Source organism: Sulfuricurvum sp. (genome assembly GCF_049277495.1).
Taxonomy (GTDB): Bacteria; Campylobacterota; Campylobacteria; order Campylobacterales; family Sulfurimonadaceae; genus Sulfuricurvum.
Genome location: NZ_JBASYM010000007.1, coordinates 1 through 54508, shown reverse-complemented (window position 1 = coordinate 54508; position 54508 = coordinate 1). Strand labels below are relative to the sequence as shown.

Here is a 54508-nt window from a genome sequence, read left to right as displayed (position 1 = left end):
ATTTAGAAGCAGGAATCATCCAGCGGGTCAAAGCGCTGAATGCGTTTTTGAATGATATTTATAACGATCAAAAAATTGTTAAAGACGGTGTCGTTCCGCGTGAATATGTCGATTCGGCAAAAGCATTTTTACCCCAGTTTATGGGGGTTAACCCTCCCAAAGGGGTTCGTACCCATATCAGCGGTATTGACTTGGTCAAAGATGCGGTGAGCGGTAAGTGGATTATTCTCGAAGACAACCTTCGCGTTCCGAGCGGGGTGAGCTATCCGCTCACGATCCGCCGTGCATTCCGCCATACGTATCCGGAATTTTTTGAATCGATGAAAATATCGAAAATCAAACATTACGGTGACGAGCTCAAAGCGGCAATGGATTACGTCAATACCGGAGGACTCAATGTCGTCCTGACTCCGGGGCGTTACAACTCGGCCTATTATGAACACAGCTACCTTGCCAAGATAATCGGAGCGACACTCGCTACCGGTGATGATTTGGTCATAGAAAACGATGAAGTTTTCTTGTGCTCCTATGATGGAGAACGTCTCCGCGTCGGAGCAATTTACCGGCGATTGGATGATGATTTCCTCGATCCCGAAGAGTTTGAAGCCGACAGCCTTATCGGGATAAAAGGTCTCGTTCGGGCATACCGTGCCGGAAATGTGGCGATTATGAACAGTATCGGAAACGGTGTTGCCGATGATAAAGGGATCTATTATTTTGTTCCGGAGATGGTCAAATATTATTTGAAAGAAGAGCCGATTCTCTCGAATGCCCCGACCTATTTGCCGTACTATGAAAAAGACCGCGAATATGTTTTGGCCAATATCGATAAATTGGTAATCAAAGATGTCGCTGAAGCGGGAGGATACGGTGTACTGTTCGGAAACCGTCTGAATCCTGAACAGCGCCAAGAGATCATTGATATGATTTTGGCGGATCCGCGCCGTTTTATCGCCCAAGAGGTCATTGAATTTTACGATTTACCGTGTATGATGGAGGGGGAAATTCTTCCGCGAAAAGCTGATTTACGAGCCTATGTTATTCATGGCGAGAATATCACTGTCAGTATGGGCGGATTGACCCGTTATGCGATGGAAGAGGGGAATTACCTCGTTAACTCGTCCCAAGGGGGCGGATTTAAAGACACATGGGTGGTGGAACTATGATTATCAACGGGATCGCGATTTCGGTAAATACCGCACAGCGTCTATATTGGTTCGGACGTTATGTTCAGCGTGCAGAGACGATGCTCAAAGAGTTGGTGAACGGTTATGATTATGTCATCGACAGAGATTTGGACGAGGGGCGAAAACTCTATGCAAAACTCGGTGTTGAAATCGAGTACGAGAATGCACTTGATTTTCTTAAACAAGGGGTGTACGGTACCTATGGCGGAAGTATTGAACAAATCATCAGCTGGGCTCGGGAAAATGCGATAGAGACACGCCATTTGCTGGATGACCGGGGTTTTGCGACACTTAACAAAATTCATAATCAACTGGTAGCCGGACGAAACCGTGCGGTAAGCCCGGCAAACCTGGAAGAGATTATCGACGATTGCAGTTTGATATTGGGGATATTTTCGACTGAACTGGATCGTACACGCGCCTATCAACTGATCCGTTTCGGACAGCAGATTGAACGTTTTGATCTTATTTTACGCCTCTACGGAGAGATCGAGATGGTGACGGCGGATATCGATGTCATCAATACGATCGCCAGACAGTTAAACCGTAATTATCGCCCTATTAATGTCACGACATCGGACATTTCAAAATTTCTCCTTTTTCTTAACAGTGTGGTTGACCGTGTGATTCAAAAAGATACCTGTGCCGCAGTATCTTCGCAAACACAAGCGCAATAGGAGAGCAGGTGGGTGTGATTGAAGAGGTCTTTGCCATCGATTTGCCGGTAGGGGAACAGTTCCGGATACAGCGCTGCCGTTATCAGCCCGAAAAAGGGGAAACGTCTAAACGTATCTCGATTGTCAGCGGAATCCACGGAGATGAGCTGGAGGGGCAATATGTCTGTTTTCTTTTGGGCGAGTGGCTTCGGGCCAATCCCGATAAGATAAAAGGGATTATTGATATCTATCCGGCTATTAACAGTCTCGGGCTTGACAGTATTACCCGTTCCGTCCCTTTTTATGATGTCGATCTAAACCGTATGTTTCCCGGAAGCAAAAATGATTTTCTCCCCGCACAGATCGCCGATGGAGTCGTCAGTGCAATGCAGGGGTCTGAAATCGCTATCGACATTCATTCCAGCAATGTCTTTTTACGCGAGATCCCGCAAGTGCGTATCGCCAAATCCCAAGAAGCGGTATTGGTACCGCTGGCCAACAAACTCAACATCGATTTTGTATGGGTACATGATGCCGTAACGGTTTTGGAATCGACTTTTGCCCATGCGATGAATACGCTGGGAACCAAGACACTTGTCGTTGAGATGGGGGTTGGGATGCGTTTGGGCAAAGCTTACGGTCATCAGCTTCTGGACGGGATTTTAAATTTGATGGCATGCGAGGGATTCTTATCCATTGAACCGCTGGATGTGCGGATGCCGATCCAATCGCATGTGGGTGAGGTGGCGTATCTGAATGCATCCTGCCCGGGACTTTTCGTCCCTGCCATCGAACACTGCCAAATGATAGAGAAAGGGTCTGTCGTCGGACAAATCGTCGATCCCCTGAGCGGACAAACCCTCGATGAAGTGATCGCTCCGATCGGAGGGATACTCTTTACCCTCAGAGCCTATCCGATCGTGTATGAAGGCTCATTGGTCGGCCGAATTTTTGGAGAAAACGGATGAAGCGTATCGAGATACTCAATTTTAAATCCCCGAACCGTGCCCCTTTGAAAGTCGAAGGATTTTTATTCGGCGAAGATTCAGAAGGGCCGTCGGTTGCAATCGTAGGAGCTATGAGCGGCGACCATATCAATCAGCTTTATGTCGCCTCGCGCCTCGTTGAGCACCTCAGACACAAAGAAGAAGAGGGAAAAATTATCGGGAAGATCTTGGTGATTCCCGCCGTGAATACCTATGCCCTCAATATGGGGCAGCCTTTTTGGCCGCTCGACAAAACCGATATGAATATGATGTTTCCGGGATATGCGGAGGGAGAGACGACCCAGCGGATTGCGGCAAAGCTTTTCGAGGCGCTTAAAGGGTATGATTTCGGGATTATCTTGGAGGGACGGCGGGATCAGGGGATGTGCCTGCCGTATGTGAAACTGATCAAAAGCGGCTACGAAGATATCGATTCGGCGAAAGATTTAGGGATGCGTTTTATCCATTACCGCTCTTATAGCCCGATCGAGACGGTTATGCTGCAGTATAACTGGCAACTCTGGGAGACCAAGGCGCTCTCAATCGTTTTCGGAAAAAACGGTTCGATCGATCATGCCAGCAGCAGCGAAGTCCAAGGTGCATTGATACGCTTTATGGCAAAACAGAAGATACTCAATGTACCGGTATTCGACGGATTTCAAAGCAATATCATTGAACCCGAAAAGATTACAATTCTCAAAGCATCCCGTGCCGGTATTTTTGATTCATCGGTATCGTGCGGAACCACAGTCGAAAAAGGGGATATTTTAGGGGGGATTACCGATGCGCTCAGCGGTGAAAAGCTGGAAAAAATCGTTGCTCCGATCGGAGGAGTGTTGACCTGCCAATATTCCCATCCGCTTATTTTTCAAAATTCCATCGCGTTTAGGATCGCTTCTGTAGAATAAAGCAATGTTTTTTTTTTTATTTTAATCGTCATATGTTATAATCATTTAAATTTATAAAATGATGCAACAGGGACGAAAATGCAATCGTATACGACTTATAAACGACTTATCGCTAAAACGGTAATCATCTCTTTATTAGCAAGTTTATCCGTGGCGTTTTTGTACGGTCTGTATATCAAAAAGCGGGCAGTTGACGATCTCGCCCGTATCGATGCCCGTAAAACGAGCCGTATGGCCTTTGAGGCACTGTATTCCGCGATGGAAAAAGGGTGGAGTAAAGAAGATCTCGATGCGATTATTCTCCGCTTGAACAAAGTTGAGCCGAAAATGCGGATCAATGCCTATCGCAGTCCTATCGTAGCGGAATTGTTCGGAGAACACAGTACCGACAAACAGGTCCGTGAGCATGACCCGATGGTTTTGCGTGCCATGAAGGGCGAAGAGGTCCTTACCGGGGACGATGAGATCCGATACCTCTATCCGATTGTTGTAAAGAAAGAGTGTATCAGCTGTCATACGAATGCTAAGATCGGAGACATTAACGGCGTTATCGATGTCCGTTTTCCGGTCGCCAATCTTAAAATCTCGCTCACGACGATGATCAACTCGTTTATTATCTTTTTTGTCCTCTTTACCATCATTATTTTCGGATTTTTGTACTATAAACTCAATTCTTTGCTCGTGGAGCCGTTAAAACAGTTTCTGTTGATGATTCAAGAGATCATCAGCAAAAACGATATGGCAAAGCGGGTGAGTCTCAAGACAAAGATTCTGGAAGTCAAAAATATCGAGAACTATTTCAACAAAATGCTGGATTCGATTCAAGATTATTATGAAAAACTTCAGCAGCTCTCAGACAGGGATTATCTTACCGGACTCTATAACCGCCGTAAATTTGAAGAGTTTTTGGATTATGAGATCAAACGTTCGCTGCGGCACCACCATCAATTTACTATTTTGATGATCGATTTGGATAATTTTAAATACATCAACGATACCTATGGACACGCTTCGGGGGATTTAGTCCTCAAAGAGGTGACCCAAATATTTGGGTCCAACCTTCGCAATGCCGATATTTTAGCCCGTTTAGGGGGTGATGAGTTTGCCGTTATCCTGCCGGAAACTCCTTATGAAAACGGATATGCCGTCGTTGAAAAACTTCGGTCGCGTCTTGAAGGGACACCTATTTCTCTGATGTTTGATCAGATAACCCTGACGGCAAGTTTCGGAATCGCCGAGTATCCCGAACAAGGTGAAAATATCGAATCCCTTCTCACGGGATCGGATTTGGCCATGTATAAAGCCAAACGCGCCGGGAAAAATACGATTGCCCGTGCCGATCAAAGCGATCAGGAAATAGCGGCAGAGATCCAGAAAAAAGGGGAATTCCTGCGCCGGGCGATCGATGAAGACCGGGTAGAACCGTTTGTCCAGCCGATTTATAATGTCAGTAACGGAGAGTTGTTCGGATATGAGGTTCTCGCACGTATCCGCGACGGTAAACGCTATATGGCGGCAGGGCAGTTTATCGAAGTGGCCGAAAGTCTTGGATTCGCCCCTAAGATCGATCATATTATTTTGACGAAAGGGCTGCAAAGACGGGAAGAAAAAGGGTTATGGGATAAGCAGTTCTTCTTTAATCTCTCAACCAACAGTCTTTTCGGCGGTGAATATGTTGATTTGATCCAGTCCCATTACGCCCGTCACCCGAAAGGGGCATCACACGGCGGTGTGACCATTGAGATTTTAGAGCGTGAGGCAATCCATAACGTGAACGGCTTGATGGAGATTATTGAAAAAATGAAAGAGCTTGGGATAGCATTCGCCTTGGATGATTTCGGATCAGGATTTTCGTCGTTCGTATACCTCAAATATTTTGATACCGATTATGTCAAAATCGACGGTGAATTTGTAAAGAATATCGCCGTCAATGAAAAAGACCGTATTTTCGTAAAGCATATCCATCAGATTGCCAAAGAGTTTGGCAAGATGACGGTTGCGGAATACGTAGAGGACGAAGAGACCCTCAAAATCCTCAGAGAGATCGGCGTGGATTACGCCCAAGGGTTCCATTACGGCCGGCCGGAGCTGTTGGGTTCGTAGTCTTATTCGACCCCTATATGGAGCATCCAATACTTATGATCAGTCGGAAGAGATAGGAAAGTTTGTTTTCGCCAATTTGTGTAAAAGCCGGATAAGTCTTAGTGAAGGGAGGTCATATAAAGCATATGACCTTTTTTTTTCTGTTTGAGATGATTTAGCTCAAAATCTTTTTGGCACATTCGTTGATCCGCTTGCCGTCGGCTTGAGCGCCGAGGGTTTTCGACGCGGCACCCATGATCCGTCCGATGTCTTTGATCGAAGTGGCACCGATTTCGGTGATCAGTGAACGGAGCGCATTTTCGAGCTCGTCATCCGAAAGCTGCTTCGGAAGATAAGTTTCGAAAATAGCGGCTTCGGAAGCCTCTTTTTCATACAAATCTTCACGTCCCGCTTCACGGTACTGGCTCATCGCATCATTGCGCTGTTTGACCTGTTTTTGGATGATTTTGATGACATCTTCATCGGTGAGTTCTTTGCGCTCATCGACTTCGATTTGTTTCATCGCGCTGCTGAGAAGACGAAGCGCATCGCGTAAGGCACTGTTTTTTTCTTTCATCGCTGTTTTGATATCGTCGTTAATTTGCTCTCTGAGTGTCATAAATTTCCTTGGAACTATATTTGCTTTATTATAGCTAAATATGACTTGGGCGGAACAATGCGAATATCCTTATACTTATTAATATTATCAGCTTCTTTATTGCTAAGCGGCTGTACCGCACGTTTGACAGAACCTGAAATCGCATTTACCCCTCCGAAATACGTGGAAGAGATGCCCTCACGCGAAGAAGAAAATACTTTCGTAGCACGCGGAAGTCTGTTCGGACAGGGAGACAGTCCCCTCTTTTCTGACCATAAAGCGATGCATGTCAATGATATCGTTACGGTTGTGATTTCGGAGACGGCAAGCAGCACGAACGTGGGTAAAAAAGCTCTTTCCGAAGCCGATACTATCGGATTAAACGGGGGTGTATTCGCTTCCGCCGGAGATAACTCAGCCGTGAATTCGGCCATCAACAAACTAAACGGTTTAACGAATATCGGTTTGTCCGGCGGGTCTACGTCGGCGTATACGGGATCAGGAAGTGCAACGAAGAATGCCTCTTTCACGACAACCGTATCGGCACGGATTGTTAAAGTGATGGCAAACGGAAACTATTTTATCACCGGACGACGGGAGATCATGGTTGATGAACAAAAACAGATTATGCAGCTAAGCGGGGTTATCCGACCGTACGATATCGATCAGAACAACCAAATCAACTCGTCTAAGATCTCCGATGCAAAAATCCTCTACGCCAACGAGGGTGACATCGACCGCTCGACCCAGCAAGGATGGGCCAGTAAAATAGCAGGAGCCGTCTGGCCGTTTTAAGCGAAATTCCCCTATTTACCCTAATGGGGTGATATTATGTTAATATGGCTCTTTACAGTCTAATAGAGATGGAAGAGTCAAAAATGAAAAATTTCGATCACTCTTATACCAAAACTCCCGATGAACTTTATGAATTGTTAGAAAGTTCTGCATCCGGCATAGAAGCTAATGAAGCGGAAAAACGCCTTCGTATATACGGGTTCAATACGCTCAAAGAAGAGGAACGCTCTTACTTCTCAATTTTTTTAGGACAGTTCAAAAGCCCCATTGTCGCCATTTTGATCGCGGCGGCAATGTTGTCGTTGGTGATGGGACATCGAACGGACAGTATGATAATCGTAGGGATTCTCATCATCAACAGTCTCTTGGGATTTGTTCAGGAATACAGGGCCGAAACTTCCATCAGAGCATTGAAAAAATTGACCGAAACGCACGTTAAGGTGATACGAAGAGGACTGGAAGCACTGATACCTTCCCATGAAGTTGTCTTGGGCGATGTTATTTTGTTAGGGGAGGGCGACCTTGTCCCGGCTGATATCCGCCTGATCGAATCGCATGCCCTTCAGGCAGACGAAGCGATTTTGACGGGAGAATCGGTCCCGAGTGCCAAAGAGGCAAACGTTCTCCTCCCGATCGAGGCGCTTCCGTATGAGCGGAACAATACCCTTTTTTCGGGAACGCATATCATTAAGGGGACGGGTGTAGGGATTGTCACTTCGACGGGAGAAAACACTTATTTAGCGTCTATTGCACGGAGTGCAAAAGAGCAATCTCCACACTCTCCCCTCACGCGCGCACTGGCCATATTTTCCAAACGTTTGATTCTTGTTCTCATTGTCATTCTTTTAGTTGTCGGGATTGTAGGGCTCTTGCAGGGGCGGAGCCAGGGAGAAATGGCTTCTATTTTGATTGCGGAGCTGGTTTCGGCCGTTCCGGAGGGGCTTCCTATCGTTGTGACCCTTATTTTGGCATTGGGTGCATACCGGCTCAGCCGCCATAAAGTACTGGTCCGTCATCTCCCTTCGGTCGAAGCGTTGGGAAGTGCATCGGTGATCGCCACCGATAAAACCGGGACCATTACCGAGGGGTTTTTATCGGTTCGTCAGACGGAAGCTTTGGATCATGAAGAGTTGAAAATGTGTGCCGCATTGTGCAACGATGCCAGCGAAGAACGGGGTGATCCGGCGGAAACGGCATTGGTTCGGTGGATCGGCGAAGAGTACATTTCGATTCGAAACAATCACCCCCGTATCTTCTATCACCCATTCGATCCTCAATCGCGTTTTATGGCTACGATCAATCAAAATGATGCGCAAGAGCGCCTCCATATAAAAGGGGCGTATGAAGCACTCCGATCAATGGCGAAAAATCCCGAAAATGAGCTGCAGAGGCTCGATAACGCTCACGATGCGATGGCTCATGCGGGGCTTCGTCTTCTTGCATTCGGGATCAGTGATGAAAAGTGGGAAGATCCATCAGAATGGAATATCCGAATCGTCGGTCTGATCGGGTTTGCCGATGCCGCAAAAAGCGGCGTAGAGAGTGCGGTCGCACAGGCGCAAGAGGCAGGAATCCGTGTCGTGATGGTGACGGGGGATAATCCGATAACGGCGCAGGTAATTGCCAAAGAAGTGGGAATATGGAAAGAGGGGGATACTATCCTCAACGGCAGTGAAATCGAAAATATGGATGATGAAGAGCTTCATAGCGTACTACATGGCTGTACCGTAGTCGCCAGAGCTTTGCCGGAACACAAATACCGGATCGTCAAACTGCTTCAGACGCATGGCGAAATCGTCGCCGTAACCGGGGATGGGGTCAACGATGTTCCGGCACTCAAAGCGGCTGATTTGGGGATCGCGATGGGCAACGGCAGCGAAGCGGCAAAATCGACGGCAAAAATGGTGATAACGGATAATAACCTCGGGGTCATCGTCGATGCAATCCGGCAGGGGAGGATCATTACCGCCAATCTTCGAAAGGTTATTTTTTATCTTCTCGCCACCTGCTTCGATGAAATACTCCTTATCAGCGGAGCCATTTTGATGGGCCTCCCTTTGCCGATTCATGCGACGCAAATTCTTTGGGTAAACATTGTAACCGACGGGGTAACGGATAAGACGTTTCCGATGTGCCGCGAAGAGGGAAATGTAATGAAGAGGTTTCCAAGACGGCTGGAAACACAGTTTTTTGACCGTTGGCAGGTAGCACGAATCGGATGGGTTTCTATAATCAACGCATCGGTGACATTGGCAGTGTTTTTACATCTGCTGAGGGAAGGGTACAGCTATGAGACGGCGCTGACGGTATCGTTTTGTATCATAGTGACATCGCAATGGGTGAACGGCATTTTAGCCCAGAAAGAGGAAGAGCCTTTTTTTTACAATATCCGAAGCAGTATAACGATCAATCCGGCCATTTGGATCGGAATCGGAATCGGATTGGCACTTCAGGCCGTCGCCCTCTACGTTGTGCCCAAATGGTTCCATGCCGTCTCTCCGGATGGGGAAATGCTCGCTTGGATCGGTATGGCTACCGTTTTGATTTTTATCCTGATCGAAAGTTATAAATGGATGGAGTGGGGCCTCAAAAAATGGATAAAGCGGGAAGAGAACTGAAACGTTCTCAGCGGATCACCTGCAGCGGGTCGATGTGTGCGTTGCGCTGCGTGACCTGGAACATCAGTTCTCGTCCGACGCGACCGATGATGGAGCCTTGTTTGAGCCGTTTCCCTACCTCGACCGTAGGGGCGATTTTATCCAAGTGGGCATAAATCGTATGGAGTCCGTTATCATGTTCGATAATGACGACATTTTCGAGCATCGCGGTAGTTTTTGCAAAGATCACTTTTCCGTTCAGTACCGATTTGACTTTTGCATCAGGATCATTCGGACGGAGCGATACCGAATCGTTAAAGATTTTTATACCGTAGACAGGATCGGTATACGGACCAAAGCTTTTCGTAACAGAGTATCCGTCCAACGGAGATATCGTCCGTTCCCCCGAATATTTGGCAACGTTGGAGGGACTGTATTCGGCAACCGCCTGCTTGACATCTTCAGGTACCGGTTTTGAACCCGGTTTTTTGGTTGCGTGTACCGGTACTTTTTTAGGCTTAAGGGATTCGCGTTTGATAATATTGAGATTGGCAAGGGTATTTTGTAAAGAACGCTGCTGGTTGAGAATTTTATTCAGCGATTTTTTATAAAGCTTTTTCTCTTGTTCGAGTTTAGCAATCGCTTTTTCGTTCTCTTTCTTCGTCTCGATGACCTTGTTTTTTTCCTGATCAATGATGGCGATCGATTTCTTTAATACGGTCGTTTGCGAAGAGAGTCCGGCAATCTTTTCGTTATTGGCAACAAAAAGGGCATTGAGCTCTTTGATCTCCTGATTGATCTGTTTCAGATGGAGCTTGAGAGCCTCTTCGGTGATGATGGCATCGGCCTCTTTGGCACGGTCGTCATTGACTAATAATGAGATGGAGGTATTGCGGGCAATCGCAAAAACGAGACGCTGTTCAATATCATTTTGGGTTTTGGTCAAAAGCGTTTGCTGGGTTTCGAGTCCCTTTAGGGTCATTTTATTGGATTGATAAACACTCTCTTTGGATTGCAGCTGCTCGACGAGGGTACTGATTTTCTCCTGCTGAGTGCCGATGATCTGCTTTTGCTGGATAATTTTGGATGCGGTTGCTTCGAGTTTGCTATTGAGACTCGTATAGGTTTGTTTGGTCTCATTCAATTGTTTCGATGTGTGTTGGATCTTCTCATCGATTTTAGCGGCATACAGCGATGCCGCTAACAACGGGAGCAATACCAGGGAAAAGGGGATTTTCATCTATTCCTCTTCATTGTTGCCGACGACGATGGTAAAGGTTAATACAATCGATACGCCAAGCGCAATCAGAAGTGAACGGAGTGCATCATTTACAAAATCAAAAAGTTCGATACTGATCCCGACAGTCCGCAGGAGCAGATCCATCCAGCCGTATTGCTGGATAATGAAAAAGGCAAAACAGAGTACGATGGTTGCGATGATGGCATCGACGATGGCCAGACGGAATAAAACTGCTGAGCGCAACCATACCGGCGCTCCGAAAAGGGCCATGATACTCATTCTATCAGAATGCTGGAACTGCCAGAGACGCATCTCTTTGAGGATCAGGAGTGACGTGACCGCCGCAATAGAGATTGAGAATACCTGGACGACATCTTTAAACAAAAGCATCAGTTTGTAGACCGTATCGTGGCTTTGGGCATATCCTTCAACACGCTCTATTGCAGGATCTTTCTGGAGCCGTTTTTGAAGTTTGGCAATCTCGGCAGGGGTCGGGAAACGGTTCAGATAGAGCCGATAAAACTTTGGAAGAGTGAGTTTGAGCAAATCAAGATTTTTTTTGCTCATTTCCCCTTGCAACCGCTGCAAAACTTGATCGGTCGCGATAACGTCGCTTCGCTCGATAATAGGATCCATTGCTTTAAACTCAACCGGAGTGAGGGTTTTACTGGCAACGACGATAATCGAATAGTCGTTTTTGAGACGTGTTTCGTATGCCGCGATCGTTCGATCCACCGCTACGTAAATTTGAACCGAAAACAAAACGGTAAAGAGGGCGACAATGAGTGAGATATGGTTTTTAAGAGACTTCATGAATATTCCCCATCTCGATATGATAGTGTTGGTAAGGTACGGTGATGGTGGAGGGGATATTGTGGGTCACAACGACGACGGTCGTTTTGAGCTGGGTATTGGCCCCCTCTAAAAGATTCCAGATCACCTGTGATGAATACTCATCCAGATTTCCGGTCGGCTCATCCGCTAAAATCAAAATCGGATTGTGGGCAAGCGCTCGTGCCATTGCTACACGCTGTTGTTCCCCGCCGCTGAGTTCAGGGGGATATTTGCCCGATTGATGGATCAGTTTGACGTGCCCGAGGAGTTTTTGCACCTGTGCGCTGCTGACCTCTTTGGTATAGCCGGAGATGATCAGCGGGAGCATCACGTTTTTCTCGATGGTCCACTCTTTGATCAGCTTGTAATCTTGAAAAACGACACCGATATGGCGGCGCAGAAAGTTGAGCTTGGAGGTACTGATACGGCTCATCTTAACCCCCCCTACCATTAACTGCCCGGCGCGCGGTTCAATCGCGCCGTAGAACGATTTCAGAAGGGTCGATTTCCCGCTTCCGCTGGCTCCGGTGATAAATACAAAGCTTCCCGCATCGATAGTGAAATTGGCTTTGGAGATAATGGTTTCAAACTCTTTGTAGGAAAGAGAAAGATTTTCGGCAATAATGACTTTATCCATGCAACAGTTCCTTCAATAAGGTATGGGCTTTGAGATTCGCATTGGAACGGACAGGCAGTGAGGGGAAGTAACGGGCGGTACCGTTTTCGATAATGACATAAGTACTCTCCGGCCGGTCAAAACTTCCCATTGCCAGACGGATCATTCCGCCGTTTTCTCCGATCGTGAAAGTTCGCTCCACATGGATGAATCCCCAGTCGCGTTTATAAGTCTCTTTGGAGAGGCGGTCGATGATACTCGCATCGATCTCTTGGAAAGGGAACGAAAAATCACCCTCGACGTCAGGCTCAGGACTGAGGATTTCACAGGTAAAGGTGACGTCGTAAATATTTTTCTCCATACGTTTCCAACGGTCTTCGTATTTGCTGCTGATCGCAATATCCTGGTTCTTTCGGACATCAAAGCGGCTTTTTGCCGGGGAACTGAAGGTCTCCAGTGCAAACCGGTAGTAATTTTCGCTGTCGGTACGGAGTTCCAGTGTTCCGCCGACACGCAAAGCCCGCTCGGATTCTCGTAAAAAGGCTTCGGAAATAACACGTCGATGAGGCTTTTTATCCCATGGAACGGGAAAATGGACGTAGACCTTTCCGACGATATTGGAAGGGACAAACTCTAAAAAGAGGCGGGCATCATAGTCGAGAATCATGACGTTAGTGAGGTTTTGAATCATGATATGTTTGAGTGCTTGTTCGATGGAGGGTTTGTGAATCTCCAAACCGATGAAGAGGACATCCGGGTTTGCGGCAGCCTGGTGGAGAAGATGACGGGCAGAGCCGAATCCGATTTCGATTCGGACTTCACGGTCGATTGGGAAACTTTCGGCAAAAAACGAGATCGATTTAAGCGCATCATGGGTTTTGAGGTGGGCATTTTCCGGAGCATTGTCGACGTTTGAATCGAGGATGTTCAGCTCGGCACACTCAGCATACGCCAAAAGGGCGTGTTTGATCAAAAAGTTCGGCGACGGACGGGTCACTTTGTCACTTTTGAGAAGCTCTTTATTCTCAGTCTTTTTGTAAACCAAAAAGAATTCTCTATCTTTGTAACGGGTAGCGATCAGGGCACCCTCATGGTCTTTGTAGTCGGCTTGAAAAAGAAATTCCACCTCTCCGCGGCGTGCGGGAAGGTTAAGAGGTTTAAAGGCTTCGATATGTAAATGCGGCATTCTCTATTTTGCCTCGTAACGAAGTTCGATTGCCGGCGTCGGAAGAGACCGGATACCGTTTTTATCGACGCTTACGATTTCATACAGATAATCGACGTCGGGTTTGATATCACCATCGTGAAAACGGGTGTCCGTGATGTTGTTGATATCGATACTCTCTCGGCTGACCCAGCTTGTCTTGGTGGTTTTGATGACGGAATACGAAACGCTGCGAGGGTCGTTGTTTTTCCATTGCAAATCTACGGCACGATCAACGATTTTCCCCTCATACGCAATCGGTGTGAGCGGTTTGGAAAGGGTTGAACCTTGTGTCGCTACCGATGAAAGAGGGCTCTCCAACCCGTCTTTATCCACTGCGGTGATTTTGTAAAAATAGAACTTTCCGTCTTCGGTGATCGTATCGGTGAAGCTGGTCGTTTCGAGTTTGACATGGTATGCGAAAGAACCGTTAGGGGTACTTGAGCGATAGATGTTGTAGTGGCTCAAATCGCTGAGGGTACTTGGCTCCCATGTCAGAGTAATGGCCCGTGGAAGGTCGTTGGTACTGGTAATGTTTTTAATCTCCGGCGGAAGTGGCTTGGTGATTACTTTGGTCGTTTCACTCGGCTCGGTTGAGAGTTTATCAAACGTGGTTGCTTTGATACGGTAGAAATAGACTTGGCCGTCTTTGAGGTTTGAATCGATAAATTCAGCATTCAAACGTCCGGTGATGGTTGCTATCTCAACCCATTTTTGATCGGTTGCATTTTGGCGTTCGAGGATATAGCCGTTGATCTTTCCGTTTGGATGCGGACGCCAGAGAAGTTTGGCGCTGCGGGGCATGTTTCCGACCGATTGGAAAAAGCTGACCGGCGCGATCATCGGCTGTGTCGCTACGACAGTCGTTTCACTGGCAACCGATTCGCTCCCTTCTTTGGTAATCGCGGAAAAGCGGTACTGATATTCGCTCCCCGGCTTGAGATCGCTGTCGACGTAATGGGTTGCGAAACGGCTGTCAATCGTTGCGATGCGCTGAAGCTTTTGATCCTCGGCACCTGGGGTATTGCGATAAACGTAAAATCCGGTTACTCTCGGATCACTGACCGGTTTCCACTCAAATGCGACCGACGTGATATCGGCGATAAAACCGTTCATCGAGGGGATAGGAAGGGTCGAATCTATCGTGACTGTTTTTTGCGGAGCAGCAGGCTGAACCGCACAGCCGCTAAAGAGACTCAGTGCTAAAGAGATGCTTAATGCGTAGCGGATCGATGAGTTCATGATATTCCTTTGAATCAAAATGTTTATTTAAATAATCTTCCATCACCGGACTTAAAGCGGCGGTAAATGTAACCGTCTTTTGGGTCGTCGGGTGGGTAAAATAGAGGTTATAGGCATGAAGCAAGATACGTTCCATTTTGTCGCTTTTCGGCGATGTTCCGTAGAGGTGATCTCCCAGAATATGGCGGCTGATCGACTCCAAATGGACCCGGATCTGATGGGTCCGTCCGGTGTAGAGTTTACAGACGATCAGCTCTTCGGTCTCGTCATGGCTCGGGAGGAGTTTGCGAAATTCGGTTTTGGCACTTTTGCCTGTTTCGCTGATTGCCATTTTGAGACGGTTGTTCGCGCTTCGCCCGATCGGACGGTCGATAATGGTGACCTGCTCTTTCAGCGGAGGGGTGATGACGGCGAGATAAAAGCGTCCCATCGTTTTGTCTTGCAGCTGCAATGAGAGTGCTTCATGCGCATTATTGTTTTTTGCGATGACCATCGCACCGCTCGTGCCGCGGTCGAGACGGTGTACGATCCCGTGACGCTCTTCGCCGCTGAGCGTTGAGAGGCTGATCCCTTTATGTTTGAGCCAATCGACCAGTGTCGGTTCTTTGACACTCGGGGCAGGGTGGACGGTGAGAGAACTGGGTTTATTGATGACGAGAATGTCATCGTCTTCAAACAAGATTTCGACATCAAAATCGATTTGGAGTGCCGGAGTCGATTTTTGTTCCGGGAAACGGATATGGACTTTTTGGTTTGGTCTAAGTTTTAAACCTGATTTAGCGGTAGGTTTGCCATCGACGGTGACACACTCTTGTTCGATGAGCTGGGCAATCTGATTGCGTGTCTGTCCTAACTGCTGTGTTAAAAAAACATCGAGACGAATCGCTTCGTCCGTCATGAATTGTGATTCTTCTTGTGTCAAAATAGGGTGCCTTTTGGTATTGTGTCTGAAAACGTTAAAATAAAGTTATAAGCCCGCTATGCTACAATTAGCAAAAAAAGAAGGACCGTAGTGCTTAATATTGATCGGCGAATTTTAGCACACTTTGATTTCATAACTGTTATCTTACTGATTCCTCTGGTTTTTATGTCAGGTTGGCTGATTTACGAGATTCATCCCACTCTGGGACAAAAACATATGGTTTATGTTTCGGTCGGAATCGGCGTCTTTATTACCCTTTTTCTTCTCCCTATCCGAAAACTTCTCTGGATGATACCGATAGCCTACTGGGGAAGTATTTTGCTTCTCATCGCCGTAGAATTTGTAGGACACTCGCGATTGGGGGCAAAACGGTGGATCGAGATCCCGTTTATCCATTTTACCCTACAGCCCTCGGAACTGCTGAAACCCGCATTTGTCCTGATGCTCGCTTATCTGATCAGCCGTAATCCTCCGCCACGGGACGGATACGGGTTAAAAGCGTTTGCCAAAATATCCTTTTTTATCCTTATGCCGTTTTTCCTGATTGCCAAAGAGCCCGATTTGGGGACGGCCAGCGTTTTGGTACTTTTGGGATTCGGGATTTTGTTTATCGTCGGGGTACACTGGAAAATCTGGGTCGGATTGATCACCGCGTTTATCATCTCCCTGCCTCTTATCTATACGCAGCTGCATGATTACCAAAAGCAGCGTTTGACCGATTTTGTCAGCGAAAAACCGAGCTACCATGTCGAACAGTCGATTATCGCCGTCGGTTCAGGAGGCTTTTTCGGAAAACAAAAAGAAGACGCGACCCAAACGCAGATGAAATTTCTCCCCATTGCCTCAAGCGACTTTATTTTTGCCTATGTGGTGGAGCGTTTCGGTTTTTTCGGAGCATTTCTTTTGATCACCCTTTATGCGGCACTGATTATCCATCTGATGATGATCGCTTTTTGGACGGAAGACTATTACATCAAAGTGGTCGCAGGGGGGCTTTCTCTCCTCTTTTTCATCTATATGGCGGTCAATATCGCCATGACGATCGGATTTGCCCCCGTCGTCGGGGTTCCGTTGCCGATGTTCAGCTACGGAGGGAGCAGTTTTGTCAATTTTATGGTTCTTTTGGCCGTGATGGAAAATCTTCTCGCGTACCGATTTCGATATCTTTACGGAGATACGGGTAAAAAAAGCTTCGTCTAATTAAAGAGCGTTTATAATGGCGCTCCTCAAACACGGGTCAATAGTTCAGTGGTTAGAGCCCCCCGCTCATAACGGGTGAATCTAAAAGAGTGGAATGCCTACAGATAGGGCGTTAAACGGTCTGAATTCTTTTACGGTGACGGCTTAGGTGACGGCTTCGCTACAAAATGGGTCAATAGTTCAATGGTTAGAGCCCACCGCTCATAACGGTGTAGTTGCAGGTTCAAGTCCTGCTTGACCCACCATTTCTTCAAAATCAAGCTGATTTCTCAATACGATTTCTCTCTAAAAATTCCTCGATATCAGAAACTTTATAAATAACTGATCCTCCAAATTTTGAGTATGATAATTTTCCTTGACTCCGATAGTTTGCAAGAGTCCCCTTGGCAATACCGAATTTTTCTATGACTTGTTTGTCAGTTATATATTTGTCAAGCAATTCCATTGGATACCTCCTCTTTATAAAATATTTCCAAGCATTCCTCTTTTGATAGTGGAACAATTTTTATCCCATATCTAAGAATGTATGATTCACCAAAATTAGTTTGCATCATCACCCCGCTTCTTGATTTGATGCTCACGATTTTGTAATCACTCCATCCATTCTCTTTTACTTTGCAAAGAATAGGATATTTGACATCGTTGTACCATTGAGGAACAATCTCGAATTCATCGTCAAGATATGTTTTTATAAAGTCATCATGTTTTATTGACCCGCCAATTGAGCCTTGGGTTGGCCTCGTTGTATCAGAATAAGTTACAAAGAAAGAATAACTATTGTAGTTTTGAAATAGCTCACCATTTTGATTTCGCAAAATAACGCTTGAATCTTCTAATCGTTTTATAGCTTCATATATTTTCATGCTTGCTCTCCATACTTTTTATCAAACTCATTTCGCTTATCTATACAATCTTGTAGCCATTCGATTTTGAGGTCTTTTTCTTTCATCCGTGCTTCGTGTTCATCACATAGCTGATCGATCACTTCGTCCACTGCGTGTAGGCTTTTGATATGGGTTACGTTTACGACTACTCGACTGCGGATAGTGGTTTTGGCTGATTGGCGGGTCATCGTTGAACCTTTTTTATCAAATAATTTTCATACCAAGATCGTTGTAAATCAACACGGCTATTTTTTCCATCTTGTAGAGTTTGCTGTAAACACGAATGCTTTAACCCACATGGGATAACGGTATCACCTCTTCGATATGCTTCAACCCTCGTCGAGTCGCCTTTGATTATCCAAAGCGGATCACCATCTCTAATTTCACACCCAATGAAGTCAAGTTTCATCCCGCTCTCCCCATTCGTTCTAAAATTCTTTGTGCTTCGTAGTAATCAAAGCGGTGATCTACGTTTATAAAATCATCGGGTTCTTGGTCTTGGGTTCCAAAGGCTTCACGTAGTTTTTTGCCATAATATTTCAGGGCTTTTTCTCTGCTCATACGTGGAGGGATAGTGTCAAATGATCTCATATTTAACGCCGATGCGTTACTTTGTTCAAAAGCTTTTTTACGCTCGAAGAAAGCCTCACCATGAGTAAGCTTTTCTCGCTTCATCGCTTTACCTTTTTAAGTTCTAACATCATCAAGTGATTTGCAGTGTGAACGTTGGTACATACGGCGATCAACTCATCACCACGATAAAATTCATAGTCGAAATTACGAAAATGGCTTTTGGATGGTACTTTTTTGATATGTAGTCTCATCGTCGTCTCCTCTTTATCAGTGTTCTAAATTTGTCTTTGGTTTTGAATATGAAGAACCAATAGCGGTACCGTATGCGTTCTATTGGCATTATCCTTCCTCTAGTTCATGCAGTCCGCACCCGCTATGATGAATGTATTGAGGTACGTAAAAATCTTCTACTTCAGGGTGTATGCATGAGTTATCCTCAAATAGGTGACATGTCAAACATGTCTTAGGTTCTTTGAGCTTTGCATTTTCGGATTCGAGTTTCGCAATCTTCTCTTCTGCTTCATTTGCCCAAACAAACATTTGTTCATCAGTCTGAAATTTATCGTGAAATTCTAATTGTGTCATTGTTATTCCTTTGGATAATGGCTCACAGTAAACCCGTAGGTGTGCGGAATGGTTGGACGGATTTAGTGTGGGGCATGGGGTGATTGGAGAGGAGGGCTTACGCCGCTTCCTCTTATTGAACAGAAGTTTTTAAAAACGATTTTAGAAGTGGATTATTATCCATACTTTCAAGCTCATGATCGACTGGTATCCGAACGCAATTTATGGCTTCGGCAATTTTTTCATTTTGTAAGTTCCATCTTCGGCAAATCTCATCACCAAGAAATAATGCACTCTCGAAAGTTGCATCAGCATCGATGGCTAGGTTTGAATCATAAAGCTTGATTTTGGCAAAAGGTATATTCCAACCACCGCCACGGAAACAAAGCTCAACTGAGCCGTATCGTTTTTTCGATACACATAAAAGTTCTAGTTCTTCCACTTTATCCGTGTCGTCAGTCTCTACACCATCGATTCGTAATATCAGCTGCATAATAGCTTCTTCAAGACCAACTCCGCTACATCTCCTGCATCTCCAAGTGATGTATGCTCTACGGATTTAACGATACCAGCACGATCAAGGCATTGTTGTAGATCAGGTAATGTTTCATCTTTTTCCCAATCGACATAGAGTATCGCCGGATCAATCATACGATGACGGTACTTGATTTTAATGCCTGCCGCTTCGATGAATTTGAGGTCAAACGATGCGAGATTCTTCCCTGCAAGTGTTAGGCGCTCGGTAAAGTTGATCGACTGTAACCATTCATCGAAATATTCTTGAAATCCTTGTGAATTACGGACATAGACTGTATCAGAAGCACTACTTTGTAAAATATAAAGAGTGTCTTTATCTTTTAAAACTGTATTGATCTCATTGATAAGCCCTGCGTTCATCGTCAACGCGATAGGGTTACCAGTCAACTCTTGATGGATGAATACTGCCCTAAAAGAATCGATATACGGTTCATGCTTAGAGGTATCTATAGCGATAGCTCCGAACTCTAATATTTGGTTTTTTTGTGGGTCAAGCCCTGTGGTTTCGATGTCAATACTAATGAATTTCATGTGTTTCTCCGTTTTGTTTTTGTTCTGCTCTTACAATACGATCATATTCGGCATTGATAAAAGCGGCAGCGATGATAAGCTGTTGTTTTCGTGAGTGATCTTCTTTTTTGAAAAACTCAAAGCTCCATGGCCACATTTCTGATAGATCAATATATTCAGTATTATCAGTTACATAACACGCCGCAGCATCTGCAAGCTCTCCATCTACATGTTCGTCATCATGTTCGGTGGTGTATCCCTTTTGGACGATCTGGCGGGTTCGCTCTTTTTCGACCAGTTGTAAGAATTGATTCATCTTTTTGCCTTTCGATCTCGTTTAGCCTGAGCTTTAGCTAAAGCGGCTTGTTTTGCCTCTTCGCTTTGCGTGGGTTTTGGTTTTGATTGGTGCATTTGGATTGGTCTTGCTCCGCATGACATAGCGGTAAGCCCTGCTATCATTAACGACATTTCTATTCTATTCATGACTTCACCCTTAGCATCTCTTCAATCTCCCGCTTCGCTATCTCAAGCGAAGAAACATTTTGTGATTTGTGAACGTGTTGAAATACTCTCTCGTAGGTACTCATTATTTTCTCCCGTACTTTGCATCATGTGGGTTACATCCCCATCTTCGTTTAGGTCTGAAACTTGCCAAAAAGATTGCGAACCATATCGCTGTAAGTGCCACCGCTAGTACTAAAAGCTCACATGATGGGCAGTGTGCGAAATATTGCATGATTACTCCTAATTTAGAATGATGGGTCGAGGGTGAACCACTCGCAGAACGTGTATTGGTCCATGGTTCGGATCAGCGGTTTGCCTTCGGGGTAGAATAGGGTCTCTGAATCACGATGGACTTCATCTATGCATTGGTACTCGATTAGGTCATCCGTCACGTCATGGACAACGCAGGGCATCTTCCCCGGAGAATATACGGTTGCGCCCTCGAGGGCAAATTGGAAGTGGGTTGGGGTTAGCATCTTATGCCTCCATAAAAATTTCAGATTGTAATAATTCGCCTTTTATCATCCACCATGATTGTTTAGGGTGGGTAAGCTGATCTGGTAATATTATATTGATAGGAAATCTAACTATAAAATGATCGTTGGCAGTATTCTTTACAGCTTCATCAAGCGAAGTAAATATTCCATCAATACTCCAAGACCATCCTAGCTCTTCATTATCATCATTTAATTTATGACCTACATAGTAAACATCTGAATCTAGCAAAGGGAAGTCTAATATTTCAATCATCTCACACCGCCATAATCAAAAGCGCACTGATGCCGAACACGAACACCAACATTCCCCAAAAACCTTGCGACTTATGGCGAAACACGGTACCATACAAGACAGCAGCGGTTACAAGATAGATCGTAGCAGCTATCGGAGTGATAACCCATCCAAGTATCAAAGGAATTAAGATCGCATGAATAACACCCTTGAAGGCTTTATCGTAAGCATCATTATCTTCGTAGGATACAAAATCTACAGCGACCCAGTTTGGCGTGCTAAGGTTGATCGGTTTTTCTAACATTGTTTCTCCTTTTTTAGTTCTTCGATTATTCGCAGGGCTGTCCCGATCGGAAATCCGTTTAACGCCGCATAAATTCTTTTAAACTTCATCATGTCTCCTTTTGTTAAGCTCTCTACGTGACCCAGCAAACCGCAATGGGAATCTGTGCTTCGTAGAAAGCTCTTTGGTATGTCGACGACATGAATGTCGCCAACATCGTTAAACTTGATACGACTTAACGCCCTCGATACCGTCACAGATACTCTGTGTGAGTTGTCGGCGGGTTTCCTCTTCGAGTTGGTCGATGTTGTAACAGATCAGCTCTGCGACGAATACGCCGTCCTGAGCACTTAAAAACAGCTCTGTTTCAAATCGGGTGGTTAACTCACGATCATTGGTATATATTGGAAATTCAAACGTAATAATCCGTGGGATCTCAACATTGGCTTTGCCCGTTCGCACCGTTGCGTCGATGGTGAATTTGTTCGAAGTGTTACGCTGAATACTGTCGATCTGAGTGATGCCCTGCAAACTCTCCGCCATGTCGATGATGTCCATGTCATCCGCTTTTTTGTTATCCAGTGCGACGATGTACGGCTCCATGCGTTTGAGGAAGCGGATGAAATCTTTTTGGATGATTTGGTTGGAGGTATTCGCTCGGTAATGTTTATAATCATCAGTTAGGATGAGCGGCATAGTTGCACAGCTGTCTCCATAATCAGGGTTATTCACTGCAATGTAGTTGAATACTGCTTGGACATTGTTGTCGGTATAAAAAAGCTTTGTAGCATCGGTTTTATACTCGGTTACGAATGCGATATAGTCATCTTTATTGATGATCTTCTGAGAAACGACATGACGTGCCAAAGCGGGTTTAAAGTGGATAGGCTGTTTGGCCGTATCTACCTTGTAATCATTATGGATGATGATTGAGCCATCTTCCAAAGGTTGCATCGGTGGTTTGAATGCATTCATTAGATTGTTTAAAAATTCTTTCATGAGTTGACTCCCGGAAGTATTTGTTGGTTTGGTCGGTTACGTGATGGCATAAACGTTTGATCATTGACAAAGAAGCCTGTTTTGATCTTCGGTCTGGGGATGGTATGGCTTACGTCTCCGACCATAGTGATCTGATCGTCAGCGACTTTGGAAATCTCTAATTTAATAGTGATCGTCGATTTTTTTTCCTGAATCATGGTGGCTTTCACACATGCTTTCAGTGCTCGGGCGGTGTTATCCGCAATGTCTCCGTTTCCAATAGCTCTAAAAGCATTGATAAACGCATCGATCTCAGAGGCGAAAACCTCGGGGTTTTGTTCCATGGTGATTCCTTCGGGTTGAGTATTTAATCAGGGTAGGGCCCTTACCCTCATGTAGATACTCGGTAAATTACACCACTGCTTCGTGGCTCAGTCACCCTCACGGCAACTCATCCCAAACCAGCACCACCGATCAACGGTTACTTTTCACTGTCAGGTCTCAGGGCGACTCGCCCCGTATTTGAGCATAGGCTCAATAGATCACACCGATGTGTGCTCTATGAAACTATTTTGATCTTGTTTGCGCGGCAGTAGGTAGTAAAGCCATTGCAGTTCTTTTTTAGGTATTCATAAATCTGTTTATCGAGAGGCGTACTTTTGCCGTTACGGACCAGTTTGTTATGCAAACGCTGTTTAATCGATTCGGGTTTTGCATTGAGGTCACGTGCTGCTGTCTCAAAACTCTTACCCGAAACGAGCAGTCCTAGTTTGACGTTTTGGTAGAGAGATAAATCTTGGTTAAATGCCATATTTGCCAAACCTTCTATATTTTTTTAACGATGGTGTATAATCTTGTTTACGTTCTGAGAACGTGAACGAATGAAAGTATTGTAAGATAAATTACTTACTATGTCAAGAGGTAATAAGAAAAATGTCTGATTTTGGTCAAAGAATTAAAGAATTACGAAAAAAATTTGATTTAACACAGCAGGGTTTAGCCGATGAAATAGGTGCAAACAATAAGCAAACAATTAGTGATGTCGAAAAAGGAAAGCAAAAAAGTCTAAATGATGATCAAGTAAGAATTATCCTTGATAAATATGGAATTAGTAAAACATGGCTCATATTGGGTGATGGTGAAATGTTTGAATTAGATAAAAAATCAGAGGCGACCACCACTGCCATCGATACCAATAAATTTATCTCCGTTCCGATAGTGTCAGCAAAAGCCAGCGGGTCACCGGTGGGTGAGATCCACTATGATGTAGAGATAAAAGGGGAGGTGTCGATTGCGAAGATGCTTTTCAAAACAATGCCAAATATTAATAATATCCAAGCAATCGAAGTGATAGGCAACAGCATGTCACCTCGGATCAATCCGGGCGATTATGTCATTGTTGATAAAAAAGACAATTTCGACCATGATGGAGTCTATGTGCTGCAGTTTGACAGTATGTTACTCGTTAAGCGGTTACAGGTGACAACGCGAGGGATTAAGATCATCAGTGATAACCGATCATACGATGAAGATGTCTACGATCCAAATGATGATCAGAGAATGATGCATATCGTAGGAAAAGTTATTTTGGTAATCAATAGGGATATGGCGTCGTTTTAGGAGATTGTTTCGTGCCTATAAATCTTTATAGGCTTCATCGCGCATAATAATATGCTTTGGCATGCTAAGTAAATCTACAAGATTTTTTGGAGCTTTAAAATCCTCTGCAATTTGTGTAGCTGTAATGTTCGGATTTTTTATTTTAGCTTGAGTTAGATCATATGGTAATAAGAAATCAGCTGCAAATAGAACTGCAAGATACTCATGGTCTATATCATCTGCAAATCCAAAAGATGCATTAAAAAGACCATCTACTAGTTTATCAATATCTTCCGTAATGCCTTCATCATTTTTACTCATCAGCAAATGAAATAGCTCTTTCACAATTATATATCTTCTCCAGCATGGGTTTAATGCTGTATCGTTAAACAAAACCTCTACATGTGTTGAAAAGTGTCTTAATTTACCAAGTATTAACCTGCTAGATGATTCAATCGGGAGAACTGAAATATATTTACCATTATTAAAATTTAGATAAGTACCTATTTTTCTAATCAACTCCTCATTTATATCCATGGGAGCTTTAACATTTACGCCTTGGCTAAAAGTGAAATCGCGAAGAATAGTTACGATATCCTGATATCTCAAAATACCACTTTAAATAATGGTGTTATAAGACCGCTATCTGCTTGATCATTGAAATGGTTTGCTTCTCTATAAAATTCTTCTTTGCTGGTCAATTTGATATCACCAGGCTGGAATTTTACGTCAATAAGACCTTTTTGTGCTTTGGCTTCGTTGAACCATTGTGTGTATATTTCTTCTTGTGTTTTATAAGACATTATGTTGCCCTTTTCTGTGTGTTGCTAAAATAAATACCAGGATTATATGTCTAGCATATATCCAACTACGCTATGCGGTGCAGCTTATTCAGGCAATTTATGCATGTTTCCAGAATTTAGCTGTTAGCTATTTTTAAAAGTTGCGGGATTATATCTAAAAAAACCCTTATTTTTGTTTACGTTCTGAGAACGTTAACGCTATGTTTAACTCTTACTCTATCGCACTTGATAATACCAAGTATATCGGTCAAATCTTAATAAATAGTTACATCTAAACCTATAAAAGTAATTAAGACTTTACCTTTAGTAACATCTCTGTGTGTATCGCTACTTGTAATGCAATAACTATTCCAAAAATTATCTAGCGGGGGCCGCGCTGCTATATTTACTATAAAACTCACTGAGCCATTGTTCGGCTTCCACGCTTTGGCTAGTAGGTTGTGTATGGGAAAAGAATTCTAAGTATGTCAAGTCTTTCCAGTTGGTTGGTAGCATCGTTTTAGAAACTTCAATCGTTGCCCATTGTTCTTCGGTATCTGATGAAACCAAAAACGTTATTTTCCCTATATCACTACGCAACAGCAATCCTTTGCTGATGCTAAATGCTGTAGTTGCTACCCCGTTCCAATCTTGGGCTCCACCCCATATTTGCCCTGAATTAAATGATATGTCAATATTATTCATCCCTTTGTGCTCACCTGTATATTGCATATATACGCTTGCTGATTTTATTTTAGGTGAGATAGATTTAACTGCTTGCTCGGTTGGCTTATTATCTTGCATGTATGTATCACCTGATGTGGCGACAACCTCTATGGGTTTAACTTCGTCTACTATTGGCGCCACTTCTGATTTTGGAACTCCAATAGCTATAATAATCGTCCATGCTATAAACCCGGCTATTCCCCCGATTAAGTGCGAACTAAACCTATCATGGCCTTTTTTTATACGGCCCTTTGATAGATACTTCCACGTAAAGTATGCTACAACTGCCCCAACTGCAAAAAATAGAAATGTCATTTTAATTCCTTAGACAAATTTGATCCAATGTTCTTCCGAAACAATACTGATCTGTACCTCGCCAGTATCTCTCCATTCCATAGCAGTCTCTATCTTACGACCATGTGTTGAATGTATCCAGTCCCGGCTTCCGATAATACCAATAACGAGGTAGTCAGTGCTTAGGGTAGGGGCTTTTACGCATTTACCGCCTTTGCTCTCAATGAGCTTGGTTACTTTATCTCGAGATCCGACCGTGAATGCTCCAGTAAGACAGAATATTCGTTTTTCAAACTCAATAATAGGAGGAGGGGTGTCAAGCGGAAGTGTTGTAGCCATGCTCTGAACCATATCTGTAATGTTATTACCGCCAGTAATTTGTTTTAGGAGGGTAAATAACTCTTCTTTTTCGGAATCATCCAAGATGCCATCGGATAAATATCCCTCAATACGCGAGTATAAAATATTTGCCGGCCATTGATGTGCCGCACTTTGGTTTGACTCCATCCACTTAAGCAGAAAATCTGCTTCAGCTTGCACGATTGACCCATCTGCCATGATCCCTTTGCATAAGCCTATCAGTTCATCAATATTTCGTTCCGCTATTCTAGCTGAGCATATTGCAGCCACTATCGGTTGCCCTGTTTCCTCATTAAGAATTATTTTTTTATCACCCATTTATAGCCTCCTATAATTTAAAATAAGAAATAATCTTGACAAAGTAAGAAATAAACCTTACAATGTCGAACCAATCAATTTATCTGAGCGGCGATTGGACCTTCGGGGTCGCTCTTCAGATAAGTACCCAAAGGACTAAAATGCCTCTCTCAAAAACTCCATGGTTTTACAAAGCAATTGACAAGGCGATAAACGCATTCGGTTCTCGCCATAACATTACTGCACGTCAGCACTTCGCCCCTATGCTAGGGTTTACGGGTAATAACGGAACGATACAAGTCGGCACTGCGCTAAATTATACCACATACATTCCTTCAGCTCCAAAAGCGTTAAGTATTGATCAACTCGCCATTTTACTCGATGAGCTTGGGCCTGATAAGAAATTCATCCTCGATGCTATTGCCAAAGAATGCGGTGGAATATTCAACTTCAGTGCACCGGCAAAGGTAGAAAATGAATCAATCAAGGATGAATTGCTAACCATCGCCTCATTTGCTGGGAGTTTATCGGCCAAGTTTTTGGAGTTCAAAAACAATGATGGGCTGATCGATGAGAATGAAGCTGATGAGCTCGAGCGCGTAGCGTATGAAACGCGGCAACATTTGAGAGCGTTTGAAGAGATGGTTAAAAACCATAAAAAAGAGTGTGAGGAGTAGGGGATGGCGAAGGTAGTTTTCAAAGCAGGCTCAACACCGTATACGCTTCACACTCTTTTCTCTTCGGGTGGATCTCTAACTTATGACGAAGCCTATGGAAAAAACATTCGCCATCTATCCCAACGTATCGCTGATTTAAAGGCTAAGTTTTTAGAGGCAGGGATCAAAGATTTAATTATGGTGATCGATGAGCCAAATGATCGTGGTGGATTTCATGCGCGGTATTTTTACCGTGGGTATGGTTGCCCGTTAGAAAATAAAGAGGGAGCGAGGGTTTACTAATGAGTATCAAACATAATCTCCTTCTAACCGCGAATAAAATCGTTATGAAAACACCTCTTTTGTCATTTGATATCAAAGTAAAAATAAGAAGAAAAATTATGTCTGAGCTGAAATGCAGCGGGTTTAAGGGGATATGATGGAACAGCTTCTCTATAACCTGGCTTTTGAACGATCAGTCTTATCTTCTATCCTTTTTATTCATGATCTTGATAGCATCGATGATATGGTAGCTACCCTCGATGAAGATATGTTTTATATGCAAGCGCATAAAGACATATGTGCTGCCATCATAAAACTTCACTCTTTAGGGTTACCAATCGAAGAGAGCTTTATTCAAAAGCATTTAGTATCTATGGGTAAATTTGACGAAAGAACCATGATTGAAGTGCTGACAGCAACTAGCATGGCAAATATCAAACCCTATATTGATACGCTCATGGAGTTTGCTAGAAAGCGAAAGCTCGAGGGGCTATCATTAAAAATTCGTAAGATGCTTGGTGAAGAAAACAATACCGCTGATGATATTGAAACAATGCTGGAGCTATCGCTTGGTGAGTCTCAGATCAAAAGCGGTATGACGATGCCTGTCACGATGGAAAGAGCGATTGAAGAGTTTCATAACATGGTTGTTCCTGCACCAATCAGAACAGGCGTTGATAAGCTCGATGAGCTTTTATGCGGTGGGTTTGAACCGGCTCAGCTCGTTCATATCGGGGGGGAGCGTAACGTTGGTAAAACAACACTGCTGAAGCAGATTTTATTTAATACCTCAGTGGACTATGACACGCTCTTCTTTAGCTTTGAGATGCCTAAGTGGAAGATGGCCAAATACACTGAGCGTATGACCGGGAAAAGCAATATGAAGCGGTATCACATCATCGATACCAACATGATGAAAAGCCGTGATGTTTCTGACGTAGCACGTATGATCCGTACGATGTGGCGCAAACACGGTATACGATTCGTTCTGCTAGATTCTAAGATGAAACTCAACCACCGAAGCTATAAGGGCAATAATGATGCTGAGAGAAAAGGGGATATCGACTCAATACTTAGCGCAGTAGTCCAAGAAACTGGAATTGTACTAATGATGATTGTACAGGGTTCAAGAGATGAGTTAAAGAATGGGAAGATGGGGAGCTACGGCTCTGTTCTATCTGACTATGAGGCAGACATGCAGTTGCTGTTGACTAAGACAGAGGGCGGCATAGAGATTAAATGTGAGAAGAACCGTCAGGAAGTCCTGCACTATCCTATCAAGTTATGGTTCAACAAAGAGGAGCTGAAGTTTGACAGTATCAAAGTAGATATTGTGACCTATCAGACCCCATCATCGTATACGGATCGAGTTTCATTAGGCTCAGAAAGTAATGAAAAATTTGAGGTTGTAGTCCTATGAGAATGAATTATAAAAATTATCCAACCGATTTTATCCAGCAGCTCAAGCGTGAGCGCGGCGTAGCAGGTCGTAAAAAAGCGCGTGCGTTTATGGAATTTTGGGATGATATGGAGCATGGAGATCATAACAGTGAATCTTTCTATGCCAAATCATGGGATGTATCTCGCAGCACTTCTCATGATTGGATCAAAGAGTTTAAAGTTGAGAATGATTTATTTATAGATCATCTATTCATAAAAAATCAGCAACACTATAACCACGCCATTTTTCAAACCGAGCAAAACGAGCAAAGCCAACCGAGCAAAACGAGCGTTTGTAAAGCACGTAATATAGGAACTTCTACAACATCAACCGAGCAAAACGAGCAAAGCCAACCGAGGGAAGCTTTTAATTTAAATGATAATAATACCGCGCGTGAACTTCGTAGAGAATGGTGGGATGATGGTGAATTTCAGGATCTCTTTTTCATCTACTCTCAGAACACAAAGTACGTCGGCAAAAAAGAGGATGCATTCGCACAATTCACTCGAACTGAAATGAATCCATCTATCCTGATCCTATCCGCAGTGCAATACCTCCATGACCCTGATGTAGGTGGAAAACATTATAACCTCGCAAACTTCCTCAAAAACGAAACTTATCTCTCGTACATTCCTAAGATGATCAAAGTACGTCATGGCAATCATGATATTATCGGTGAGTATGATCGAGTTAATAATCGCATCATTGAGAGTGGTAGTAATCGTACTATAGTCTTAACCCCTGAGCGATTGGTTGAATTATTTAAAGCAGGTTCGCTTGAATTTTTAAAACCAGCAGGGAGAGCAGCATGATAGTAACGATTGATATGACCGGACAAGAAGCGTTACTCAGATCAATAAACCCAAACACTGCGAAGAAAGCAATCAAGAGAACACTCAAAGAAGTGATGAGCAGTGCTATGACTGCCGGACAAAAAGAGGTAACGAAAAAATACAACCTCAAAACCTCACAGCTCAAAAGATATATTGGGAGCCGTGTCGTATCCAAGCAGGGGTTAGAGGTATCAGTATCTATCCGATCGCAGGGATATGTTTCTATGTTTAACTTCATAAACAAGGCGAGTACCCAAAGCTCACTCACACGTAAAAATAAAAATAATAAGAGCAAAGTGAAAGTAAAGATCATCAAAGGCGGTGGGGTGCATACGTTCCGCCATGCGTTCGTGATGATAGGGAAGAGTGGGAACATCGGTATCTTTGAACGTGTACGTGGAGTGAAGTCATCAACGGGGAACAATAAGATCACGCGCCTAAATACTGTCGGACCTATCGGGATGTTTGAGAAAGTTGGACTGCCTATCATTCAAGATCATGTGACGTCACGTGCTGCGGATGTACTGAAGCGTAACCTCGCATTCTATATGGGGAAGGACGCATGAAAATGATTGGGTCCTCCGGCATACTTCCCGCCGTGCGGGGCTTAAGACTCGCGGAAAACGTGTGGTTTTTTGGTTTCAAACTTCCTAAACTTCTCACGTTCAAATCGTTTACTGAACAAACAAAGGGCTTATAATGTCAAGTGATTTGATCAATGCTTCTCAATGTCTATCTCGGTTGAGCAAAGATGGGATCACTTATTCAAAAGGGTATTTTTCACAAATTTCAAGTGAGGGGAAAATACCGCACCATACAAAGCCTACAAGCCCTAAAAAGTTTTATCGATACTCTGAGGTACTGGAAGCCATAAAAACAACTCAGGACCCTACCCGTGACGCTCAGAGAGAGGCAAATGAGAAAAAGCGTATAGAGCCTAATGATTTATTTGCGGCAGTGGGTACTTATAAGAGTGTTGCCGACATGAATGACGATGAGCGTGAAGCATATGAGGCCGAACGAAGACGTGAGATCGATGAGGCAAAAAAGGCCGCTGCAGAATTAAAAGAAATATCAGGGGTTAATGATATACCAGGCATAGATGCTGCAAGTATTGAGGGTGTTACATTATCAGAAGCTAAAGTACTCAAAGAATACTGGCTTGGTAAAAAAGCAGAACTTGACTATAAGAGGATGTCAGGGGAAGTTATAGACAATCGTGAAGTTGAGCGTCAGGCATTCGAGACGGCACGAACTGTCCGTAATGCAATATTGGCTATACCTAGTCGTATTTCTCCGTTGTTGGCCGCTCAAAATGATTCACATAGTATTAGAACGATTTTAATGAATGAATTATCACTTGCATTGGAAGCGATAAGCCTATGAGCCATAATCCTATCTACACTAGCGCATTTTTTAAAGGGCTCAAACCTGATCCGATGCTCAGTGTATCGGGATGGGCAGATGCGAAGCGGATATTACCTACTAGCTCCAGCGCGGAACCTGGACGCTGGAGAACATCAAGAACTCCATATCTTCGTGAAATCATGGACGAACTCTCTCCTCAATCACCTACGGAACAGGTCAAAGTTATCAAAGGTACCCAGCTAGGGTTCACAGAGGTAGCGAATAACCTAATATTATGTTATATGGATACCTATCCATGCCCTATTCAGATGATTATGCCTACAGAGCGATTGGCAGGTAAACACTCCAAAACAAAACTTTCCCCATCAATCAGTATGATCCCTGCACTGAACAAAAAAGTAAAGTCAGCCAAATCAAAAGATGATGCCGGCGGGATGTTTGAAAAAGAGTTTGATGGAGGGATGCTCTCAATCGGTTGGTCAAATGCTGCGGCTTCGTTTGCTTCATTCTCTGCGCGTGTAGTGATACTTGATGACGTTGACCGATTTCCTGATGATGTAGAGGGAGAGGGGAACCCTGTTGCACTTGGTAAAAACCGAGCGGATGCTTTTAGTAATCGTAAAATATATGTAAACTCTAGCCCAACTCTAGCGGGTGGATCTATGATTGAACGAGAGTATGAGGATAGCGATCAAAGAGAATACGAGATGCCATGCCCTCATTGTGGAGGGATGATTGTATTTGACTGGAATGAAGATGATAACAACTTTATATTTGAATACGATCATGAAACATATCAGCTTACTTCAGATGTAAAGTATAAGTGTGAACATTGCTCAGAATTGATCGATGAATATCAAAAAACTGCAATGATGGATGAGGGTAATGGGGCAAAATGGGAGCCAAGAAATCCGGGACATCATCATAGAGGTTATAAACTGCCTAGTTTTTATAGCCCTGTAGGATGGCTCTCATGGATATCAATAGTACGTGATTATCTTGCTGCTAAAAAAGCTGAGGAAGATGGCGAAAAACGACTTATGAAGCGGTTTGTAAATACTCGTTTAGCTCAAGCTTATAAAGAAAAAAGAGAAATAACAGACAAAAATTCACTTTTAAACCTTAAAAACTCTCTTGATGAGGGGATAGTCCCTCCTAAAACTGCTGCTCTTGTCATGGCTGTTGACGTACAAAAAGATCACTTTTGGTTTGAAGTAAAATCACTGACTTATGGGAACGGCACGCACCTGGTACGCTATGGGCGTGCTGAAACGTGGGCAGATGTTGAGCTGATCATACGAACACCGTATTATGACACTGCAGGCGGTGGGCATATGATACGCATGTGTGCGGTGGACTCAGGGTATTTGGCGGATGAAGTCTATGAGTTTTGCGCCATGAACTCAGATGTATGTATCCCAGTAAAAGGTGCGTCGCAGCGGATGAGTACCCCCTACATGGTCAGCAATGTAGATAAAGACGTAAATGGCCGTCCCATAGCAACCGGATTAAAGCTTTATAAGCTTGATACGGAGTATTACAAGGATATCCTCGATGCCAAGATAAAACGCTCTATTGAGGCTGTGGCAACTGGTGAGACTGCAAAAAGTAGCCTTCTAAGTTTTCATAATAATGTAAATGATGGGTATGTCAAACAATATACGAGCGAGTACAAGCATACTGAAACCAATTCAAAAACAGGAGTTGAAAAAAGCGAATGGCGCAAAGTTACCGAAAAAGCGGACAACCACCTATGGGACTGCGGAACGTACATCACATTTTTAGGGGAGCTTTTAGGTATTCGTTTTTTACCAAGCGAGCCTATCGAAACTGTATCACGATCACGACGCAGTGAGCGTCCGGCACCGCGTCATGATGACGATGAATCAAATTATTAATTGGAGGGATGAAAATGCATAATTTTTGGGATGGAAGAGAGAATATCAATAAACGACCATCGGTTGAGCGCAGAACAGAACGTGTAATTCATTGGTGTATGGAAAAATACTCGATCGGAATAGGGCCTGCAATCGAAAAAATCATGAAAGAAAACCTCTATGATGACATTTTAAAAGAACTTTCGGAGATTTATCCCGACATTGCAACCGCTTCATAACCGTAAAAAAGCCTAAATTATCCAAAAAATACCTAAATTTATACAAATTTTGCAAACTTTTCTAGCCGTTTTTTCGGCTATTTTGCTGTCAAGGTTAAAAAACTAAACTTTTAACCTCCTATTTTGCGAACTTTTATGGTACTAGCTGAAAAAACAAAAAAAGTTTAGGTCTAAGTTTTTTGGCCTAAACTAATTTTTTCCATTTTACTAAACTGCCACCATACTTTTAGAAAGGTTTGGTTTTGGCACAAACACTCGGGCAACAACTTGACGCTGTACAAACTGCTATCACTGCAGTCGAAAGTTCACAGAGCTATAAATTTGATGGCCGTGAGCTTACCAGAGCCGATCTTTCTACACTTTACAAACGAGAGGATGCTTTAATCTCTAAAATTGAGATTCATGGTCGCAACTACTCCCCAGGACAAAATACTACACCGATGAAAACGAGAGCTCATGTCCAATTTTCTTAAAAAGTTTTTTTCTTTTGGAAAAGTGGAGCGTGGGTTCTATGAGGGCGGTAAACGTACCGGGACCAATCAGGATTTTTGGAATGCGAATAGCAATTTTGAGAATACTGCCTCTCCTGACCGTGATACGATGCGTGCTCGTGCTCGTTGGCTTCATGAGAACAATGCGATCATGGCCAACATCGATGCAACTATCGTCCGCAATAGTGTAGGCAATGGGTTCACTTTTCAATCTAAGAGTGGTAAAGAAAACATTGATAAACAAATAGAGTCTTTATGGGCTGAGTTTATCAAGCCTAAAAACTGTGATGTCACCGGCCGTCAACATTTTGGAGGGATCCAGCAGCTTATTCTTTCTCAACGAATGTGTGATGGTGAAATCGTTATTAAAAAACACCTCTCTAAAAACAAAAGTAATCCTTTCCAAATTCAGCTTATTGAAGCGGATCGGTTTGATACCTCCTATCGTGTTCGCGTAGACAATTCAAATATTCTAAACAGCGTAGATGGTATCGAGCTGGATACGATGGGTGCTCCTCAAAATTATGTTTTTAGAGATGGGCTTATGAGCAACGTCAAGGTCCCGGCATCTGAAGTCATTCACTATTTTAAAATGGGGAACCGTGCTACTCAGTACCGTGGGTTATCAGAGTACAAACAAGCTATTGTCGATCTTCGTAACTTCGCAGGATATCAAACCTCTACTCTGAAATCAGCTCGCGCTCGATCGAGTGTGGCCTATGCTATTGAGACGAATAACGTTCAAGGTCATATGGCGTCTATGCTTCAAAGTGGATCAAGCAAAGACAGCGATCAAATCTATGACATCAACGGCGTAATGGTCCAATATCTCAATCAAGGTGAAAAACTCCATCAGTATGATCCGGCTGTAAAAGGTGCGGAATACGGTGAGTTTGTTCGCGCGTGTGTTCGCCTCATCGCCACGGCTCGACAGATCAGCTATGAACTCGCATTTCGTGATTACTCTCAGGTTAATTTTTCCAGCGCACGTGCCTCATTCATTCAGGACCATAAGCGGTTCAGTAATGAACAGTGGCATATGGTGACGTATGTTCTCAATCCGCTGTTTGAATCATGGCTCGATGCGAACGTAATGGCCGGTAATATCAAAGGGCTAGGGGTAAGTGCCTATTTCATAAACAAATCTGATTTTTGTCAGCCTCGCTGGGTGGCTCCTGCCCGTGAGTGGGTTGATCCGCTCAAAGATATCAATGCAATCCAAAAAGAGATCGACATGGGTATTACAACGATTGAGGAAGTAGCTGCTGCACGCGGTAAAGATTTAGAAGACGTTATCGCGTCAAGAGTAAAAATAAACAAGATGCTCAAAGATGCAGGAATTTTAACAAAGGAGGAAGCAAATGCCTAAAAAAATGAGCGCTGAAAAGCTATTGGAAAATAGTGATTTTGTGCGAGCACAGATTGAGCCAGGTTCAGTTAATTCAGATGAGCGTCGGGTTGCAATTTTAGTCTCTACCGAAACCCCAGTTCGTCGTTATGACTGGTACAGCGGTCAGTATTACGAAGAGGTGCTGCTACATGGTGAGGAGAACGTAGATCTAACCAGAGCCTCTACGGCAAAGCTTCGCTGGATGCATGGAAGCGGGCAATACGGTGAACTCCCTATTGGGAAACTCGAAAATGTGACACTCACAAATCGCCAACTTCGCGCTGAAGCGGTGTTCTCTCTTGCCAACCCAGACGCGGATATGTTTTGGCGTATGGTTGAAGAGGGGACTCTTACCGAGATTTCGGTCGGAGGGTCAAAACAAGAGAACCGTGTTACTGAGAGAGATGGAAGCATCGCTCTCGTAGAAGTAACCCGCTGGGCATTTCATGAAGCGTCGCTTGTGGATATAGGTGCCGATCCGAGTGCCGGAATCGGTCGAAGTGAAAATCAAAAAAAAGGGGAAACTGTGAACGAACAATTGGAAGCGTTACGACGCCAACTCGAAGAAATGACAAAACAAGGTGCGGATAGTGCCGCAATCGAGCGTAAAAATCAAGAGATCCAAGTGGCAATGACTGCGCTTGCTGATGAAAATAAAGAGCTCAAGCGCGTAGCCGGTATCCGTGATCTCGTAGCTGCTAAACCAGGCGTGATGGCTGATGATGAAGTAAACCGTTTCATCGGTGATAAAACAAAAAATGCGGATGATTTAGCTCGCGCTATGCTCGATGCAGCTACATCAACTCAAACAGAGGTGCCTTTCCAGCGCGGTGAAGATACACCTCAAGTATATGTAATCGGTCAACAAAATCGTGGTGACTTGATACGTGCTATCGGTGACAGTCTCATTATGCGTGCAGGGCTAAATGTAGCTGATGTTCATAAAGATGTTGATATGTTCCGTGGTGCATCAATGATCGAAATCGCTCGCATGGTAACAGGCTATAGCGGATATGACAAAAACGAAACGATCAAACGGGCCATGAGCACGAGTGATTTTCCAACACTGCTTGGAAATGTAGCTAATCGTGTCCTATCTCAAGCGTATGACGAAGAGATGGGAACATTTGATGCGTGGACAACTGCGGTTGATGTCGCTGATTTTAAAACCCGTACAGAGGTAAGCCTTGATCGTTTCGGTGGTCGATTACGTAAACTCACTGAGACTGGAGAGAAGAAAAACAAAGAGACTAAAGAGAGCGCAGAGCAATGGCGTCTATTTAGCTTCGGTGAAAAAATCCGCATTACTCGTGAAATGCTGATCAATGATGATCTTGGGGCATTTGAGGGAATTATCCTCGGATTTGGTCAAATGGCAAAACGCACCGCAAATGGACAAGTTTATGACTTGTTACAGGGTAAGGGCGATTTTGCAAATTATTTGATGGGTGACGGTAAAGCTGTTTTCCATGCAGATCATACGAACTACACGGCAACCGGAACAGCTCTTAGCATTGATGCGTTAAGCGTTGCACGTACATCAGTACGTCGCCAAAAAGATGCTTCTAATGTTGCGCTGAACATTGCGCCAAAGTTTTTGATTGTTTCACCTGAAAAAGAGACGTTGGCTCGTCAGTTGATCACCAGTGAAGCGGCACTCGGTCAAACAAATCCGGGCGTTGTAAATCCATTCCGGAACTCTATGGATATTATCGTTGAGTCTGAATTGTCTGCTGCTCCATGGTATCTCGCCGCTGCACGTCGTACTCTCAAAGTAGGGTATCTCCAAGGTACAAATCGTCGTCCAATTGTCAATGAAAAAAGCCGTGATCTTAGCGGTGTCGAGTATGAGTGTGTGTTTGATTTCGGTGTATTCGCTGAAGATTACCGCGGTCTTTACAAAAATAACGGTCAATAAGGAGTAACTAATGGCAAAAGAAGCAACACAATATCAAGAGGGTGATGTAATCGATTATACCTGTCCGGGCGCGATCGATGTAGGTGATGTGGTACCTCTTGGTACCGACATGATTGGGATTGCAATGAGCAGCGGGTTAACCGGTGAGGTTATCGGACTGGCAATCGAAGAGGTCTATGAGATCAATGCAACTACAGCGGATGTAATCGCTATCGGTGGGCTAGTATATTTCAATGCTACTACCCGTGCGATTACCACTACGGCAACATCTAATACTCGTGCAGGTCGTGCAGTAAGCGCAAAAGCAGCGGCAACGGCCGGTACTGTTTTTGTAAAAATCAACGTAGCATAAGGGGGGATGTGATGTTTGTAAAACTTCATCGCAATGAAACCTATCGCGGAGCCAGTCATCAAGAGGGGGACGTCATCGAAGTGGGTGACGATCTCGGAGGGCGTATGATCTTATCTGGGACGGCAAGCAAGGCAACAAAGCCCACGGATGCAGTCACTGCTGAGTCAATCGATGCAATGCCTTATAAGGCTATGAAAAAGCTCATAACTGAGTTAGGTATTGAGACGGCAGATACAAAAATGCCAACCTATTCGGCAGCGCTTAAAGCGCACTACGGGGTATAACGATGTTTAAAGAGCAGCTGCAAAAAGATTTAGACGTGTTTTTAAACGCGACTGAGTTTGGGACGGCTGCTCTTTATAACGGGGTAGCGATCGTTGTTGATTTTAGAAGCTCCAGTGATGTGGTGTTTGATCGTGGAAATATTCACGATGTCAGCGGTTCTGTCCCTGCATGTTTTTGCAAAGAAAGTGATATCCAAGGTATAGAAAATAGAGACCCGATTACGATCGATGGCGCTATTTTTTATGTTTTAGATTCTGATCCATCATCAGGTGGGATACAAAAAATTTATTTAAGTAAGGATAGACCGTGAGTAAACGTCAAACGATTATCGATGCCATTGTCACACGTCTATCTGCGCTAAAAGTATCAGACGGAATCGTTCGCGTAGATGAGTGGATCGTTCATAAACTCAATGAAAAAGAGATGCCGGCAATCGTTGTGCGCGATGTGAGCTCAAAAGTGGATTCATCGGGTGGATCTTTAACTCACTCACTTTCTATTGAGATTGATATTTTAGTTACTGAAAGCACAACAACCATGACACGCCTACGTCAAATAATGTCAAGCGTATTGACCGCCATCGGTGCTGAGGGAGATGATCTGCTCGAGTATCGAGCCTATGAGGGTGATGATATTTTGGCAGAACATCAAGATCACTTTTATGGTGGTGCGAGAATGAAATTCAGTGTGGATTATTCCACAGTTGCATGGGCGATATGATGATAGATAACCTTATCCAAATTGGAACTATTGTCGGAGTCGATACCGCGAACCGTGCCTTGGTCCGCGTGCAGCTTGATGAGCGTGTGACTGATTGGTTTCCATATTTAATGATATCAAATTCTCATATCAAGGTTTGGACACCTCCAAAAGTCGGTGAGCAGGTGATTGTATTGTCTCCGTATGGTGAAGGGGATGATGGAGTAGTCATTGGTTCGATTTTTAACGTTGACCTCAAAGAGCCAACATGGGCGAATGATCACACATCTGGGATCGAGTTTTCAGACGGTACCGTGATCACCTACGACACGACCGCTAAAGCCCTCACAATCGATGCAAGCGGAAGCGTTGCTATCACAGCACCATCAGGGATAACAGTTACGGCAGACACTTCGATAACTGGCAACGTCACCATTACGGGGAATCTAACGGTAAGCGGCACGATCACTGATGAAAAAGGTTCTCTATCCTCTCACGTCCATAGCGGCGTTATGGCTGGACCATCCAATACGGGAGTGCGACCATGAATTTAGCACAGCGTATCACCCGTATTTTGACAACCCGAATCGGTGAGCGTGTCGGTATGCCGACGTATGGATCAGAGCTTTACCGTTTACGTGATCGGGCTTTGACCCAAGAAAACAAACTTCTTTTTGCCAAATATTGCAAAGAGGCGATTGAGAAGTGGGAAAGCGTGAAGGTAACCAAAGTCGAGCTCAAAAATGTCAATGCGGTTAATGGGTTATTTTCATTCTCACTGACTCTCAATAATGGCGAAACCATCATGGGGGCTGCGTAATGTTAATACCTCCAATGTGCGAAGTCAAAACGTTCGCTGAAATCGTTGCGGACTTGGTAGCTATTCATCAGATGCGTATCCCTACTTATGTGCCTAATGAGTCAGATGAGACAATGCCTATTATTGAAACATTTGCATATCGAGAAATGCTTTTGCGAAACCATTTTAATGCTCAGATCGCCGGGAGTTTTTGGCAAACGGCTACTGGGGATGATCTTGATTTTGTGGCATCTTTTTTTGGTGTTTTTCGATCGAAAGGTTCAAAACCCACAGCTACTGTCAAATTCACGCTTAACACCGTTTTGACATATGACTATATTCTTGACGCAGGGTTAGAGATCGTCAATAGTGATGGGAGTATGTCATTGCTTTTGAGTGCGGTGACTATCCCATTGGGAAGTTTAACCGCCAATGGAATTGCAGAACTACAAGCGTATTTGAGCACCAGTGATGCAACCATTACGGCCACGTTAAATCCAAAACCCTATCTTGGAAGCATAGAGTCAATCACAGCCTATGCAGGTGGCAGCGATCAAGAGAGCGATGAATCAGTAAGAGAACAGATCTCACTCTCTTTTGAGGATCAGACGACAGCAGGCAGCGCAAATAGCTACAAACTCCATGCCCTCAAATCTGATGCCAGGATTGATGACATCAATGTTTTTAGCTCAACTGCAGGGACTGTGGATGTTATCGTCCACTCTCTAAGCGGTGTGGATGCGACGATGCTTTCTCGGGTAATAGCGGCCACATCAGGTGAGACGGTTCGCCCTCTTACTGATACAGTCCTCGTGCGTGCCGCATCGGTCATCAACTACTCGGTCAACGCTGTGTTAAAAATCTCAGAAAGCAGTGATACGGCCACTACGCTCAATGAGGCGAATGTACGTTTGGCACAACGCCTAGCGGCTGTAAAAATCGGGGACAACGTGACCGTTGGAGCTATCATCTCTGCTCTTTCTGTAGATGGAGTACTCGATGTGACGCTTAGTGATCCAGTAGCAACAGTTGTCGTAACCCGTGAGCAAGTCGCGGTACCAACTGCATTGGTGGTGTCCGTTGCCTAGTCTATTACCGGCTCACTACAGCGAGCGTGAGCATAACCTAGATCATATCAGTGAAGAGGTGAGAACCCGTATCGCGGCATCAATCTGGAATGCTCCACTGCTTGACCCGATGCGATGTGATGCGCGGTTTCTTCCGGCTCTTGGGAAATTCTACGGTATCGAGTACTGGTGGGATGATCTTACCGTAGCCGAACAACGTGAATTTATCATGCGGATGCCACTAGTTAAAAAGCGACGAGGAACTCTTTGGGCGGTTCGTCAGGTTATCAATGTCATCGATATCGGTGCAAAAGTAATCGAGGGGAACTTTTCAAATCTACGAAATGGAGCCACCTCACGAAATGGACTTACCCAACATGGATATATATCGTTTTGGGCTGAGTTTGTAGTTTTAGCCAGTAGAGCGATGAACAACACAAAAGCCATCCAAATGCGTCGTTTGATTGAGAGTGTTGCACCTGTGCGCTCACGGCTCATCCGTATTGATTATAGGAATGTAGCAGTAAAACACGACGGAACAACATATAGAAATGCAAACTACAATAGAGGAGGCGCGTAATGGCAGATTTAGCCGAAACAGAAACATATGTAGCTGGTATTTACCAGCTTGAAATAACCGATCCGGTAATCGGTGGACCGGATGGAATTGACAACCTACAGGCAAAGCAGTTGGCGAATCGTACCAATTGGCTGAAGGCTAAAATAGACAGTATTTTAAGCATGAGTTTTATTCATACTGCAGTAGCTGAAAATCCTGGCGATACGGATGAGTTTGGGTATTGGGATAGCCTTACGCTATCTCTTAGAAAAGTTACACTTACAAATTTAAAAACTGTACTTTTTGGGTCGGCAACATTAACTGGAACACCTACAGCTCCAACAGCACCAGACGGTACAAATACTTTGCAACTAGCAACTACTGCATTTGTTCAAGGTCCAAAAGTTGGTACAGTTACAAACAACTCTGCCCCCGCTGGTTATATCGGGGAGTATATTTCATCTACTATCCCAGCAGGTTCACCGGCAGCATTACCAAATAATTTGGGCGTAAACATTACTTCTATTTCTCTACCAGCTGGGGATTGGGATGTTCGCGGAATTGTACTATTTACAGGAGCTGCTACTATTGGGATGGTATTCGCAGATATCAATATCTCTTCGGCTGCAAGATCTTCCGAGGCAATCGCTACTCCGATGTTTAATGCTTCATATAACTCTGCTACTTATGGTCCTCTTTCATTATCAATACCTACAAAAAGAGTATCACTAGCGGCTACTACAACGGTATATCTAGTGGCATTTTCTAACTATAGCGCAGGCACTGCATTTTCGGCTTTTGGATCAATTTCAGCAAGGAGAGTACGATAATGAAATATGCAGTTTTAAATTTAGAAGGTGTTATTACAGAGGTTTGTGAAAATACAAATATTCCAAATGGAGCTATTGAAATAACAGACATAGAATATGAAAATATTTTAAATGGCGGAGTATGGGAAATAGTACTTGGGGCAGTAACTCATATTCCCAATGTCCTTAAAACTATTGCAGAGCTAAAGACTAAAAAACTCTCAACAATCAAGACCGATTATGAAAATGCAGTGAAAGTCATGACCGGAAATACCGATCCGGCTGAGATGGCATCATGGACGAAACAAGAGCAGGAAGCACGTGCGTGGATTGCTGATAATGCAGTGATCACTCCTATCATCGATAACTTAATCATCGGTCGTGCTATGGGTGAGAGTAAAGCGGATCTCGTTGTGAAGATCATCACCAAAGCGGATGCATATACGGTGGCGTATGCTCAGGTGCTCGGCGCCTATCATGCGAAGCAAAAAGCAATCGAAGTGGCAAAAACTGTCATGGAGGTTGAGGCGATATGAAACGCTTTTTCTTAAATCTCCTCCGCTTAGATAGAAACATTAACGCGGATATATTTAACGGGAACCGAAAAGAAACGATGAGTGGAAGAATGGGGCGTAAAGAGGTCGAAGGTAAAAAAGGATGGAGGCTGTGGGTTTGCAGATGCTTGTCTTTTATCGATCCTAGACCGGGCGATCACTGTATCGAGTCAATAGAAAAGGATCAATAATGACTAAAAAATACGTGTTATCAAAAATTAAGGGGGTAACGTTATGAATTTTGGAATTAATGGAACTATCAGCGTAAATGCTGCGCGTCCGATCACGGTGGAGTCATCCACTCCGATCGCGATCGTAGCTACAACGGATGTAGGTACGCTTGGGTTACAGTTTTTTGGAAATGCTGAGTTAGCGCTCGCTGCATTTACCGGATCAACACTGGGGACACTTAAAAATGCCCTTTTGGCTATCAATGCTCAGGGTGTACGTTGCCCGATCATTATCAATGCGGTAGCGAATACGGCGTTAGAAGCAGACATCATTATCGCAATCAATGCGCTTACTACTGCGGAAGCCATCACCGGCTATCGTCCTGATCTTATCATTTGTCCTGAACACTCAGGGACGAGCACTGTCGGGTTGGCTATGGATGCTATCGCCTCTCGTCTTTGGGCGACGGCTATCGTCGATGTTGTGGCAACAACTGAGCCGTTAGCAGTGACTTATGGGGCTAATTTTGGAAGCAGATTTGTTCTATTGGTAGGGCCTACTACGGTTACTCTTGGTGGCATCGCTATGGCTTCATCTGCTGCATGGGCTGGGCTTATTGCCGCTACTGATGCAAGCAATCCTTTTGGATGGGCTGAGAGTTCATCTAACCGTGTTGTTAAATCAGTGAGTGCCACAAATCGAATTATCGATTATGCTGATGGTCAAGATTCAGAGGCACGTCGTTTACGTAATAACGGCATTTGTTCTATCGTTCGCGATGTCGGCTGGCGTTCATACGGTTTTGAGACAACCGATATTGACCCCGTTTGGGCACCGCTCAACCGTGTACGTTCTTTTTACAAAATGATCCGGGCAATGATGCTGGCTTCCAAGTGGGCGCGTGATCGTCAAGCTGATGAGCTCGTGTATGTTCGTCAATCCGTAGTCGAGTTTATGAACGGACTCAAAGGTGCTGGGGTTGTACTTGGGTTTGAGGCGTTTTTTGATCCGGTCCTGAATACAAAAGCTACCGTTACCAATGGGCAGTTTTTCCTAACGGTTGAAGTTCAAGACATGCCAACGATTCGTGAGCTCAATATCGAGCTTGTTTACGTAGATAATTACAGCGATGTTCTTTTGAACATTATCAACGGGTAAGGGGTAAATTATGGCAACACGTCAAATATTCACTGATATGAATATCCTAGTGGATGGTATCGGAAACGTTGGAGTTAGCAAAAGCTGTGAACTCCCAAAAATCGAGTATCAAACCATCGAGCGAGAAGGTGCGATAGCGATGGAAGAGGTGCTCCCTCTGATCAAAGCCATGAGCGCGAAGATCGTCCTCAATGAGTTCAACCCTATTTCTTTTACTGCAGCGAGCAATCTGTTCGGTAACGGCACGCTCATCATCTGTAAGGGTTCAATGGTTCAGGACGGAAAAGCTGTCCCTGTACTGGCAACGCTTGGCGGTTATGTGAAAGTTATCGAAAGTCCATTCCCTGAGAAAGGTAAAGAGGTAGAACTAACGATGGAGATTGCGGTCTCTTCGTATGCGTTGTTGATAAACAATGTGCCTGTAGTGATGATCGATGTCAAAAATCTCGTGTGTGTTATCGGCGGTGTGGATCTGTATGCTGATCTACGTGCTCACATTTTGTAAAAAAAAGGAAAAACGATGCCAAAAAATGAAATAACTTCTACAGAAGAAAATAATGTCACGGAAGAACGTCTAGATAGTGTAATAGTAAAACTACACGATGGGAAAGAAGTCAAGATGCGTCGTCCAAAAGGACGAGATATGATCGCCTCTGGTGTAACTACAAACCCCGCGATGCAAGAGGCGATTATGATTTCAAATCTCTGCATGATGACACCTCAAGAAGTTGAAGATCTTGACGGTGACGATTTCATGTTGTTAGTCAAAGAACGTGAGCGTTTTTTGAAATAAGCCGGCAGGATTGTATTACTGCCATAGCTATGGTGGGGCATTGGCTTCACTTTAGCTATTCGGACATGATCGAAATGGATTTAGAACTTTTGCTGTCTTTTGTAGATGAAGCTAAAGAATTAAGGGAGAGAGAAAATGGATAAGACATTAACACTTGGTATTTTACTAACTGCCAAAGATGCATTTAGTCCTGTATTCTCATCGTTTAAAAGCTCTTTAGGGAACATGACCAAAAGCAGTAAAGATTTCAGCACGGCAATAGCAGGAATCGGTACCGGATTAAAAGGGGTGCAGTTAGCAACTCAAGGTGGTGCTCAAGAGGTTATCAAATCCTTCGTCGATTTGGAAGAGGCGCAGACACAGCTTAAAAATACGCTTATGAAAAGCGATGGAAGCGTAAGCCCTTTTTTCAAGTCGATCAATCAAGAGGCCATAACATTAGGGAATAAACTACCAGGGACAACCGCTGACTTTTTACAGATGGCAGCATCAATGAAAGCCCTTGGGGTTGAAGAACAGAGTATTGTTAAAGGAGGGCTAAAATCAGCGGCATATCTCGGGGCAGTACTCAAAATTCCATATCAGGAAGCAGCAGAAGCCACGGCAAAGTTTAAACAAGCCATGGGGATAGCTGATGCTGAACTCCTTCCATTCATCGATGACATCCAACGTCTATCTCACATGGGGGTTAAAGTCGGAGAGATGAGCTTTGCGTTCTCAAAAATCGGGGCGACCATGAAGGGGCTTGGAATGAGTGGGCTCAAAGCCGCACGTGATGTTGAACCTCTGATAGGGCTATTGATAAAATCAGGATTTAGCGGAGAGACAGTAGGTACAAACCTTGGGAATATCATTGAAAAAGCAGTTGGATTTAGTGGCAATAAAGATCTAAACGACATGGGAATCAAGCTGAATTTTAATGATGAAAAAGGAAAGTTCAAGGGTACCGAAAACATGATTAAAGAGATGGAGAAACTTAAAGCCATCAAAAGTGACTCGGCACGTCTTGGAATCATGCAAGCAATCTTCGGGTCAGGTGAAGGTTCAACGATGGCAAATGTTCTGATCAATGAAGGGGCTGAGGGAGTAGCACGATTTAATCGCAATATGGCGGTACAAGCTGACATCAATAAACGTGCTGCCGCATCAGGGGCAACACTGGGGGCAATGTGGGAAGCAATGACGGGAACATTTACCAATTTTCTCGCATTGGTTGGAGAGAGCTTCGCGCCTGAAATGAAATCACTTACTAATGCGTTTTCAGATATTGCCGGCGGGCTTTCTGCTATGTCAGAAAAGCATCCTATGTTTGCTAAGTTTATCGGTGCGATTGTAATCGGTGTCCCGGTTGTTGCCGGGGTTCTTGGAACTCTAGGAATCGCCGTGGGTGCGCTTACCACTTCATTGGGATTTTTAGGGATCACTTCAATGCTAGCTTTTGGATGGGTAATCGGCGGTGTAGCTCTTGTCGCTGGAGCGGCATATTTAATAGTGTCAAGCTGGGGACCAATTAAAGGTTTTTTTAGTGGATTATGGGGCGGCATACAATCCATTGCCATGTCTACATGGGGAGTATTAAAAACGCTCTTTGGATGGACCCCTCTAGGAATGATTGTCAATAATTGGACACCTATCGTTGGGGTATTCAAATCAATTATTGGGATGATCACAAAGCCTTTTGGTGAGTTTTTTGCATGGATAGAATCAAAGTTTAATTTTGTATCCAACAAAATTCAGGGAATAGGCTCTTTTTTTGGCATCAGCGGACCAGCACCTATTCCTACGCAAGCACTAGGGGTAAAGTCTCCTGTGGCAAATAATCGTATCAACGGAATAGCAAACAGCACTAATCCGCGTATTGCTGCTGTGAGAGCTGTACCATCGCGTTCGGCTGCAAATACATCAGTAACCGTCAACATATCTAATCCAAATTTTGCATCAAAAGAACACGCTGCAGCAACACAAAAACAGCTCGATGAGCAAGTTCGTAAAGCTTTGGCTAGACATTCAAATGATAAAAAAGATAGGAGCTATTCATGAGTGGAACTATGGCGATGCTTGATACTTTTATCTTTAGCCTTTCCAAGACTGATTTCGATCATCTGAGCCGAACGCGTAACTATAACTTTGCTGAAATACAAAAAGCCCAAGATCATGCAGGGCTTCAAAGCTTGGGTAAAGATGTGGAAGAAATTACGATTAGCGGAAGTGTCACGACATTGCGTTCCGGTATTGATCCGCTGGAGGAACTTTATGCCATCGCGGATAAAAAAGATGCGGTGAGTTTTATCCTCGGGTATGGGAAGGTGCTCGGTGATTTCTCGATTACAAAAATCAGTGAAGATATGGAGTTATTTTTGGATGATGGGCGTCATGTCAAAGTCGGCTTTAGTATCGATTTGAAAAAGGTTTACTCATGAGACATACGATAGCTACACAGGGCGATAGACTCGATCAGATTATCTATGCGGCATATAAAACGCTTGATGTTATGAATGAAGTAATGATGGCAAATTCACATCTTATGAATAAGACTATTCTCAGCGATGGTGATATCGTCTATCTTCCAAAAATCACCGTAGCCGCACCTATCCAAAATGGGGTGAGCTTATGGTGAAGTTTCCTGATTTCAAGATCATAGCCAACGATAAGGACGTGACAGAGAGCTTGCGTCCTCATCTTGTCAGTATCGATTATACCGATGACATCGACGATGAGGCTGATGGTTTCACTATTCGATTCCAAGGGGATAACTTCAAGCCTCCATTGTTTGGTGATTCGCTGAAAGTATGGCTTGGATATGTAGGGGATCTTTGGTATATCGGCTCTTTTTCTGTTTTGAAGTCACGTATAGAATTTGAGACACTCGAGGTAGAAGTCACGGCAACGCCTGTCAATTTTGGAAGCGATATCAAAGAGAAACGGACTATGGCGTATGAGCATACAACCCTCGACCATATACTTCATACAATCGCGGCACGGTATAAATTAGGGGTAAAAAACAGCTTCCCAAAACGTGCCTATAAGCATAAAAGCCAAACAGATCAAAGTGATTTAGACTTTATGCAGCGATTGGCAAAAGAGAGCGGAGCAACGTTCGCCATAAAAAACAATACGATCATCTTTTGCCCAAAAAATGGAAGTGATGGGGACAAAGAACTCCCTACTTTTACGATTGATGCAAAGAATACAAAAGGGCTTTGGGTTGAGACGCTTGATAAAACAGCATACGGATCATGCGTAGCCTCATGGCATAGTACAAAAGAGAATAAAACCAAGAGCGTAACTGTGGGCAAAGGGAAGCCCGTATTACATATCAAGAGCCGCTTTAAAGATGAAAGTGATGCTCGTATGAAAGCATTGGCCAGACTGGACGAATCACGGCGCGGTGAAGCGCGTGGGGGCTTTGAGTATGAAGGAATAAATATCATAGCCGGTGCAAAAGTATTACTGTCCAATCTTCCCCCAGGATGGATTTCATCATTTGGAATCAAGCAGGTACGTCACTCATGGGGTGATGGGGGATATAAAGTAAATATTGAAATTGAAAATTAGGAGAGCGTAATGGATGTATTAATACAAATTTTCTTAGCAGCCGTCACGATCATCGCTGTTTTTGCAGTTATGCGGTATCAAACAGCAGAAACAAAAAAGAATTTGGCAGAGTATCAAGTATCCAATGGGCATACGATTGAGGCTATCGAAAAAATAGTTGAGGCAAATGGTAAAGCGATTGTCGCCTTGGAAACAAATCAGCAGCACAACATCACTGCTAAAGAGGTGCGGGAACAATATATTTCGCGTGAATTGTTCGAGATGCAAGTTAAACATATCGATCATCGCTTTAACAATATCGATACGACCTTGGGAAACATTTTAGCGGCAGTTCAAAACAAAAACGGAGGTAGAGAATGAAAAAAGAGTTTAAGCGTATGTGGTTCGTCATGGTTGTGACGATTATTTTAATAAGTGTGTTTATCAGTGGGGTATATGAAAGTTTGCCGCCAGTGATTCAACTCGTGTTGTCCAAATTATTGCTTGTAACGGCTGGAGTGATAGCGGCGCATATTTTGCGTAAGTTTTTATTCCCGCCAATCGTATGGACTGACGATAATAATTGGCAGCTTACTGTTGCCGTGGTCGCTTTTTATATGATTATCATCTACTGCTTTGCAATGGGTGGGTGAGATGAAACTTATCGTACTTTTTTTCATATCTATGACACTGTATGCAGGATCAATGCAGCGGTGTCAATCGTATGTTCAAGAAGTACGCAAAGCACATTCCTCGCAGTTTGGGGTTGACTATCCGTACCAGTACGGGGTCGGTCAGCTCGTGCAAGAGTCGGGGTGTCGTAATGTAATTTCGTATGATGGGGTAGGCTCAGAGGGTCTGCCTCAGATAACGTACCGTCTTTGGCAAAAACCACTCAAGGCAAAAGGGGTTAATAGCATCAAAGCAATCCCCGATCAGCTCAAAGCTCAGGCGATCATTATGAAGTCGGTCTATAAGCCTAAATATGGTTTATGGGTGACGTATCAGGTCTATAACGGTGGTGGGTTGGTTATCAAAGAGATCAATCGTGCCGGAGGTGAGAACTGGGTAAAAGCAAGGGAAAACTGCAAGCGCGGTCAAAGTTGCTTTACCTATCCATCAGGGAAAAAAGAGTGTGTCTCGAACTGCGAGATCAATTATGACTATTCAGTCCAAGTTTATAAATATGGAGAGAAATATGCGTCTATCAGAAGTAGCAAGTTTCGGTATTGGTAAGGTGGTAAATAATGTTTGATTGGCTTAAAACGTATCTCATCGGGATACTTGTTACCCTATTGGTCGTATCTATCGCCTCCAATGGTGCACTGTGGTACATGAATGACTCCAAGCAAGAGGAGATCAATAAACTTAATGTCAATATCGGGGTAACTGCTGCACTCTCCCAACAACAACAAGTGAAGGTTGTAGAGTCCAAAGTGATCGAAGAAAAGATCCACGTTATCACGAATGATAAATTAAAAACGGTAAAGGAATACGTCTATGACCAAAATAAGTCTGATTGTGACAATGGCATTGCTATCATGCGCGGTGTTTTTTAGCGGGTGCACAAAAACAATTTATCTTCCATGCAAAGCAGAAGAACCGATGCGAACGTATCATAAAAACTGCGGCGGTGAAAACAATGTGACGGCATTTGCTCAATGTGCTTCCGAGAAACATATCCAGCTCGAAGGCGATTATGAGATATTGCTCACGCGGTTTCGGAGTTGTAAGTGAAAGCAATACCCATAAAATTAATAAATCAGGAGTGGGTGCAGGTATCCGTTGAAGAAGCTACTCACGTTGAGTTAATATTTCCATTGAATATTGAAGTTACTATCCCGACAGACCCTCCATATACTTATTACCCATTACGCAAACGTATCATCCCCATACAACTGAGTGGAAGCCGAGCTGAAACATCAAATTGGTCTTGGAACGGTGATACTGAGCGACCCACTCTTAAACCGAGCATCTTGACTGAGTTCCGCTATGCGGGAGTACCGTATCGTTGTCACAGTTTTGTAAATGATGGAGTTGTTCAATTTTTAAGTGATTGTTCGCATGAATTGGTGGGGCAAACTGTTGAATTGGTAGAGGTTACAGAGGTTTTATAAATAACTGTAGGCCCACAGCACCCGGTGAAGACTGCTGCGGTATTGGATTATCTCCGATATCTTATTCTAGCTGTGAAAATATGTCACGGTGCAAAGGAATTATATGCAGCGACTTCAAGCACCTTTCGGGTGGATAGGTGGAAAATCCCAACTGGCTGATGATATTATCGATATGATGCCGGAACATCGGCTCTATGTCGAAGTATTTGGCGGTGCTCTCAATGTACTCTATCGGAAGAGGGCTCCGATGTCTCCCAAAAAAGCGGAAGTGGTAAACGATGTTAATGGGGAACTCGTAAACCTTCACCGATCAATCAGAACCAATCCGCAATCACTATCGATGTATCTGAGCCGGCTATTGGTGAGCCGTGATATTTTCGATGATATCGTGCATAAGCGGATCAAGCCGACGAACAACATAGAACGTGCCGCTTTTTACTATTACTCTCTCACTCAGAGCTTCGGCGCAAAAGGGAGCAACTTCGCAATGTCTGCCAAAAATGGCCGACCTAAAGATCTACACAAAAATTTCCATGTTTGGACACGACGGCTTCGGTATGTCACAATCGAGAACATGAGCTTCGATAAACTCATCCTCACGTATGATGCTCCAGACGCTTTTTTTTACTGCGACCCGCCATACGTTGACACCGAAAGCTATTATCAGAACACGGGAGGGTTTGGTGAGGTTGAGCATCGATTACTAGCTGATATGCTGCACAATATAAAAGGGAAGTTTCTACTGAGCTACAATGACTGCGACCTGGTGCGAGAGCTTTACTCGGATATGGTGATACGATCGAGCAGGGAGATTGATTATACATTGGGGGGAGGGCATCAAAAGAAATCTGTTCGGGAGGTTTTTATCTCGAATTATACAGATGAGAGCGTAAAGGGGGTGTTATTTTGAGGAGAAATTAATCTTCCTCATTTCCGCTGATTGTGTCCATCATGTTTGATGCTATCCTTGAACCTTTAATATAGTTCATTGTTAGGTACTTATTAATCGTTGTAGCATCATTGTGCCCAAGCGCACCGCTCATGTGTATTGCATCGATTCCATTCTCAGCCATTGCCGAAACCATAATGTTTCTCAGGTAATGGAGAGAGAACCAATCTCCTATACTTTTCCGGATCATTAATACTTGTTTATACCCACCTGTAATCTTCCCTCCGGTTCTTGGAGATGTAAAGACATATCCATGGTCAGGCATAAATTCCATAAGGGCGATTTTTACATTCGGCGGCAAGAATATTTTTTGTTCCTCTCCATTTTTTGTATCTCTTAGAATGTATATGTCATGGGCTAGGTCTACATCCTCGGCACGAAGATTGATTATTTCACCTCTACGTCTTCCCTGAATTGCTAAAAGAAAAAATGCCCTAAAGAATGGGTCTTTTTCGTATCGCTCCATGATATGATTATGGGCAACCTTCAACCGCTCCGATGCATTAGATACAATCTTTTTGGTTTTGGTATATTTGATCTTAACATCCTCGCAAGGGTTATGATACATTATGCGATTAGCTCGTGCTATCCGAAAGGCTGGAGATAGTATTTCAATAGCTTGCTTGGCTGTGCGTGCGGCATATCCTTTTTTTATGAGAGCATCAACTAAGGTCTGAATATGATCCGGCATAATTGAGGAAATCTTTTTATTGCCCAACTTTGGCTTTACATTGTTATCATAAAACGCTTTCCTATCACGCTTATAATTGCCTTCATCGAGTGTTAATAGATATTTTTGCACCATATAATCTACAGTAGCGTCAGAGCTTATCCCTTGCTCTATTTTCTCTTTTATCGCTAAAAACTCTTTTTTGGCAACCATTAATCGGTCACGTTTTGATAAGTCCTTATTTGAGAGGTCTATGATTCCTCGATGTTGTTTTTTTTCAAACTCGAATCGATACCAAAATCGATCATAGCCATCGTTGGCCTTTAGGTTTTGCATTACAGGGTTGTCAAATTGTTCTTTAGGTGGCATATCATATCTTTCAGGTGACGGCTTTGGTGACGGCTTCTGAATGAATGATACTATAATTTTAGTGAATGTGAGTGAAAGTAGGCAAGTGTTTAAGGGCGTGCAGTGAGGGATAGTGAAGGGTGGTTATGATAGATAAAACGACTCATAACGGGGTTGTCGCAGGTTCAAATCCTGCTTGACCCACCACCTTTAAACCTCCTAAAATACAAACTTTCAAAAGATTTTAGAATCATTCTGTTTAAGTTGTATATTATCTCCATATCGTACAAAGCGCTCTTTCTTGCAACATCCTATCACTATTTATTATTGACTACAGTAATATCCATCAGAAGGGATAAATGATAGATTAAAGTATTAAATAAAATTATAAAATTAAATATTTTTATTTATAGATACTGTGTTACAATGTTAATAAATAATTAGGTATATGTAGAATACACTCGTAAGGAATCGTGTTCGATCATTGTTATAAATCCTAAGCGTATGGTGTTATGGAAACATTAGCTAGCCCTGTATAAACGGTATTTTGCAATAGAATGAGTAGCTCTCTGGATAGGTCTTAAATAACATGAAAGAACTACTATGTATATCGTTAAAAAAATCTCCAATCAAAGCTTTAATAATAAAATGAATCCCCCTAAAGAGATTCACTCTACTGCAATGAATATTGCGATGGCAGCAGCTGTTTTAGTTGCGACGGCTGTTCCTTTGTTTGCATCGGCAACAGACGATAAGATTGAATCATCGTTTAAAAAAAGTTATGTGTATAAAACCTATCTTAAGGACGAGCACATTGCTATTAAGTCTAAAGACGGAGCGGTTACTTTATCCGGTGATGTCTTGGACGAAGCACATAAACCGATGGCACAAGACACTGTCGAAGCGCTGCCGGGGGTCAAAAGTGTTGACAATAATATCGTCATTAAAAACGATAAGTCCGATACATGGCTTAAGATGAAAATTGAAACAGCACTTTTGTTTCACAGCAATGTAAGAGCCAGTAAAACAGAAGTATCGGTAAAAAATGGAGTTGTAACCCTCAAAGGTAAAGCACAAAGTCAAGCCCAAAAAGAACTTACTACTGAATACGTAAAAGATGTTGAAGGGGTAAAAGAGGTAAAGAATGAAATGACAATGGCAAAACCTGATGCTACTTTAGGTGAAAAAATAGATGATGCATCTATTACCGCACAGGTGAAAATGACATTGATGATGCATAAATCTACCGGGGCTGTCCGAACCGGTGTTAGCACGAATAACGGGGTAGTCACACTGAGCGGTCAAGCTAAAAACGATGCTGAACGTGATCTGGTGACAAAGCTTGCCGAAGATGTTGAGGGTGTCAATAAAGTAGTCAATAAAATGAGTGTTGAGTAATACACAAAAGGAGACTGATATGCTGTGGACAATAGCCGTAATCTTATTGGTTTTATGGGCGTTAGGTTTGGTTAGCAGTTACACATTAGGTGGATTTATCCACCTGTTGCTTGTGGTAGCCATCATTGTTGTTCTTATTCGAGTGATTCAGGGACGACGACCGCTCTAATGAGTGGAATAAGGAGATATTCTGAGTGATAAAGCACTGTACCAGCAAAAAAAAGAGGCAGAGGTCGCGATCTGGAAATCAGATATACTAAAGCTCAAAGCAAAAGCATCTATGGCAAGTGCCGATGCACAGATTGAACTGAATAAAAGTATTGATGCACTAGAAAAGAAAATTGATGAGGGGAAAGTCAAGCTCTCCAATTTGATAAAAGCAACAGACGATATGTACGAATCCATGAAAAACGAAGTTGAATCCAGCTGGGATTCAATGAAAACAGCTTTTAGCGACATGGCTTCAAAGTTTAGAAATTAGATTGAAAAATAAAAGGAAATGAAATGAAAAATTTAAAAATAGCAGCTGTAAGCACTTTCGTCATGATCGCACTATCCGGATGTGCAGACAAAGCACCTACGACAGCCGATTTTATGCGTATGCATGCTACTGAGAACAAAGAAATAAGTCTCGATCAAAAACAGATGGCAAAAGACTGGGACAAAGGGGTTGCGCTCAAAGAATCTGGCGCTAAATTGGTCAAACATGGTGAAGATCTTGTGAAATCGGGTGATAAAGATATGACTACCGGTAAAAATGAGATTGTACAGGGAAACAAAGATATCGAGGAAGGATCACGTCTTATGGCAGCGAGTAAGCAGGAGTTTAAGGAAACGTATCCAAATCAAAAACTCGAACTAAAGAAATGATCTATCATTAACAATGCGGCAGTAAAATGTCGCATGAAAACAAATTAAAGGAAAACACATGCATTTCTCAAAAGTTATCTTATCGGTAGCATTAAGTATTACCCTGTTTGCCCAGGTTTCATGGGCACAAATGGCTTCAACAGAGGCTGTTTTAGTCCAGCCTGTTGCGGTTTCGTCCCACGTAAAAGTGAGTC

76 protein-coding genes and 1 tRNA gene (1 of these 77 cut by a window edge) are annotated in these 54508 nt (G+C 43.6%); 49 read left to right on the top strand and 28 right to left on the bottom strand.

What is annotated here, in order from left to right:
• From WAO38_RS01300 to WAO38_RS01280, 5 genes are all read left to right on the top strand, one after another.
• On the top strand, positions 1–1166 hold the 3' portion of the coding sequence (locus WAO38_RS01300; protein ID WP_422233585.1) for a circularly permuted type 2 ATP-grasp protein. The gene continues 199 nt to the left of window position 1, outside the view; only the last 1166 of its 1365 coding nucleotides appear in the window; its start codon lies beyond the left edge, outside the window; it ends in the stop codon at positions 1164–1166.
• The gene (locus WAO38_RS01295) at positions 1148–1864 is read left to right on the top strand and encodes an alpha-E domain-containing protein (RefSeq protein ID WP_422233583.1); all 717 of its coding nucleotides are present in this window, start codon (positions 1148–1150) and stop codon (positions 1862–1864) included. The genes WAO38_RS01300 and WAO38_RS01295 overlap by 19 nt, the downstream gene beginning before the upstream one ends.
• 8 nt (positions 1865–1872) lie before the next feature.
• The gene (locus WAO38_RS01290; protein WP_422233581.1) at positions 1873–2811 is read left to right on the top strand and encodes a M14 family metallopeptidase; all 939 of its coding nucleotides are present in this window, start codon (positions 1873–1875) and stop codon (positions 2809–2811) included.
• Positions 2808–3737, top strand: a complete 930-nt coding sequence (locus WAO38_RS01285; RefSeq protein ID WP_422233579.1) for a M14 family metallopeptidase — start codon at positions 2808–2810, stop codon at positions 3735–3737. Before WAO38_RS01290 ends, WAO38_RS01285 begins: the two co-directional genes overlap by 4 nt.
• Positions 3738–3815: 78 nt before the next feature.
• Positions 3816–5840 (top strand): diguanylate cyclase, encoded by a 2025-nt coding sequence (locus tag WAO38_RS01280; RefSeq protein WP_422233577.1) that lies wholly within the window; start codon positions 3816–3818, stop codon positions 5838–5840.
• A 154-nt stretch (positions 5841–5994) separates the two neighbouring features.
• On the opposite strand, the gene WAO38_RS01275 is transcribed toward WAO38_RS01280, so the two are convergent.
• The gene (locus WAO38_RS01275) at positions 5995–6438 is read right to left on the bottom strand and encodes a GatB/YqeY domain-containing protein (protein WP_422233575.1); all 444 of its coding nucleotides are present in this window, start codon (positions 6436–6438) and stop codon (positions 5995–5997) included.
• A gap of 57 nt (positions 6439–6495) precedes the next feature.
• Here WAO38_RS01275 and flgH point away from each other — a divergent pair, with 57 nt between their 5' ends.
• Positions 6496–7212 carry a flagellar basal body L-ring protein FlgH gene (gene flgH, locus WAO38_RS01270; RefSeq protein WP_422233573.1) on the top strand — a complete coding sequence of 239 codons (717 nt, stop codon included), beginning with the start codon at positions 6496–6498 and terminating at the stop codon, positions 7210–7212.
• Between the two features lie 83 nt (positions 7213–7295).
• Positions 7296–9830, top strand: a complete 2535-nt coding sequence (locus tag WAO38_RS01265; protein ID WP_422233571.1) for a cation-translocating P-type ATPase — start codon at positions 7296–7298, stop codon at positions 9828–9830.
• A gap of 7 nt (positions 9831–9837) precedes the next feature.
• Here the strand turns inward: WAO38_RS01265 and WAO38_RS01260 are convergent, their stop codons facing one another.
• From WAO38_RS01260 to WAO38_RS01235, 6 genes are read right to left on the bottom strand one after another with little or no spacing between them, the layout of a single operon-like run.
• On the bottom strand, positions 9838–11049 hold the full coding sequence (locus WAO38_RS01260) for a murein hydrolase activator EnvC family protein (protein WP_422233569.1): 1212 nt from the start codon (positions 11047–11049) through the stop codon (positions 9838–9840).
• The gene (locus WAO38_RS01255) at positions 11050–11862 is read right to left on the bottom strand and encodes a cell division protein FtsX (RefSeq protein WP_422233567.1); all 813 of its coding nucleotides are present in this window, start codon (positions 11860–11862) and stop codon (positions 11050–11052) included.
• Positions 11849–12520, bottom strand: coding sequence for a cell division ATP-binding protein FtsE (locus tag WAO38_RS01250; protein ID WP_422233566.1), 672 nt, complete (start codon positions 12518–12520; stop codon positions 11849–11851). Before WAO38_RS01250 ends, WAO38_RS01255 begins: the two co-directional genes overlap by 14 nt.
• Positions 12513–13685 carry a tRNA (guanosine(46)-N7)-methyltransferase TrmB gene (trmB, locus tag WAO38_RS01245; RefSeq protein WP_422233564.1) on the bottom strand — a complete coding sequence of 391 codons (1173 nt, stop codon included), beginning with the start codon at positions 13683–13685 and terminating at the stop codon, positions 12513–12515. Before trmB ends, WAO38_RS01250 begins: the two co-directional genes overlap by 8 nt.
• A gap of 3 nt (positions 13686–13688) precedes the next feature.
• Positions 13689–14945: a fibronectin type III domain-containing protein gene (locus WAO38_RS01240; protein WP_422233562.1), complete on the bottom strand. Its 1257-nt coding sequence runs from the start codon at positions 14943–14945 to the stop codon at positions 13689–13691.
• Positions 14890–15867, bottom strand: a complete 978-nt coding sequence (locus tag WAO38_RS01235) for an RluA family pseudouridine synthase (RefSeq protein ID WP_422233560.1) — start codon at positions 15865–15867, stop codon at positions 14890–14892. The genes WAO38_RS01240 and WAO38_RS01235 overlap by 56 nt, the downstream gene beginning before the upstream one ends.
• A gap of 90 nt (positions 15868–15957) precedes the next feature.
• On the opposite strand from WAO38_RS01235, the gene WAO38_RS01230 reads away from it, so the two are divergent.
• Together WAO38_RS01230 and WAO38_RS01225 are read left to right on the top strand one after the other, a co-directional pair.
• Positions 15958–17067 (top strand): FtsW/RodA/SpoVE family cell cycle protein, encoded by a 1110-nt coding sequence (locus WAO38_RS01230; RefSeq protein WP_422233558.1) that lies wholly within the window; start codon positions 15958–15960, stop codon positions 17065–17067.
• 169 nt (positions 17068–17236) lie between these two features.
• Positions 17237–17312 (top strand) — tRNA-Ile (locus tag WAO38_RS01225).
• An 11-nt stretch (positions 17313–17323) separates the two neighbouring features.
• Here the strand turns inward: WAO38_RS01225 and WAO38_RS01220 are convergent.
• The 16 genes from WAO38_RS01220 to WAO38_RS01145 form a co-directional block, all read right to left on the bottom strand.
• Positions 17324–17512 carry a helix-turn-helix domain-containing protein gene (locus WAO38_RS01220; protein ID WP_422233556.1) on the bottom strand — a complete coding sequence of 63 codons (189 nt, stop codon included), beginning with the start codon at positions 17510–17512 and terminating at the stop codon, positions 17324–17326.
• Positions 17499–17930 (bottom strand): hypothetical protein, encoded by a 432-nt coding sequence (locus WAO38_RS01215; protein WP_422233554.1) that lies wholly within the window; start codon positions 17928–17930, stop codon positions 17499–17501. The genes WAO38_RS01220 and WAO38_RS01215 overlap by 14 nt, the downstream gene beginning before the upstream one ends.
• The gene (locus WAO38_RS01210) at positions 17927–18139 is read right to left on the bottom strand and encodes a hypothetical protein (RefSeq protein ID WP_422233552.1); all 213 of its coding nucleotides are present in this window, start codon (positions 18137–18139) and stop codon (positions 17927–17929) included. The genes WAO38_RS01215 and WAO38_RS01210 overlap by 4 nt, the downstream gene beginning before the upstream one ends.
• Before the next feature lie 217 nt (positions 18140–18356).
• Positions 18357–18626 carry a hypothetical protein gene (locus WAO38_RS01205; RefSeq protein WP_422233551.1) on the bottom strand — a complete coding sequence of 90 codons (270 nt, stop codon included), beginning with the start codon at positions 18624–18626 and terminating at the stop codon, positions 18357–18359.
• Positions 18623–18775, bottom strand: coding sequence for a hypothetical protein (locus WAO38_RS01200; RefSeq protein WP_422233549.1), 153 nt, complete (start codon positions 18773–18775; stop codon positions 18623–18625). The genes WAO38_RS01205 and WAO38_RS01200 overlap by 4 nt, the downstream gene beginning before the upstream one ends.
• Before the next feature lie 88 nt (positions 18776–18863).
• Positions 18864–19109, bottom strand: a complete 246-nt coding sequence (locus WAO38_RS01195; protein ID WP_422233547.1) for a hypothetical protein — start codon at positions 19107–19109, stop codon at positions 18864–18866.
• Between the two features lie 112 nt (positions 19110–19221).
• Complete coding sequence (locus WAO38_RS01190) at positions 19222–19581, bottom strand: hypothetical protein (RefSeq protein WP_422233545.1); 360 nt, start codon at positions 19579–19581, stop codon at positions 19222–19224.
• On the bottom strand, positions 19572–20156 hold the full coding sequence (locus WAO38_RS01185; protein WP_422233543.1) for an exonuclease domain-containing protein: 585 nt from the start codon (positions 20154–20156) through the stop codon (positions 19572–19574). Before WAO38_RS01185 ends, WAO38_RS01190 begins: the two co-directional genes overlap by 10 nt.
• On the bottom strand, positions 20143–20451 hold the full coding sequence (locus WAO38_RS01180) for a hypothetical protein (protein WP_422233542.1): 309 nt from the start codon (positions 20449–20451) through the stop codon (positions 20143–20145). Before WAO38_RS01180 ends, WAO38_RS01185 begins: the two co-directional genes overlap by 14 nt.
• On the bottom strand, positions 20448–20618 hold the full coding sequence (locus WAO38_RS01175) for a hypothetical protein (RefSeq protein WP_422233540.1): 171 nt from the start codon (positions 20616–20618) through the stop codon (positions 20448–20450). The genes WAO38_RS01180 and WAO38_RS01175 overlap by 4 nt, the downstream gene beginning before the upstream one ends.
• 266 nt (positions 20619–20884) lie before the next feature.
• Complete coding sequence (locus WAO38_RS01170; RefSeq protein WP_422233538.1) at positions 20885–21115, bottom strand: hypothetical protein; 231 nt, start codon at positions 21113–21115, stop codon at positions 20885–20887.
• Between the two features lies 1 nt (position 21116).
• Entirely contained in the window at positions 21117–21389 is a 273-nt protein-coding gene (locus WAO38_RS01165) for a hypothetical protein (protein WP_422233536.1), read from the bottom strand.
• A 1-nt stretch (position 21390) separates the two neighbouring features.
• Complete coding sequence (locus tag WAO38_RS01160; RefSeq protein ID WP_422233534.1) at positions 21391–21672, bottom strand: hypothetical protein; 282 nt, start codon at positions 21670–21672, stop codon at positions 21391–21393.
• Positions 21673–21870: 198 nt separating this feature from the next.
• Positions 21871–22650: a DUF2303 family protein gene (locus tag WAO38_RS01155; protein ID WP_422233532.1), complete on the bottom strand. Its 780-nt coding sequence runs from the start codon at positions 22648–22650 to the stop codon at positions 21871–21873.
• The gene (locus WAO38_RS01150; protein ID WP_422233530.1) at positions 22647–22973 is read right to left on the bottom strand and encodes a hypothetical protein; all 327 of its coding nucleotides are present in this window, start codon (positions 22971–22973) and stop codon (positions 22647–22649) included. Before WAO38_RS01150 ends, WAO38_RS01155 begins: the two co-directional genes overlap by 4 nt.
• A 215-nt stretch (positions 22974–23188) precedes the next feature.
• Positions 23189–23440, bottom strand: a complete 252-nt coding sequence (locus WAO38_RS01145) for a hypothetical protein (RefSeq protein WP_422233528.1) — start codon at positions 23438–23440, stop codon at positions 23189–23191.
• A 122-nt stretch (positions 23441–23562) separates the two neighbouring features.
• Between WAO38_RS01145 and WAO38_RS01140 the strand changes: the two genes are divergently transcribed.
• Positions 23563–24249, top strand: coding sequence for an XRE family transcriptional regulator (locus WAO38_RS01140; protein ID WP_422233526.1), 687 nt, complete (start codon positions 23563–23565; stop codon positions 24247–24249).
• Positions 24250–24264: 15 nt separating this feature from the next.
• Here the strand turns inward: WAO38_RS01140 and WAO38_RS01135 are convergent, their stop codons facing one another.
• The 4 genes from WAO38_RS01135 to WAO38_RS01120 form a co-directional block, all read right to left on the bottom strand.
• On the bottom strand, positions 24265–24837 hold the full coding sequence (locus WAO38_RS01135; RefSeq protein ID WP_422233525.1) for an ImmA/IrrE family metallo-endopeptidase: 573 nt from the start codon (positions 24835–24837) through the stop codon (positions 24265–24267).
• On the bottom strand, positions 24834–25031 hold the full coding sequence (locus WAO38_RS01130; RefSeq protein ID WP_422233523.1) for a hypothetical protein: 198 nt from the start codon (positions 25029–25031) through the stop codon (positions 24834–24836). Before WAO38_RS01130 ends, WAO38_RS01135 begins: the two co-directional genes overlap by 4 nt.
• 357 nt (positions 25032–25388) lie before the next feature.
• Positions 25389–26051, bottom strand: coding sequence for a hypothetical protein (locus WAO38_RS01125; protein WP_422233522.1), 663 nt, complete (start codon positions 26049–26051; stop codon positions 25389–25391).
• 9 nt (positions 26052–26060) lie between these two features.
• Positions 26061–26708 carry a BRCT domain-containing protein gene (locus WAO38_RS01120; protein WP_422233521.1) on the bottom strand — a complete coding sequence of 216 codons (648 nt, stop codon included), beginning with the start codon at positions 26706–26708 and terminating at the stop codon, positions 26061–26063.
• 62 nt (positions 26709–26770) lie between these two features.
• Here WAO38_RS01120 and WAO38_RS01115 point away from each other — a divergent pair, with 62 nt between their 5' ends.
• The 35 genes from WAO38_RS01115 to WAO38_RS00945 all read left to right on the top strand — a co-directional run bounded on the left by WAO38_RS01115 (position 26771) and on the right by WAO38_RS00945 (position 50989).
• The gene (locus tag WAO38_RS01115; protein WP_422233519.1) at positions 26771–27364 is read left to right on the top strand and encodes a hypothetical protein; all 594 of its coding nucleotides are present in this window, start codon (positions 26771–26773) and stop codon (positions 27362–27364) included.
• A 3-nt stretch (positions 27365–27367) separates the two neighbouring features.
• Positions 27368–27646, top strand: a complete 279-nt coding sequence (locus tag WAO38_RS01110; RefSeq protein WP_422233517.1) for a hypothetical protein — start codon at positions 27368–27370, stop codon at positions 27644–27646.
• A 136-nt stretch (positions 27647–27782) separates the two neighbouring features.
• Complete coding sequence (locus WAO38_RS01105) at positions 27783–29045, top strand: DnaB-like helicase N-terminal domain-containing protein (protein WP_422233515.1); 1263 nt, start codon at positions 27783–27785, stop codon at positions 29043–29045.
• Entirely contained in the window at positions 29042–29878 is an 837-nt protein-coding gene (locus WAO38_RS01100; RefSeq protein ID WP_422233513.1) for a hypothetical protein, read from the top strand. Before WAO38_RS01105 ends, WAO38_RS01100 begins: the two co-directional genes overlap by 4 nt.
• A complete protein-coding gene (locus WAO38_RS01095; RefSeq protein ID WP_422233512.1) occupies positions 29875–30465 on the top strand; it encodes a hypothetical protein in 591 nt (196 codons plus the stop codon). The genes WAO38_RS01100 and WAO38_RS01095 overlap by 4 nt, the downstream gene beginning before the upstream one ends.
• A gap of 133 nt (positions 30466–30598) precedes the next feature.
• Positions 30599–31285 carry a hypothetical protein gene (locus WAO38_RS01090; RefSeq protein ID WP_422233510.1) on the top strand — a complete coding sequence of 229 codons (687 nt, stop codon included), beginning with the start codon at positions 30599–30601 and terminating at the stop codon, positions 31283–31285.
• Positions 31282–33165, top strand: coding sequence for a terminase gpA endonuclease subunit (locus tag WAO38_RS01085; RefSeq protein ID WP_422233508.1), 1884 nt, complete (start codon positions 31282–31284; stop codon positions 33163–33165). Before WAO38_RS01090 ends, WAO38_RS01085 begins: the two co-directional genes overlap by 4 nt.
• Before the next feature lie 14 nt (positions 33166–33179).
• On the top strand, positions 33180–33383 hold the full coding sequence (locus WAO38_RS01080; RefSeq protein ID WP_422233506.1) for a hypothetical protein: 204 nt from the start codon (positions 33180–33182) through the stop codon (positions 33381–33383).
• A 242-nt stretch (positions 33384–33625) separates the two neighbouring features.
• On the top strand, positions 33626–33856 hold the full coding sequence (locus WAO38_RS01075; protein ID WP_422233504.1) for a hypothetical protein: 231 nt from the start codon (positions 33626–33628) through the stop codon (positions 33854–33856).
• Positions 33840–35243: a phage portal protein gene (locus WAO38_RS01070; RefSeq protein WP_422233502.1), complete on the top strand. Its 1404-nt coding sequence runs from the start codon at positions 33840–33842 to the stop codon at positions 35241–35243. Before WAO38_RS01075 ends, WAO38_RS01070 begins: the two co-directional genes overlap by 17 nt.
• Positions 35236–37182 carry a Mu-like prophage major head subunit gpT family protein gene (locus WAO38_RS01065; protein ID WP_422233500.1) on the top strand — a complete coding sequence of 649 codons (1947 nt, stop codon included), beginning with the start codon at positions 35236–35238 and terminating at the stop codon, positions 37180–37182. The genes WAO38_RS01070 and WAO38_RS01065 overlap by 8 nt, the downstream gene beginning before the upstream one ends.
• A 10-nt stretch (positions 37183–37192) precedes the next feature.
• Positions 37193–37534, top strand: a complete 342-nt coding sequence (locus WAO38_RS01060; RefSeq protein ID WP_422233499.1) for a capsid cement protein — start codon at positions 37193–37195, stop codon at positions 37532–37534.
• 11 nt (positions 37535–37545) lie between these two features.
• On the top strand, positions 37546–37818 hold the full coding sequence (locus tag WAO38_RS01055; protein ID WP_422233497.1) for a hypothetical protein: 273 nt from the start codon (positions 37546–37548) through the stop codon (positions 37816–37818).
• 2 nt (positions 37819–37820) lie between these two features.
• Entirely contained in the window at positions 37821–38129 is a 309-nt protein-coding gene (locus tag WAO38_RS01050; protein ID WP_422233495.1) for a head-tail joining protein, read from the top strand.
• Entirely contained in the window at positions 38126–38539 is a 414-nt protein-coding gene (locus tag WAO38_RS01045) for a hypothetical protein (RefSeq protein ID WP_422233493.1), read from the top strand. The genes WAO38_RS01050 and WAO38_RS01045 overlap by 4 nt, the downstream gene beginning before the upstream one ends.
• Entirely contained in the window at positions 38536–39066 is a 531-nt protein-coding gene (locus WAO38_RS01040) for a phage baseplate assembly protein V (protein ID WP_422233492.1), read from the top strand. Before WAO38_RS01045 ends, WAO38_RS01040 begins: the two co-directional genes overlap by 4 nt.
• Positions 39063–39338, top strand: coding sequence for a GPW/gp25 family protein (locus WAO38_RS01035; protein ID WP_422233490.1), 276 nt, complete (start codon positions 39063–39065; stop codon positions 39336–39338). Before WAO38_RS01040 ends, WAO38_RS01035 begins: the two co-directional genes overlap by 4 nt.
• Before the next feature lie 152 nt (positions 39339–39490).
• Positions 39491–40405 (top strand): baseplate J/gp47 family protein, encoded by a 915-nt coding sequence (locus WAO38_RS01030; protein ID WP_422233489.1) that lies wholly within the window; start codon positions 39491–39493, stop codon positions 40403–40405.
• The gene (locus WAO38_RS01025; protein ID WP_422233487.1) at positions 40398–40964 is read left to right on the top strand and encodes a phage tail protein; all 567 of its coding nucleotides are present in this window, start codon (positions 40398–40400) and stop codon (positions 40962–40964) included. Before WAO38_RS01030 ends, WAO38_RS01025 begins: the two co-directional genes overlap by 8 nt.
• Complete coding sequence (locus WAO38_RS01020) at positions 40964–41773, top strand: hypothetical protein (RefSeq protein ID WP_422233485.1); 810 nt, start codon at positions 40964–40966, stop codon at positions 41771–41773. Before WAO38_RS01025 ends, WAO38_RS01020 begins: the two co-directional genes overlap by 1 nt.
• On the top strand, positions 41773–42288 hold the full coding sequence (locus WAO38_RS01015; RefSeq protein WP_422233483.1) for a hypothetical protein: 516 nt from the start codon (positions 41773–41775) through the stop codon (positions 42286–42288). Before WAO38_RS01020 ends, WAO38_RS01015 begins: the two co-directional genes overlap by 1 nt.
• 252 nt (positions 42289–42540) lie before the next feature.
• Positions 42541–43635: a hypothetical protein gene (locus WAO38_RS01010; RefSeq protein WP_422233481.1), complete on the top strand. Its 1095-nt coding sequence runs from the start codon at positions 42541–42543 to the stop codon at positions 43633–43635.
• Positions 43636–43645: 10 nt separating this feature from the next.
• The gene (locus WAO38_RS01005) at positions 43646–44140 is read left to right on the top strand and encodes a phage major tail tube protein (RefSeq protein ID WP_422233479.1); all 495 of its coding nucleotides are present in this window, start codon (positions 43646–43648) and stop codon (positions 44138–44140) included.
• Between the two features lie 15 nt (positions 44141–44155).
• The gene (locus WAO38_RS01000; protein ID WP_422233477.1) at positions 44156–44428 is read left to right on the top strand and encodes a phage tail assembly protein; all 273 of its coding nucleotides are present in this window, start codon (positions 44156–44158) and stop codon (positions 44426–44428) included.
• Between the two features lie 135 nt (positions 44429–44563).
• Positions 44564–46468: a phage tail tape measure protein gene (locus WAO38_RS00995; protein ID WP_422233476.1), complete on the top strand. Its 1905-nt coding sequence runs from the start codon at positions 44564–44566 to the stop codon at positions 46466–46468.
• Positions 46465–46848 carry a phage tail protein gene (locus tag WAO38_RS00990; RefSeq protein ID WP_422233474.1) on the top strand — a complete coding sequence of 128 codons (384 nt, stop codon included), beginning with the start codon at positions 46465–46467 and terminating at the stop codon, positions 46846–46848. Before WAO38_RS00995 ends, WAO38_RS00990 begins: the two co-directional genes overlap by 4 nt.
• On the top strand, positions 46845–47045 hold the full coding sequence (locus WAO38_RS00985) for a tail protein X (protein ID WP_422233472.1): 201 nt from the start codon (positions 46845–46847) through the stop codon (positions 47043–47045). Before WAO38_RS00990 ends, WAO38_RS00985 begins: the two co-directional genes overlap by 4 nt.
• Positions 47039–47983 (top strand): phage late control D family protein, encoded by a 945-nt coding sequence (locus tag WAO38_RS00980; RefSeq protein WP_422233470.1) that lies wholly within the window; start codon positions 47039–47041, stop codon positions 47981–47983. The genes WAO38_RS00985 and WAO38_RS00980 overlap by 7 nt, the downstream gene beginning before the upstream one ends.
• A gap of 9 nt (positions 47984–47992) precedes the next feature.
• Positions 47993–48343, top strand: a complete 351-nt coding sequence (locus WAO38_RS00975; protein WP_422233469.1) for a hypothetical protein — start codon at positions 47993–47995, stop codon at positions 48341–48343.
• Entirely contained in the window at positions 48340–48615 is a 276-nt protein-coding gene (locus WAO38_RS00970; protein WP_422233467.1) for a hypothetical protein, read from the top strand. Before WAO38_RS00975 ends, WAO38_RS00970 begins: the two co-directional genes overlap by 4 nt.
• Before the next feature lies 1 nt (position 48616).
• Positions 48617–49198 (top strand): hypothetical protein, encoded by a 582-nt coding sequence (locus tag WAO38_RS00965; protein WP_422233465.1) that lies wholly within the window; start codon positions 48617–48619, stop codon positions 49196–49198.
• 11 nt (positions 49199–49209) lie between these two features.
• A complete protein-coding gene (locus WAO38_RS00960) occupies positions 49210–49521 on the top strand; it encodes a hypothetical protein (protein ID WP_422233463.1) in 312 nt (103 codons plus the stop codon).
• Positions 49463–49699, top strand: a complete 237-nt coding sequence (locus tag WAO38_RS00955; protein WP_422233461.1) for a hypothetical protein — start codon at positions 49463–49465, stop codon at positions 49697–49699. The genes WAO38_RS00960 and WAO38_RS00955 overlap by 59 nt, the downstream gene beginning before the upstream one ends.
• Complete coding sequence (locus tag WAO38_RS00950; RefSeq protein ID WP_422233460.1) at positions 49696–50079, top strand: DUF6527 family protein; 384 nt, start codon at positions 49696–49698, stop codon at positions 50077–50079. The genes WAO38_RS00955 and WAO38_RS00950 overlap by 4 nt, the downstream gene beginning before the upstream one ends.
• A 103-nt stretch (positions 50080–50182) precedes the next feature.
• Entirely contained in the window at positions 50183–50989 is an 807-nt protein-coding gene (locus WAO38_RS00945) for a DNA adenine methylase (protein WP_422233458.1), read from the top strand.
• A 7-nt stretch (positions 50990–50996) separates the two neighbouring features.
• Here the strand turns inward: WAO38_RS00945 and WAO38_RS00940 are convergent, their stop codons facing one another.
• Positions 50997–52067, bottom strand: a complete 1071-nt coding sequence (locus WAO38_RS00940; protein WP_422233456.1) for a tyrosine-type recombinase/integrase — start codon at positions 52065–52067, stop codon at positions 50997–50999.
• Positions 52068–52649: 582 nt separating this feature from the next.
• Here WAO38_RS00940 and WAO38_RS00935 point away from each other — a divergent pair.
• The 4 genes from WAO38_RS00935 (at position 52650) to WAO38_RS00920 (ending at position 54314) form a co-directional block, all read left to right on the top strand.
• The gene (locus WAO38_RS00935; RefSeq protein ID WP_422233454.1) at positions 52650–53444 is read left to right on the top strand and encodes a BON domain-containing protein; all 795 of its coding nucleotides are present in this window, start codon (positions 52650–52652) and stop codon (positions 53442–53444) included.
• A gap of 19 nt (positions 53445–53463) precedes the next feature.
• A complete protein-coding gene (locus WAO38_RS00930; RefSeq protein ID WP_324791718.1) occupies positions 53464–53613 on the top strand; it encodes a lmo0937 family membrane protein in 150 nt (49 codons plus the stop codon).
• A gap of 111 nt (positions 53614–53724) precedes the next feature.
• Positions 53725–53925 (top strand): hypothetical protein, encoded by a 201-nt coding sequence (locus WAO38_RS00925; protein ID WP_422233453.1) that lies wholly within the window; start codon positions 53725–53727, stop codon positions 53923–53925.
• A 23-nt stretch (positions 53926–53948) separates the two neighbouring features.
• Positions 53949–54314 (top strand): hypothetical protein, encoded by a 366-nt coding sequence (locus tag WAO38_RS00920; RefSeq protein WP_422233452.1) that lies wholly within the window; start codon positions 53949–53951, stop codon positions 54312–54314.
• Positions 54315–54508: the final 194 nt, after the last annotated feature.

Coding starts and splice junctions, on each gene's coding strand:
- WAO38_RS01035 (WP_422233490.1), top strand. CDS start 39,063: ATGAATTTAGCACAGCGTATCACCCGTATTTTGACAACCCGAATCGGT.
- WAO38_RS01085 (WP_422233508.1), top strand. CDS start 31,282: ATGAGCCATAATCCTATCTACACTAGCGCATTTTTTAAAGGGCTCAAA.
- WAO38_RS01110 (WP_422233517.1), top strand. CDS start 27,368: ATGGCGAAGGTAGTTTTCAAAGCAGGCTCAACACCGTATACGCTTCAC.
- WAO38_RS00940 (WP_422233456.1), bottom strand. CDS start 52,067: ATGCCACCTAAAGAACAATTTGACAACCCTGTAATGCAAAACCTAAAG.
- WAO38_RS01155 (WP_422233532.1), bottom strand. CDS start 22,650: ATGAAAGAATTTTTAAACAATCTAATGAATGCATTCAAACCACCGATG.
- WAO38_RS00975 (WP_422233469.1), top strand. CDS start 47,993: ATGGATGTATTAATACAAATTTTCTTAGCAGCCGTCACGATCATCGCT.
- WAO38_RS01185 (WP_422233543.1), bottom strand. CDS start 20,156: ATGAAATTCATTAGTATTGACATCGAAACCACAGGGCTTGACCCACAA.
- WAO38_RS01065 (WP_422233500.1), top strand. CDS start 35,236: ATGCCTAAAAAAATGAGCGCTGAAAAGCTATTGGAAAATAGTGATTTT.
- WAO38_RS01275 (WP_422233575.1), bottom strand. CDS start 6,438: ATGACACTCAGAGAGCAAATTAACGACGATATCAAAACAGCGATGAAA.
- WAO38_RS01205 (WP_422233551.1), bottom strand. CDS start 18,626: ATGAAGCGAGAAAAGCTTACTCATGGTGAGGCTTTCTTCGAGCGTAAA.
- WAO38_RS01265 (WP_422233571.1), top strand. CDS start 7,296: ATGAAAAATTTCGATCACTCTTATACCAAAACTCCCGATGAACTTTAT.
- WAO38_RS01005 (WP_422233479.1), top strand. CDS start 43,646: ATGGCAACACGTCAAATATTCACTGATATGAATATCCTAGTGGATGGT.
- WAO38_RS01100 (WP_422233513.1), top strand. CDS start 29,042: ATGAGAATGAATTATAAAAATTATCCAACCGATTTTATCCAGCAGCTC.
- WAO38_RS01295 (WP_422233583.1), top strand. CDS start 1,148: ATGGGTGGTGGAACTATGATTATCAACGGGATCGCGATTTCGGTAAAT.
- WAO38_RS01170 (WP_422233538.1), bottom strand. CDS start 21,115: ATGCTAACCCCAACCCACTTCCAATTTGCCCTCGAGGGCGCAACCGTA.
- WAO38_RS00965 (WP_422233465.1), top strand. CDS start 48,617: ATGAAACTTATCGTACTTTTTTTCATATCTATGACACTGTATGCAGGA.
- WAO38_RS01125 (WP_422233522.1), bottom strand. CDS start 26,051: ATGACATTTCTATTTTTTGCAGTTGGGGCAGTTGTAGCATACTTTACG.
- WAO38_RS01060 (WP_422233499.1), top strand. CDS start 37,193: ATGGCAAAAGAAGCAACACAATATCAAGAGGGTGATGTAATCGATTAT.
- WAO38_RS01150 (WP_422233530.1), bottom strand. CDS start 22,973: ATGGAACAAAACCCCGAGGTTTTCGCCTCTGAGATCGATGCGTTTATC.
- WAO38_RS01040 (WP_422233492.1), top strand. CDS start 38,536: ATGATGATAGATAACCTTATCCAAATTGGAACTATTGTCGGAGTCGAT.
- WAO38_RS01220 (WP_422233556.1), bottom strand. CDS start 17,512: ATGGAATTGCTTGACAAATATATAACTGACAAACAAGTCATAGAAAAA.
- WAO38_RS01210 (WP_422233552.1), bottom strand. CDS start 18,139: ATGACCCGCCAATCAGCCAAAACCACTATCCGCAGTCGAGTAGTCGTA.
- WAO38_RS01165 (WP_422233536.1), bottom strand. CDS start 21,389: ATGATTGAAATATTAGACTTCCCTTTGCTAGATTCAGATGTTTACTAT.
- WAO38_RS00925 (WP_422233453.1), top strand. CDS start 53,725: ATGGCAAGTGCCGATGCACAGATTGAACTGAATAAAAGTATTGATGCA.
- WAO38_RS00985 (WP_422233472.1), top strand. CDS start 46,845: ATGAGACATACGATAGCTACACAGGGCGATAGACTCGATCAGATTATC.
- WAO38_RS01050 (WP_422233495.1), top strand. CDS start 37,821: ATGTTTAAAGAGCAGCTGCAAAAAGATTTAGACGTGTTTTTAAACGCG.
- WAO38_RS00945 (WP_422233458.1), top strand. CDS start 50,183: ATGCAGCGACTTCAAGCACCTTTCGGGTGGATAGGTGGAAAATCCCAA.
- WAO38_RS00980 (WP_422233470.1), top strand. CDS start 47,039: ATGGTGAAGTTTCCTGATTTCAAGATCATAGCCAACGATAAGGACGTG.
- WAO38_RS01130 (WP_422233523.1), bottom strand. CDS start 25,031: ATGTCTTATAAAACACAAGAAGAAATATACACACAATGGTTCAACGAA.
- WAO38_RS01140 (WP_422233526.1), top strand. CDS start 23,563: ATGTCTGATTTTGGTCAAAGAATTAAAGAATTACGAAAAAAATTTGAT.
- WAO38_RS00955 (WP_422233461.1), top strand. CDS start 49,463: ATGACCAAAATAAGTCTGATTGTGACAATGGCATTGCTATCATGCGCG.
- flgH (WP_422233573.1), top strand. CDS start 6,496: ATGCGAATATCCTTATACTTATTAATATTATCAGCTTCTTTATTGCTA.
- WAO38_RS01000 (WP_422233477.1), top strand. CDS start 44,156: ATGCCAAAAAATGAAATAACTTCTACAGAAGAAAATAATGTCACGGAA.
- WAO38_RS01200 (WP_422233549.1), bottom strand. CDS start 18,775: ATGAGACTACATATCAAAAAAGTACCATCCAAAAGCCATTTTCGTAAT.
- WAO38_RS01120 (WP_422233521.1), bottom strand. CDS start 26,708: ATGGGTGATAAAAAAATAATTCTTAATGAGGAAACAGGGCAACCGATA.
- WAO38_RS01195 (WP_422233547.1), bottom strand. CDS start 19,109: ATGACACAATTAGAATTTCACGATAAATTTCAGACTGATGAACAAATG.
- WAO38_RS01115 (WP_422233519.1), top strand. CDS start 26,771: ATGTCGAACCAATCAATTTATCTGAGCGGCGATTGGACCTTCGGGGTC.
- WAO38_RS01175 (WP_422233540.1), bottom strand. CDS start 20,618: ATGAATAGAATAGAAATGTCGTTAATGATAGCAGGGCTTACCGCTATG.
- WAO38_RS01240 (WP_422233562.1), bottom strand. CDS start 14,945: ATGAACTCATCGATCCGCTACGCATTAAGCATCTCTTTAGCACTGAGT.
- WAO38_RS01285 (WP_422233579.1), top strand. CDS start 2,808: ATGAAGCGTATCGAGATACTCAATTTTAAATCCCCGAACCGTGCCCCT.
- WAO38_RS01255 (WP_422233567.1), bottom strand. CDS start 11,862: ATGAAGTCTCTTAAAAACCATATCTCACTCATTGTCGCCCTCTTTACC.
- WAO38_RS01080 (WP_422233506.1), top strand. CDS start 33,180: ATGCATAATTTTTGGGATGGAAGAGAGAATATCAATAAACGACCATCG.
- WAO38_RS01215 (WP_422233554.1), bottom strand. CDS start 17,930: ATGAAAATATATGAAGCTATAAAACGATTAGAAGATTCAAGCGTTATT.
- WAO38_RS01260 (WP_422233569.1), bottom strand. CDS start 11,049: ATGAAAATCCCCTTTTCCCTGGTATTGCTCCCGTTGTTAGCGGCATCG.
- WAO38_RS01180 (WP_422233542.1), bottom strand. CDS start 20,451: ATGAATCAATTCTTACAACTGGTCGAAAAAGAGCGAACCCGCCAGATC.
- WAO38_RS01105 (WP_422233515.1), top strand. CDS start 27,783: ATGGAACAGCTTCTCTATAACCTGGCTTTTGAACGATCAGTCTTATCT.
- WAO38_RS01020 (WP_422233485.1), top strand. CDS start 40,964: ATGGCAGATTTAGCCGAAACAGAAACATATGTAGCTGGTATTTACCAG.
- WAO38_RS01055 (WP_422233497.1), top strand. CDS start 37,546: ATGTTTGTAAAACTTCATCGCAATGAAACCTATCGCGGAGCCAGTCAT.
- WAO38_RS00935 (WP_422233454.1), top strand. CDS start 52,650: ATGTATATCGTTAAAAAAATCTCCAATCAAAGCTTTAATAATAAAATG.
- WAO38_RS00995 (WP_422233476.1), top strand. CDS start 44,564: ATGGATAAGACATTAACACTTGGTATTTTACTAACTGCCAAAGATGCA.
- WAO38_RS00960 (WP_422233463.1), top strand. CDS start 49,210: ATGTTTGATTGGCTTAAAACGTATCTCATCGGGATACTTGTTACCCTA.
- WAO38_RS01010 (WP_422233481.1), top strand. CDS start 42,541: ATGAATTTTGGAATTAATGGAACTATCAGCGTAAATGCTGCGCGTCCG.
- WAO38_RS01095 (WP_422233512.1), top strand. CDS start 29,875: ATGATAGTAACGATTGATATGACCGGACAAGAAGCGTTACTCAGATCA.
- WAO38_RS01090 (WP_422233510.1), top strand. CDS start 30,599: ATGTCAAGTGATTTGATCAATGCTTCTCAATGTCTATCTCGGTTGAGC.
- WAO38_RS01145 (WP_422233528.1), bottom strand. CDS start 23,440: ATGGCATTTAACCAAGATTTATCTCTCTACCAAAACGTCAAACTAGGA.
- WAO38_RS00990 (WP_422233474.1), top strand. CDS start 46,465: ATGAGTGGAACTATGGCGATGCTTGATACTTTTATCTTTAGCCTTTCC.
- WAO38_RS01190 (WP_422233545.1), bottom strand. CDS start 19,581: ATGCAGCTGATATTACGAATCGATGGTGTAGAGACTGACGACACGGAT.
- WAO38_RS00970 (WP_422233467.1), top strand. CDS start 48,340: ATGAAAAAAGAGTTTAAGCGTATGTGGTTCGTCATGGTTGTGACGATT.
- WAO38_RS00920 (WP_422233452.1), top strand. CDS start 53,949: ATGAAAAATTTAAAAATAGCAGCTGTAAGCACTTTCGTCATGATCGCA.
- WAO38_RS01015 (WP_422233483.1), top strand. CDS start 41,773: ATGAAATATGCAGTTTTAAATTTAGAAGGTGTTATTACAGAGGTTTGT.
- WAO38_RS01160 (WP_422233534.1), bottom strand. CDS start 21,672: ATGTTAGAAAAACCGATCAACCTTAGCACGCCAAACTGGGTCGCTGTA.
- WAO38_RS01070 (WP_422233502.1), top strand. CDS start 33,840: ATGTCCAATTTTCTTAAAAAGTTTTTTTCTTTTGGAAAAGTGGAGCGT.
- WAO38_RS00930 (WP_324791718.1), top strand. CDS start 53,464: ATGCTGTGGACAATAGCCGTAATCTTATTGGTTTTATGGGCGTTAGGT.
- WAO38_RS01280 (WP_422233577.1), top strand. CDS start 3,816: ATGCAATCGTATACGACTTATAAACGACTTATCGCTAAAACGGTAATC.
- trmB (WP_422233564.1), bottom strand. CDS start 13,685: ATGCCGCATTTACATATCGAAGCCTTTAAACCTCTTAACCTTCCCGCA.
- WAO38_RS01250 (WP_422233566.1), bottom strand. CDS start 12,520: ATGGATAAAGTCATTATTGCCGAAAATCTTTCTCTTTCCTACAAAGAG.